General features: G+C 61.1%; 54 protein-coding genes and 1 other RNA gene (2 of these 55 only partly in view). 29 read left to right on the top strand and 26 right to left on the bottom strand.

Features of this window, described 5'->3' with window-relative positions:
* Both BLQ09_RS05930 and BLQ09_RS05925 read left to right on the top strand, forming a co-directional pair.
* On the top strand, positions 1–1,358 hold the 3' portion of the coding sequence (locus BLQ09_RS05930; RefSeq protein WP_027608345.1) for a cytochrome c/FTR1 family iron permease. It extends 538 nt beyond the left edge of the window; the window shows 1,358 of its 1,896 coding nt (coding positions 539–1,896); its start codon lies off the left edge, out of view; its stop codon occupies positions 1,356–1,358.
* A gap of 1 nt (position 1,359) precedes the next feature.
* Positions 1,360–1,815, top strand: coding sequence for a YaiI/YqxD family protein (locus BLQ09_RS05925; RefSeq protein ID WP_027608346.1), 456 nt, complete (start codon positions 1,360–1,362; stop codon positions 1,813–1,815).
* Between the two features lie 29 nt (positions 1,816–1,844).
* Here BLQ09_RS05925 and elbB read toward each other — a convergent pair whose 3' ends face one another.
* Positions 1,845–2,510 carry an isoprenoid biosynthesis glyoxalase ElbB gene (gene elbB, locus BLQ09_RS05920; protein WP_092355827.1) on the bottom strand — a complete coding sequence of 222 codons (666 nt, stop codon included), beginning with the start codon at positions 2,508–2,510 and terminating at the stop codon, positions 1,845–1,847.
* 116 nt (positions 2,511–2,626) lie between these two features.
* On the opposite strand from elbB, the gene BLQ09_RS05915 reads away from it, so the two are divergent.
* Positions 2,627–3,862 (top strand): sterol desaturase family protein, encoded by a 1,236-nt coding sequence (locus BLQ09_RS05915; RefSeq protein WP_092355824.1) that lies wholly within the window; start codon positions 2,627–2,629, stop codon positions 3,860–3,862.
* On the opposite strand, the gene BLQ09_RS05910 is transcribed toward BLQ09_RS05915, so the two are convergent.
* On the bottom strand, positions 3,843–4,481 hold the full coding sequence (locus tag BLQ09_RS05910; RefSeq protein ID WP_092355821.1) for a DedA family protein: 639 nt from the start codon (positions 4,479–4,481) through the stop codon (positions 3,843–3,845). The genes BLQ09_RS05915 and BLQ09_RS05910 overlap by 20 nt on opposite strands.
* A 208-nt stretch (positions 4,482–4,689) precedes the next feature.
* Between BLQ09_RS05910 and hemB the strand changes: the two genes are divergently transcribed.
* Together hemB and ppk1 are read left to right on the top strand one after the other, a co-directional pair.
* Complete coding sequence (hemB, locus tag BLQ09_RS05905; protein WP_092355818.1) at positions 4,690–5,703, top strand: porphobilinogen synthase; 1,014 nt, start codon at positions 4,690–4,692, stop codon at positions 5,701–5,703.
* Between the two features lie 18 nt (positions 5,704–5,721).
* Positions 5,722–7,947, top strand: a complete 2,226-nt coding sequence (ppk1, locus tag BLQ09_RS05900; protein ID WP_027608351.1) for a polyphosphate kinase 1 — start codon at positions 5,722–5,724, stop codon at positions 7,945–7,947.
* Positions 7,948–8,085: 138 nt separating this feature from the next.
* Here the strand turns inward: ppk1 and ppx are convergent, their stop codons facing one another.
* Positions 8,086–9,588 carry an exopolyphosphatase gene (gene ppx / locus BLQ09_RS05895; protein ID WP_027608352.1) on the bottom strand — a complete coding sequence of 501 codons (1,503 nt, stop codon included), beginning with the start codon at positions 9,586–9,588 and terminating at the stop codon, positions 8,086–8,088.
* Between the two features lie 495 nt (positions 9,589–10,083).
* Between ppx and BLQ09_RS05890 the strand changes: the two genes are divergently transcribed.
* The 5 genes from BLQ09_RS05890 to BLQ09_RS05870 all read left to right on the top strand — a co-directional run bounded on the left by BLQ09_RS05890 (position 10,084) and on the right by BLQ09_RS05870 (position 15,359).
* Positions 10,084–10,743: a DUF1120 domain-containing protein gene (locus tag BLQ09_RS05890; RefSeq protein ID WP_092355815.1), complete on the top strand. Its 660-nt coding sequence runs from the start codon at positions 10,084–10,086 to the stop codon at positions 10,741–10,743.
* 83 nt (positions 10,744–10,826) lie between these two features.
* The gene (locus BLQ09_RS05885; RefSeq protein ID WP_175472296.1) at positions 10,827–11,474 is read left to right on the top strand and encodes a DUF1120 domain-containing protein; all 648 of its coding nucleotides are present in this window, start codon (positions 10,827–10,829) and stop codon (positions 11,472–11,474) included.
* Between the two features lie 92 nt (positions 11,475–11,566).
* Entirely contained in the window at positions 11,567–12,280 is a 714-nt protein-coding gene (locus BLQ09_RS05880) for a fimbria/pilus chaperone family protein (protein ID WP_074847951.1), read from the top strand.
* Between the two features lie 135 nt (positions 12,281–12,415).
* Positions 12,416–14,794 carry a fimbria/pilus outer membrane usher protein gene (locus BLQ09_RS05875; protein ID WP_092355809.1) on the top strand — a complete coding sequence of 793 codons (2,379 nt, stop codon included), beginning with the start codon at positions 12,416–12,418 and terminating at the stop codon, positions 14,792–14,794.
* A gap of 58 nt (positions 14,795–14,852) precedes the next feature.
* Complete coding sequence (locus BLQ09_RS05870) at positions 14,853–15,359, top strand: DUF1120 domain-containing protein (RefSeq protein WP_092355806.1); 507 nt, start codon at positions 14,853–14,855, stop codon at positions 15,357–15,359.
* Here the strand turns inward: BLQ09_RS05870 and BLQ09_RS05865 are convergent.
* From BLQ09_RS05865 to BLQ09_RS05850, 4 genes are read right to left on the bottom strand one after another with little or no spacing between them, the layout of a single operon-like run.
* Positions 15,340–16,077 carry an amino acid ABC transporter ATP-binding protein gene (locus BLQ09_RS05865; protein ID WP_027608358.1) on the bottom strand — a complete coding sequence of 246 codons (738 nt, stop codon included), beginning with the start codon at positions 16,075–16,077 and terminating at the stop codon, positions 15,340–15,342. The two genes, BLQ09_RS05870 and BLQ09_RS05865, sit on opposite strands and share 20 nt — an antisense overlap.
* On the bottom strand, positions 16,064–16,714 hold the full coding sequence (locus BLQ09_RS05860; RefSeq protein ID WP_027608359.1) for an amino acid ABC transporter permease: 651 nt from the start codon (positions 16,712–16,714) through the stop codon (positions 16,064–16,066). The genes BLQ09_RS05865 and BLQ09_RS05860 overlap by 14 nt, the downstream gene beginning before the upstream one ends.
* The gene (locus tag BLQ09_RS05855) at positions 16,711–17,379 is read right to left on the bottom strand and encodes an amino acid ABC transporter permease (protein ID WP_017736949.1); all 669 of its coding nucleotides are present in this window, start codon (positions 17,377–17,379) and stop codon (positions 16,711–16,713) included. The genes BLQ09_RS05860 and BLQ09_RS05855 overlap by 4 nt, the downstream gene beginning before the upstream one ends.
* Positions 17,380–17,393: 14 nt before the next feature.
* The gene (locus BLQ09_RS05850; RefSeq protein ID WP_092355803.1) at positions 17,394–18,179 is read right to left on the bottom strand and encodes a transporter substrate-binding domain-containing protein; all 786 of its coding nucleotides are present in this window, start codon (positions 18,177–18,179) and stop codon (positions 17,394–17,396) included.
* A 255-nt stretch (positions 18,180–18,434) separates the two neighbouring features.
* Between BLQ09_RS05850 and BLQ09_RS05845 the strand changes: the two genes are divergently transcribed.
* From BLQ09_RS05845 to BLQ09_RS05825, 5 genes are all read left to right on the top strand, one after another.
* Entirely contained in the window at positions 18,435–19,130 is a 696-nt protein-coding gene (locus BLQ09_RS05845) for a FadR/GntR family transcriptional regulator (protein ID WP_027608361.1), read from the top strand.
* A gap of 121 nt (positions 19,131–19,251) precedes the next feature.
* Positions 19,252–19,581: a thioredoxin TrxA gene (gene trxA / locus BLQ09_RS05840; protein WP_015886460.1), complete on the top strand. Its 330-nt coding sequence runs from the start codon at positions 19,252–19,254 to the stop codon at positions 19,579–19,581.
* Positions 19,582–19,815: 234 nt separating this feature from the next.
* Positions 19,816–21,075: a transcription termination factor Rho gene (rho, locus tag BLQ09_RS05835; RefSeq protein WP_003176825.1), complete on the top strand. Its 1,260-nt coding sequence runs from the start codon at positions 19,816–19,818 to the stop codon at positions 21,073–21,075.
* A gap of 157 nt (positions 21,076–21,232) precedes the next feature.
* A complete protein-coding gene (ubiD, locus tag BLQ09_RS05830; RefSeq protein WP_027608362.1) occupies positions 21,233–22,699 on the top strand; it encodes a 4-hydroxy-3-polyprenylbenzoate decarboxylase in 1,467 nt (488 codons plus the stop codon).
* On the top strand, positions 22,699–23,667 hold the full coding sequence (locus tag BLQ09_RS05825) for a CDP-6-deoxy-delta-3,4-glucoseen reductase (RefSeq protein WP_092355801.1): 969 nt from the start codon (positions 22,699–22,701) through the stop codon (positions 23,665–23,667). The genes ubiD and BLQ09_RS05825 overlap by 1 nt, the downstream gene beginning before the upstream one ends.
* 34 nt (positions 23,668–23,701) lie before the next feature.
* Here BLQ09_RS05825 and BLQ09_RS05820 read toward each other — a convergent pair whose 3' ends face one another.
* Positions 23,702–24,184: a hypothetical protein gene (locus BLQ09_RS05820; protein ID WP_027608364.1), complete on the bottom strand. Its 483-nt coding sequence runs from the start codon at positions 24,182–24,184 to the stop codon at positions 23,702–23,704.
* A 330-nt stretch (positions 24,185–24,514) separates the two neighbouring features.
* On the opposite strand from BLQ09_RS05820, the gene BLQ09_RS05815 reads away from it, so the two are divergent.
* Entirely contained in the window at positions 24,515–26,902 is a 2,388-nt protein-coding gene (locus tag BLQ09_RS05815; protein WP_092355798.1) for a TonB-dependent receptor plug domain-containing protein, read from the top strand.
* A gap of 27 nt (positions 26,903–26,929) precedes the next feature.
* On the top strand, positions 26,930–27,583 hold the full coding sequence (locus BLQ09_RS05810) for a gamma-glutamylcyclotransferase (protein WP_065926652.1): 654 nt from the start codon (positions 26,930–26,932) through the stop codon (positions 27,581–27,583).
* Here the strand turns inward: BLQ09_RS05810 and glpT are convergent.
* Together glpT and BLQ09_RS05800 are read right to left on the bottom strand one after the other, a co-directional pair.
* Positions 27,580–28,917: a glycerol-3-phosphate transporter gene (glpT, locus tag BLQ09_RS05805; RefSeq protein WP_027608367.1), complete on the bottom strand. Its 1,338-nt coding sequence runs from the start codon at positions 28,915–28,917 to the stop codon at positions 27,580–27,582. The genes BLQ09_RS05810 and glpT overlap by 4 nt on opposite strands.
* Positions 28,918–29,164: 247 nt before the next feature.
* Complete coding sequence (locus BLQ09_RS05800) at positions 29,165–30,142, bottom strand: NADPH:quinone oxidoreductase family protein (protein ID WP_092355795.1); 978 nt, start codon at positions 30,140–30,142, stop codon at positions 29,165–29,167.
* Between the two features lie 150 nt (positions 30,143–30,292).
* Between BLQ09_RS05800 and BLQ09_RS05795 the strand changes: the two genes are divergently transcribed.
* Entirely contained in the window at positions 30,293–30,700 is a 408-nt protein-coding gene (locus BLQ09_RS05795; protein ID WP_027608369.1) for a flagellar basal body-associated protein FliL, read from the top strand.
* A 17-nt stretch (positions 30,701–30,717) separates the two neighbouring features.
* On the opposite strand, the gene BLQ09_RS05790 is transcribed toward BLQ09_RS05795, so the two are convergent.
* From BLQ09_RS05790 to BLQ09_RS05775, 4 genes are all read right to left on the bottom strand, one after another.
* Positions 30,718–31,836: an ABC transporter permease gene (locus BLQ09_RS05790; protein ID WP_027608370.1), complete on the bottom strand. Its 1,119-nt coding sequence runs from the start codon at positions 31,834–31,836 to the stop codon at positions 30,718–30,720.
* On the bottom strand, positions 31,836–34,553 hold the full coding sequence (rbbA, locus tag BLQ09_RS05785; protein WP_092355793.1) for a ribosome-associated ATPase/putative transporter RbbA: 2,718 nt from the start codon (positions 34,551–34,553) through the stop codon (positions 31,836–31,838). The genes BLQ09_RS05790 and rbbA overlap by 1 nt, the downstream gene beginning before the upstream one ends.
* Positions 34,550–35,515 (bottom strand): HlyD family secretion protein, encoded by a 966-nt coding sequence (locus tag BLQ09_RS05780; protein WP_027608372.1) that lies wholly within the window; start codon positions 35,513–35,515, stop codon positions 34,550–34,552. The genes rbbA and BLQ09_RS05780 overlap by 4 nt, the downstream gene beginning before the upstream one ends.
* A gap of 136 nt (positions 35,516–35,651) precedes the next feature.
* Positions 35,652–36,101, bottom strand: a complete 450-nt coding sequence (locus BLQ09_RS05775; RefSeq protein ID WP_027608373.1) for an EVE domain-containing protein — start codon at positions 36,099–36,101, stop codon at positions 35,652–35,654.
* A gap of 194 nt (positions 36,102–36,295) precedes the next feature.
* On the opposite strand from BLQ09_RS05775, the gene BLQ09_RS05770 reads away from it, so the two are divergent.
* Positions 36,296–36,445, top strand: coding sequence for a hypothetical protein (locus BLQ09_RS05770; RefSeq protein ID WP_092355790.1), 150 nt, complete (start codon positions 36,296–36,298; stop codon positions 36,443–36,445).
* Between the two features lie 7 nt (positions 36,446–36,452).
* Here BLQ09_RS05770 and BLQ09_RS05765 read toward each other — a convergent pair whose 3' ends face one another.
* The 4 genes from BLQ09_RS05765 to BLQ09_RS05750 all read right to left on the bottom strand — a co-directional run bounded on the left by BLQ09_RS05765 (position 36,453) and on the right by BLQ09_RS05750 (position 37,873).
* Positions 36,453–37,082 (bottom strand): 5-formyltetrahydrofolate cyclo-ligase, encoded by a 630-nt coding sequence (locus tag BLQ09_RS05765; RefSeq protein WP_027608374.1) that lies wholly within the window; start codon positions 37,080–37,082, stop codon positions 36,453–36,455.
* Positions 37,083–37,140: 58 nt separating this feature from the next.
* Positions 37,141–37,319, bottom strand: a non-coding RNA gene (gene ssrS / locus BLQ09_RS05760) — 6S RNA.
* 30 nt (positions 37,320–37,349) lie between these two features.
* On the bottom strand, positions 37,350–37,667 hold the full coding sequence (locus tag BLQ09_RS05755) for a cell division protein ZapA (RefSeq protein WP_027608375.1): 318 nt from the start codon (positions 37,665–37,667) through the stop codon (positions 37,350–37,352).
* Positions 37,664–37,873: a TIGR02449 family protein gene (locus BLQ09_RS05750; protein ID WP_007982902.1), complete on the bottom strand. Its 210-nt coding sequence runs from the start codon at positions 37,871–37,873 to the stop codon at positions 37,664–37,666. Before BLQ09_RS05750 ends, BLQ09_RS05755 begins: the two co-directional genes overlap by 4 nt.
* A 138-nt stretch (positions 37,874–38,011) precedes the next feature.
* Between BLQ09_RS05750 and BLQ09_RS05745 the strand changes: the two genes are divergently transcribed.
* The 8 genes from BLQ09_RS05745 to gcvH all read left to right on the top strand — a co-directional run bounded on the left by BLQ09_RS05745 (position 38,012) and on the right by gcvH (position 46,927).
* Entirely contained in the window at positions 38,012–38,569 is a 558-nt protein-coding gene (locus BLQ09_RS05745) for a YecA/YgfB family protein (RefSeq protein ID WP_065938043.1), read from the top strand.
* 21 nt (positions 38,570–38,590) lie between these two features.
* Positions 38,591–39,913: a Xaa-Pro aminopeptidase gene (gene pepP / locus BLQ09_RS05740; protein WP_092355785.1), complete on the top strand. Its 1,323-nt coding sequence runs from the start codon at positions 38,591–38,593 to the stop codon at positions 39,911–39,913.
* Complete coding sequence (ubiH, locus tag BLQ09_RS05735; protein ID WP_092355782.1) at positions 39,910–41,097, top strand: 2-octaprenyl-6-methoxyphenyl hydroxylase; 1,188 nt, start codon at positions 39,910–39,912, stop codon at positions 41,095–41,097. The genes pepP and ubiH overlap by 4 nt, the downstream gene beginning before the upstream one ends.
* 61 nt (positions 41,098–41,158) lie before the next feature.
* The gene (locus tag BLQ09_RS05730) at positions 41,159–42,376 is read left to right on the top strand and encodes a 2-octaprenyl-3-methyl-6-methoxy-1,4-benzoquinol hydroxylase (RefSeq protein ID WP_175472301.1); all 1,218 of its coding nucleotides are present in this window, start codon (positions 41,159–41,161) and stop codon (positions 42,374–42,376) included.
* 95 nt (positions 42,377–42,471) lie between these two features.
* On the top strand, positions 42,472–43,476 hold the full coding sequence (locus tag BLQ09_RS05725) for an extracellular solute-binding protein (protein WP_053127831.1): 1,005 nt from the start codon (positions 42,472–42,474) through the stop codon (positions 43,474–43,476).
* Between the two features lie 160 nt (positions 43,477–43,636).
* Entirely contained in the window at positions 43,637–45,253 is a 1,617-nt protein-coding gene (locus BLQ09_RS05720) for an ABC transporter permease (RefSeq protein WP_092355776.1), read from the top strand.
* A 155-nt stretch (positions 45,254–45,408) separates the two neighbouring features.
* Positions 45,409–46,491 carry a glycine cleavage system aminomethyltransferase GcvT gene (gcvT, locus tag BLQ09_RS05715; protein WP_092355773.1) on the top strand — a complete coding sequence of 361 codons (1,083 nt, stop codon included), beginning with the start codon at positions 45,409–45,411 and terminating at the stop codon, positions 46,489–46,491.
* Between the two features lie 52 nt (positions 46,492–46,543).
* Entirely contained in the window at positions 46,544–46,927 is a 384-nt protein-coding gene (gene gcvH, locus BLQ09_RS05710) for a glycine cleavage system protein GcvH (protein ID WP_027608383.1), read from the top strand.
* 65 nt (positions 46,928–46,992) lie between these two features.
* On the opposite strand, the gene BLQ09_RS05705 is transcribed toward gcvH, so the two are convergent.
* The 7 genes from BLQ09_RS05705 to BLQ09_RS05675 all read right to left on the bottom strand — a co-directional run bounded on the left by BLQ09_RS05705 (position 46,993) and on the right by BLQ09_RS05675 (position 53,073).
* Positions 46,993–48,135 (bottom strand): DegT/DnrJ/EryC1/StrS family aminotransferase, encoded by a 1,143-nt coding sequence (locus BLQ09_RS05705; RefSeq protein WP_027608384.1) that lies wholly within the window; start codon positions 48,133–48,135, stop codon positions 46,993–46,995.
* Positions 48,136–48,294: 159 nt separating this feature from the next.
* Positions 48,295–48,966 (bottom strand): outer membrane protein, encoded by a 672-nt coding sequence (locus tag BLQ09_RS05700; RefSeq protein WP_027608385.1) that lies wholly within the window; start codon positions 48,964–48,966, stop codon positions 48,295–48,297.
* 163 nt (positions 48,967–49,129) lie between these two features.
* Positions 49,130–49,447, bottom strand: coding sequence for a DUF2388 domain-containing protein (locus BLQ09_RS05695; RefSeq protein ID WP_092356087.1), 318 nt, complete (start codon positions 49,445–49,447; stop codon positions 49,130–49,132).
* Positions 49,448–49,516: 69 nt separating this feature from the next.
* Entirely contained in the window at positions 49,517–49,963 is a 447-nt protein-coding gene (locus BLQ09_RS05690) for an NfeD family protein (protein ID WP_027608387.1), read from the bottom strand.
* Positions 49,964–49,973: 10 nt separating this feature from the next.
* Complete coding sequence (locus BLQ09_RS05685) at positions 49,974–50,894, bottom strand: SPFH domain-containing protein (RefSeq protein ID WP_027608388.1); 921 nt, start codon at positions 50,892–50,894, stop codon at positions 49,974–49,976.
* A gap of 77 nt (positions 50,895–50,971) precedes the next feature.
* Positions 50,972–52,651 (bottom strand): GspE/PulE family protein, encoded by a 1,680-nt coding sequence (locus tag BLQ09_RS05680; protein ID WP_092355769.1) that lies wholly within the window; start codon positions 52,649–52,651, stop codon positions 50,972–50,974.
* An 83-nt stretch (positions 52,652–52,734) separates the two neighbouring features.
* A complete protein-coding gene (locus tag BLQ09_RS05675) occupies positions 52,735–53,073 on the bottom strand; it encodes a hypothetical protein (protein ID WP_092355766.1) in 339 nt (112 codons plus the stop codon).
* A 127-nt stretch (positions 53,074–53,200) separates the two neighbouring features.
* On the opposite strand from BLQ09_RS05675, the gene BLQ09_RS05670 reads away from it, so the two are divergent.
* Entirely contained in the window at positions 53,201–53,671 is a 471-nt protein-coding gene (locus BLQ09_RS05670) for an Lrp/AsnC family transcriptional regulator (protein WP_010207358.1), read from the top strand.
* A 41-nt stretch (positions 53,672–53,712) separates the two neighbouring features.
* On the opposite strand, the gene BLQ09_RS05665 is transcribed toward BLQ09_RS05670, so the two are convergent.
* Positions 53,713–55,080 (bottom strand): CYTH domain-containing protein, encoded by a 1,368-nt coding sequence (locus tag BLQ09_RS05665; RefSeq protein WP_027608391.1) that lies wholly within the window; start codon positions 55,078–55,080, stop codon positions 53,713–53,715.
* Between the two features lie 158 nt (positions 55,081–55,238).
* On the opposite strand from BLQ09_RS05665, the gene argE reads away from it, so the two are divergent.
* On the top strand, positions 55,239–55,989 hold the 5' portion of the coding sequence (argE, locus tag BLQ09_RS05660) for an acetylornithine deacetylase (RefSeq protein ID WP_092355762.1). 398 nt of this gene lie beyond the right edge of the window; the window shows 751 of its 1,149 coding nt (coding positions 1–751); it begins with the start codon at positions 55,239–55,241; its stop codon lies off the right edge, out of view.

Below are 55,989 nucleotides of genomic sequence, written 5' to 3'. Positions count from 1 at the left end.
TCTACGCGATCTACAACACCCTGGGCCTGGGTGTCGAAGGCACTGACATGCCGTCCTTCGCCGACCAACTGGACGACCGCCAGCGTTGGGACCTGGCCACCTACATCGCCGGCTTCACCGCCGACCCGGCTGCGGCGAAAAGCGAGCAGCCCTTCAACCTCGCCGACCTGGCCCGCCAGACGCCTAATGAAGTGCTGGCCGCAAACGGCCCAACCGCTGCCGCGACCTTCCGCGCCCAGCGTGCGCAACCGCCGCAGGTCAAGCGTGGCCCGGCGCAGTTGCTCGATTACACCGCGAGCACCCTGGACAAGAGCCTCGCGGCGTTCCGTAGCGGTGACCACGAGCAAGCCTATGACTTGTCGGTGGCGGCGTACCTGGAAGGCTTTGAGCTGGTGGAAAGCTCACTGGATAACGTCGATGCCAACGTGCGTAAGGACACCGAGAAGGCCCTGATGGCTTACCGGCAGTCGTTACAGGACGGTCTGCCGATCGAGCAGGTGCAGCAGCGCCTGGACGTGGCCAAGGGCAAGCTCACGGAGTCCGCAGGCTTGCTGGGCAGCGATGGCTTGAGCTGGTCGTTGAGCTACATTTCCGGTCTGCTGATCCTGCTGCGTGAAGGCCTGGAAGCGATCCTGGTGCTGGCGGCGATCCTGGCATTCCTGCGCAACACCGGCCAGCAATCGGCGGTGCGCAGCGTCAACGTCGGCTGGGGCCTGGCGCTCTTGGCCGGCTTGGCCACCTGGGCGTTGGCGGCGTATGTGATTGACGTCAGCGGCGCCCAGCGCGAATTGCTCGAAGGCTGCACGGCGCTGTTCGCCAGTGTGATGGTGCTGTGGCTTGGCGTATGGATGCACGACCGCCGCCATGCCGCAGCGTGGCAGGACTACATCAAGAGCAGCCTGGTGGGCGGCGGTGGGCGTTTCGGTTTTGCGATATTGGCGTTCTTCTCGGTCTACCGCGAGCTGTTCGAAGTGATCCTGTTCTACGAAACCCTGTGGCTGCAAGCGGGCCCGGCCGGGCACAACGCGGTGCTGGCGGGTGGTGCCACGGCGTTGGTGCTGCTGGTGGGCCTGGCCTGGGTGATCCTGCGCGGTTCGGCGAAACTGCCGCTGGCGCTGTTTTTCGGCATCAATGCGGGGCTGCTGTGCGCGTTGTCGGTGGTGTTCGCCGGGCATGGCGTCAAGGCGTTGCAGGAAGCCGGCATCTTCGGCACGCGGCCGGTGGCGTTCTTTGACTTCGACTGGCTGGGCATCCACGCCGATGCGTACTCGTTGAGCGCACAGGCCGTGGCGATCCTGGCCATTGTGGTGCTCTACGGCCGCAGCCGGCTGGCAGAAAAGCAGCGAGTGGCGGCATAACATGCGCGTATGGATCGATGCAGACGCCTGCCCCCGGGCCGCCAAGGACCAGGTGGTGAAGTTCGCCCTCAAGCGCCAGTTCGAGGTCGTCCTGGTGGCCGGCCAAAGCCAGATCAAGCCGAGCTTCTCGTGCGTGAAGTTGATCGTGGTGCCCAGCGGTCCGGACGCAGCAGATGACTATCTGGTGGAGCACGCAGTGCCCGGCGAACTGGTGATCTGCAGCGATGTGCCCCTGGCCGACCGCCTGGTGAAGAAGGGCGTCACGGCCCTCGACCCTCGGGGCAAGGAGTTCAGCCCGGCGAACATGAGTGAGCGATTGGCGGTGCGCAACCTGTTTGCCGACCTGCGCGAGCAGGGCCAGATGGGCGGTGGACCGCCGCCCCATGGGGAGAAGGACAAGCAGGCGTTTGCCAACTCACTCGACAGGATACTGACGCGGTTAATGCGCCAGTCCTGATCCGTTGGAGAGGGAGCCCGGCATCCCCACTAATCGTTCTCGTGGGTCAGCTCCAGCACCCGGTCCACCAGCTTGTTGATGCCTGAGGCCACTTCACTGATGCTCTTGCCGAGCATATAGGCGGGCGTACTGACCAACTTGCGTGCGGTGTCCTCGACAATGTCTTCCACGCTGCATTCCTGGTGGGTGGCGCCCATCTTGTCCAGGGCTGCGGCAGTGTCGGTGTCATTGCCGATGGTGCAGGTCACGCCCGGGCCGTAGATCTTCGCGGCCAGGGCCGGCGAGATGCAGATCAGCCCCACCGGCTTGCCCGCTTCGGCAAAGGCTTCGGCCAGTTCCAGCACTTGCGGGTTGACGCTGCAACCCGCGCCCTCGACGGCAAAGTTCGACAGGTTCTTCGCCGCACCGAACCCACCGGGTACGATCAGCGCATCGAACTCGTCGGCGTTGGCGTCTCGAATATCCTTGACCTCGCCCCGGGCAATGCGGGCCGACTCCACCAGCACATTGCGCGACTCGGGCATCTCCTCGCCGGTCAGGTGGTTGATCACATGCAAATGGGCGATATCGGGTGCAAAACACTGGACCTGAGCACCGCGCTGATCCAGGCGCAGCAGGGTGATCACGCTTTCGTGGATCTCTGCGCCGTCGTACACGCCGCAGCCGGAAAGGATCACTGCAATCTTTTTGCTCATGGGCATTTCTCCTGGAGTCTTGGCGTTAAATGTCTACTAATTTGTCACCTGTTGCCAATGGGATCTCGCGCCGCTGCACCTAATCTTGATGTAACAAAAATAGACCGGACCAGACCATGGACTTCGTGCCTTACGCGGTACCGTTTTTCATTGCCTTGATTGTGGTGGAGCTGCTCGCCGACCGCTGGCGTGGTCAGCGCAACTACCGGGTGGCGGACGCCATCAACAGCCTCAGCACCGGCGTGCTGTCCACCACCACCGGGCTGTTGACCAAGGGGGTGGGGCTGCTGACCTACGCGTTCGCCCTCAAGCACCTGGCGTTGATCGAACTGCCTGCCCACAGCGCCTGGACCTGGGTGTTCGCCTTTGTGTTCTACGACTTCTGCTACTACTGGCTGCACCGGATGGGGCACGAGCGCAACATCCTGTGGGCCGCGCACTCGGTGCATCACCAGAGCGAGGACTACAACCTCAGCACCGCCCTGCGCCAGACCAGCACCGGCTTCCTGCTGAGCTGGATCTTCTACCTGCCCCTGGCCGTGCTTGGCGTGCCGCTGGTGGTGTTTATCAGCGTGGCGTCCCTCAACCTCCTGTATCAATTCTGGGTGCATACCCGGCACGTGCCCAAGCTTGGCTGGTTCGAGTGGTTTTTCGTCACGCCCTCCAATCATCGGGCCCATCATGCACAGAACGCTCTCTACATGGATCGCAACTATGGCGGTGTGTTCATTCTTTGGGACCGGCTGTTCGGCACCTTCCAGGAAGAAGACGACAACGAGCCGGTGATCTTCGGCGTGACCACACCCTTGGCCAGCTGGAATCCGTTATGGGCCAACCTGCAGTTTTATGCACAGCTTTGGCGTGATGCGCGGCGTACCGAAAGTAAGTGGGACAAGCTGCGCATCTGGTTCATGCGCACCGGTTGGCGCCCGGCGGACGTGAAGGCCAAGTATCCATTGGCCAAGCCCGACTTGAGCCAGTTCCGCAAATTCGACGTGCCGCTGGACACGCGCCAACAGGTCTATATCGCCCTGCAGTTCGCGGCGTATGTGGGGTTTGGCAGCTACTTGATGAATTTCGGCGAGGGGCTGCCCAGCGCAGCGCTGGTTGTCGGCTGGGGGGCGATGGCGCTTGGATTGTTTACCCTGGGGGTGGCCCTGGAGAATCGCCCGTGGGCGTTAAAGGCAGAGCTGACACGCCTGGCGCTGAATGTGCCGTTGGTGTGGCTGGCGCCGGTGGTCGGGCTGTGGCCGGCCAGCAACCTGGGCTGGCTGGGCCTGGTGAGCTACAGCCTGCTCAGCGTGATTGGCCTCTACTGTTGCAGGGGCCGGCTTACTCGACTGGTGTCTTAGGCGCTTCTACCGGGACGGGCTCGGCGGCGGCGAGCCGCGCCTTGGCATCGGCACAGGCCTGGCGGGCGATACGGGCATTCTTGAAGCGGCGGCGCAGCCACAGGCCAAAGCCCAGCAGCAGCAAGGCGCCCAGCACCCACAGCTCGTATTTCTTGACGCTGCCCAGCATGCCTTCCAGCACCGCGCCGAAGTGATAGGCCGCCGCGCCCAGGGCCGCCGCCCAGATTGCAGCACCAATACCGTTGAGGATCAGGTAGCGCAGTGGCGGGTAGCCTGACAGGCCGATCGCAACGGGCATTACCGTGCGTAAGCCGTAGACAAAGCGGAAGCTCAGCACCCAGATATCCGGGTGCCTGCGGATATGTTCCAGGGCCTTGTCGCCCATCAATTGCCAGCGCGGCTTGCGCGCCAACAGTTTGCGGCCGTGCTTGCGCCCCATGTAATACCAAAGCTGGTCGCCGGCGTAGCTGCCGAAGAAGGCAACGACCACCACCAGGTTGATATCCATGTACCCACGGAACGCCAGGAAGCCTGCGAGAACCAGGATGGTTTCGCCTTCGAAGAACGTGCCTAGGAAGAGGGCAAAGTAGCCGAAGTCATGCAGAAATTGTTGAAGCATGGTCTGGGTGCTGGCGAAATGAACGCGCAGCCTACGCCTTCGTGAACATTCATGAAAGTATCGAGATGTGTCACGAAGTGAACAATTCCTACATTAACCGACGAATGCGACTACAGGTCGCATCGTTAAGCACAACTGTCATACCTTCGTCATAATGCCCGCTTATAACTGCAACGCTCGCCCGTGAACCCGGGCTCAGGAGTCTGTCGTGAGCTTTACCCCTGCCAATCGCCTGTTCCCTGCTACCCGCCTGCGCCGTAATCGCCGTGATGATTTTTCTCGCCGCCTGGTTCGTGAAAACGTACTGACGACGGATGATCTGATCCTGCCGGTGTTTTTACTCGACGGTGAAAATCGCCGGGAAGCGGTATCGTCGATGCCGGGTGTAGAGCGTCTGACCATTGATCTGCTGCTTGAAGAGGCGGCGGGCTGGGTCGACCTGGGGATTCCGGCGTTGGCGTTGTTTCCGGTCACGCCGTCTGAACTCAAGTCCCTTGATGCTGCCGAAGCCTGGAACCCGGACGGTATCGCCCAGCGCGCCACCCGCGCCCTGCGCGAGCGTTTCCCGGAGCTGGGGGTGATCACCGACGTGGCGTTGGACCCGTTCACTACCCACGGGCAGGATGGCATTCTTGACGAAGACGGCTATGTTCAGAACGACATTACCGTCGATGCGCTGGTCAAGCAGGCCTTGTCCCATGCGGCAGCAGGCGCCCAGGTGGTTGCGCCGTCGGACATGATGGACGGCCGCATCCAGGCGATTCGCGAAGCCCTGGAACTGGCCGGCCACGTCAATGTACGGATCATGGCCTACTCGGCCAAGTACGCCAGCGCCTACTACGGCCCGTTTCGCGATGCGGTGGGCTCGGCGCTGAACCTGGGCAAGGCCAACAAGGCTTCGTACCAGATGGACCCGGCCAACAGCCATGAAGCCTTGCACGAAGTGGCGGCGGATTTGGCCGAAGGCGCCGACATGGTGATGGTCAAGCCGGGGATGCCGTACCTGGACATCCTTTACCGGGTCAAAGAGGAATTCAAAGTGCCGACCTTTGTGTATCAGGTCAGTGGCGAATACGCCATGCACATGGCTGCAATCCAAAATGGCTGGTTGAGTGAAGGGGTAATCCTAGAATCCTTGACGGCCTTTAAACGTGCCGGGGCTGATGGCATCCTGACCTATTTCGCCGCCCGCGCCGCCCAATTGCTTAGAGAGCAACAATAGCCCTCACAGGAACATTCGATGAATACCGAAGGACTTTCCGAAGTTGCCGTAAAAGACGCTCACCCGGTGGTGGAACAAGTCACCGAGACCCCGCCGGAGCACGAGCCGGCCGCGCCTGTGGTGGTAGCCGAAGCGCCAGCCCCGGCCCCGGTGGCCGCCGTGGTGACCAACCTGGATGACAGCAGCCTGTACATCCACCGCGAGCTGTCACAACTGCAATTCAACATCCGCGTGCTTGAACAGGCACTGGATGAGTCCTACCCGTTGCTGGAACGCCTGAAATTCCTGCTGATTTTCTCCAGCAACCTGGATGAGTTCTTCGAGATCCGCGTCGCCGGCCTCAAGAAACAGATCACCTTCGCCCGTGAACAAGCTGGCGCGGACGGCCTGCAGCCGCACCAGGCGCTGGCGCGCATCAGCGAGCTGGTGCACGGTCATGTGGATCGCCAGTACGCGATCCTCAATGACATCCTGCTGCCGGAGCTGGAAAAACATCAGGTTCGCTTCATCCGTCGCCGCCACTGGACCACCAAGATCAAGACCTGGGTGCGCCGCTACTTCCGCGACGAAATCGCGCCGATCATCACGCCGATCGGCCTGGACCCGACGCACCCGTTCCCGCTGCTGGTGAACAAGAGCCTGAACTTCATCGTCGAGCTGGAAGGGATCGACGCCTTCGGTCGCGATTCGGGCCTGGCGATCATCCCGGCGCCACGCTTGCTGCCACGGATTATCAAGGTACCCGAAGAGGTGGGGGGCGCTGGCGACAACTATGTATTCCTGTCGTCGATGATCCATGCCCACGCCGATGACCTGTTCCAAGGCATGAAGGTCAAGGGCTGCTACCAGTTCCGCCTGACCCGTAACGCCGACCTGGCGCTGGATTCCGAAGACGTCGAAGACTTGGCCCGTGCCCTGCGCGGTGAGCTGTTCTCGCGGCGCTACGGGGATGCGGTACGCCTGGAAGTGGCCGACACCTGCCCGAAACACCTGTCGGACTACCTGCTCAAGCAGTTCAACCTGGGCGAGACCGAGCTGTACCAGGTCAATGGCCCGGTGAACCTCACGCGCCTGTTCAGCATCACCGGCCTGGACAGCCATCCGGAGCTGCAATACACCCCGTTCACCCCGCAGATCCCGAAACTGCTGCAAAACAGCGAGAACATCTTCAGCGTGGTGAGCAAGCAGGACATCCTGCTGCTGCACCCGTTCGAGTCCTTCACCCCGGTGGTCGATCTGCTGCGCCAGGCCGCCAAGGACCCGCACGTATTGGCCGTGCGCCAGACCCTGTACCGTTCCGGTGCCAACTCGGAAATCGTCGACGCGCTGGTAGACGCTGCGCGCAACGGCAAGGAAGTCACTGCGGTGATCGAGTTGCGCGCACGCTTTGACGAAGAGTCCAACCTGCAACTGGCCAGCCGCCTGCAAGCGGCCGGCGCGGTAGTGATCTACGGCGTGGTTGGCTTCAAGACCCACGCCAAGATGATGCTGATCCTGCGCCGCGAAGCTGGTGAGATCGTGCGTTACGCCCACCTGGGTACCGGCAACTACCACGCCGGCAACGCCAAGCTCTATACCGACTACAGCTTGCTGACTTCCGACGACGCCTTGTGTGAAGACGTCGGCAAGTTGTTCAGCCAATTGATCGGCATGGGCAAGACCTTGCGCATGAAGAAGCTGCTGCACGCGCCGTTCACCCTCAAGAAGGGCATGCTCGACATGATTGCCCGCGAGACCCAGTTCGCCCTCGAGGGCAAACCGGCGCACATCATCGCCAAGTTCAACTCTCTGACCGATCCGAAGATCATTCGCGCGCTGTACAAGGCCAGCCAGTCCGGCGTGCGTATCGACCTGGTGGTGCGCGGCATGTGCTGCCTGCGTCCGGGCATTGTCGGCGTGTCGCATAACATCCATGTGCGCTCGATCATCGGCCGCTTCCTGGAACACACGCGGGTGTTCTACTTCCTTAACGGCGGCGAGGAGCAGATGTTCCTCTCCAGTGCCGACTGGATGGAGCGCAACCTCGACAAGCGTGTGGAGACCTGCTTCCCGGTCGAGGGCAAGAAGCTGATCATGCGGGTCAAGAAGGAGCTGGAAAGCTACCTCACCGATAACACCCACAGCTGGAGCCTGCAGTCGGATGGCCGTTACGTGCGTAACACGCCGACCGGCAACCAGAACCCGCGCAGTGCCCAGGCGACGTTGCTGGAGAAGTTGGGTAGCCCGATTCTGTCGGTGAACTAATAGACAACACGCTCTGAAAATGTGGGAGGGGGCTTGCTCCCGATTGCGGTGGTTCAGTCAAAGTATTCGCGACTGACACACCGTAATCGGGAGCAAGCCCCGTCCCACATTTGTTTTTGCAGTGTTCATGAGATCGGGTTAGCGCAGGTTCAGGCTGAACCCCACCCGCGTCAGCCACTCCGCTTCCTGGGCGAAGTCCGCCTGGGTCAGCTGGTTCTCATCCAGCCAGCCTTTGGGGAACACGACATCCAGGCTGTCGCCATTGGCGCGCAGGGTCACCTGGGGCATCTGCTGGGTGCCACGAATGTGGTGGAACAGGATCGCGAAGCGCAGCAGCACGCACAGGCGGATCAGCTTGATGCCTTCATCGCCGAACTCGGCAAACTTGTCCTTGGGAATATTGCGACGATGGCCGCGCACCAGCAGTGCGAGCATCTGCTGGTCTTCCCGGGAGAAACCCGCCAGGTCGGAGTGCTCGATCAGGTAGGCGCCGTGCTTGTGGTAGTGGTAGTGGGCGATATCCAGGCCCACTTCATGCACCTTGGCCGCCCAGCCGAGCAGTTCGCGCCATACGCCGTCTTCCAGGTCCCAGTCCTCGGCGACCTGATCGAACGCATGCAGTGCTTTACGCTCTACGCGGGCTGCCTGCTCCTGGTCGACGTGATAACGCTCCATCAGCGAGGTGAGCGTGCGTTCACGCACGTCCTCGTGGTGATGGCGGCCCAGCAGGTCATACAGCACACCTTCGCGCAGGGCGCCGTCACAGTGGTCCATGCGTTGCAGTTCGAGGGCGTCGAAGATCGCCTCGAGAATCGCCAGGCCGGCCGGGAAGATGGTGCGACGGTCCGGCTTGATGCCGTCGAAGTCGATCTTCTCGGCATCCCCCAGCTTGAACAGCTTGCGCTTGAGCCACGCCAGGCCTTCGGCGTTGACCTCGCCGGTGCCATGGCCGCCGGCCTTGAGCGCCAGGCCGATGGCACGGATGGTGCCGGACGAGCCGATGGCTTCATCCCAGGTCAGGCGGTGCAAGGCGTGCTCGATGCTCATGATCTCCAAACGCGCTGCCGTATAGGCCTGGGCGTAGCGCGCCGGTGTGATCTTGCCGTCCTTGAAATAGCGTTGGGTATAGCTGACACAGCCCATCTGCAGGCTTTCACGCAGCAGCGGTTCGAAGCGCTGGCCGATGATGAACTCGGTACTGCCACCGCCGATGTCCGCCACCAGGCGCTTGCCGGGGGTATCTGCGAGTGTATGGGACACGCCGAGGTAGATCAGGCGTGCTTCTTCGCGGCCGGAGATGACTTCTACGGGGTGGCCGAGGATTTCCTCGGCGCGACGGATGAATTCGCCCCGGTTACGGGCTTCGCGCAGGGCGTTGGTGCCGACGATTCGCACGGCGCCCAGGGGCATGCCGTTGATCAGCTGTGCAAAACGCTTGAGGCAGTCGAGCCCGCGTTGCATGGATTCTTCATTGAGCTGGCGCTCATCGTCGATCCCGGCAGCCAGTTGCACTTTCTCTCCGAGCCGCTCAAGGATGCGGATTTCGCCGTTCTGGGCCTTGGCCACGACCATGTGAAAGCTGTTGGAGCCCAGGTCGATGGCGGCGATCAGGGACAGATTCTTGGCTTGGGATTGCGGCATGGTTTGGGGGTCTCGGTCGATAACCTTGCCATCGTGCCACGATCGATCGCTGGAGCCAACGCGTAGTAACAGAGGATTTTTCCTCGTATACCTATAAGTGCTTTCTGCGTGGCGCGTAGGACCGGCCCACAAATGATGTATTACAAAGCCAGAAAGCACGGGGTTTTGTACTGGCTATTCTTGGTTTTATTGAGTTTGTCGATAAGTCTTACGCCGTTTTATGTTTGTCCTAACTTGCTGTTTCCCTGTTCGTATACATGGGGTTGTTTTTTAGAGTGGAGATAGGGATCACTCTTACATGAGGTGTCATTTTTTCCGGTTTTATTATTCTCTTGGAATATGAATACTCACGTTCGGCACCTGTCCCGGGTGGTGTTTATAGGTCGGAGCTTCAAGGACGAGATATTCATATGCGCACCAGGCGTGACGCAGGGGAGGTGTTCTGATCATTCAATAACTGGCCAGCCTATGGTCATTACTATGGATGAACGTTAGATGAAGAAGAATTACCCAGTAGTGGCGGGTCTATGCCTCGTCGTTGCGAGCCTGACTGTCCAGGCTGCCGATGTACGTGTAAAAGGCGCGATCGCTCCAGCCAGTTGCAGTTTTACACTCACCCGCTCGGTCATTGACGATGGAACTATTCACCCGAGCAGCCTGAGTCCGACAAGTTATACCAAGCTGGATAAGAAGAGTGTTCCCTATACGGTGAGGTGCAGTGGTCAGTCTAAAATAAAAGTGGGTATCAGGAGCGTTGATAATCGAGCTGGCTCGAGAATACCAGGCATGATGCTGGGGCAGTTTGGCGGGAACTACAAGGATCTCTACAATTTTGGTCTGGGGGCCACTTCCAGGGGGCAAAAAATCGGAGGTTATGTAGTGCACCTTCGAAATTCTGTAGCTGACGGCAAGTCGGTAGGGATTGTTAGCTCGGAAAATAACGGCGTACGATGGGAACCAAACAGTACCCAGGCAGTAGGCCACACTGCCAATATAGCCAGTTGGCGTGCGGGGAATGTGTATGCGCCTATATTGGTTAATGCTGTTTCCGGCAATGTTGAAGTTCAAGCCGTCATCAACAAGACGTCCGAACTTGATATGAGCAACCAGATCAACCTGGACGGCCATTTCACCCTGGAGTTGCGCTACCTCTAGATTTCTCCACACAGGTATCCATGGCGTGCTGACTATGAAGTGTCAATCAGCACGTGTCTCTTTGGCTATTGTCGATGATTGCTATGAAGAAGATTATTTCGTTATCAGGTATGTTTCTCGCTATGCTGGGTTTGAGTGTGCAAGCCGCGGACTTACGAGTGAGAGGCTCCATTGCGCCTGCCAGTTGCAGTTTTACTATTGTTAATTCAACGATAGATTACGGTCGGATTGATCCTAGGTCACTGAGTGCTACTAACTACACCAAACTGGCTAAAAAGGGGACGCCTTACACCGTCAGGTGTGCATCGCCCACGTTTGTTGGTATTAAGACACAGGATAACCGCGCGTCCAGCAAGGTGCGCGGCATGATGGTGAGTCAGTACAATATTACTTATAACGATGATTTCAATTATGGTCTTGGGTTTACCTCGAAGAATGAAAAAATCGGCGGCTACGTGGTTTTCATGGAAAACAACATTGCCGATGGTAAAGCTGTACTGGTTGCGCGGTCTAATAATAATGGCGCGAGTTGGGGGATCACCGATCCTGTCTTGGGGCAGTCAGCCAAGGTTGGAAGTTGGCGTACGAACGCCAGCTATTCGCCGATTAAAATAACCGTCGTCTCGGGGAATTTGAATGTCCAGCCAGTGATCAATAAAACATCTGCGCTGAGCATGAATAACGAAATAAAACTTGATGGCCATACAACCCTGGAATTGGTCTATCTCTAAAAGCTTCCAGGCGATTCAGGTCGGCTTGCAGTCTCTTTGGCGGCAGCCAACCTGATTCGGCGTGTTTCGTTATTGCTGTGAAGGAAGTGTTGATGCTTGTTTCTACAAGAAAAAAATCTATTCTGGCCGGTTGTTTGTGTCTGGGTTTTGTTTTCTGCCGTGCCGCGTATGCAGACGGCATGGAGCCGGAAACAACAGTTGTCATTCTCAATGAGGCGGATGGTGAAGTCAGCATCAATGTCACCAATACGGACCCAAGTCCTGCCTTGCTTCATTCAGTTATCGAAGATATACCGGAAGACCCGGAGCCTTTAGCCGTCATTACTCAGCCCGTTGCGCGTGTCGATAGCGGTGAGCGGCAAATGGTCAGGGTTATGGCAATCAATAAGGAACCTCTCAAAACCCAACGTTTGAAGCGCATTACGTTTGAAGGTATTCCCCAGGCCCAACCCGGCTCGGGCGCGACAATTGGTATCAGCCTACGGCAAAACCTGCCGCTCATTCTCCACCCCAAAGGTTTACCTCAACATCATGCACCGTGGGAGCTGCTGACCTGGAGCCTTCACGGCAATACCTTGAGCGCACGCAACAACAGCCCCTATGTGGTGCGCCTGGCGGCTGAGGTGGTCTTGAACCCGCAGAAGGTGAATGCGCTTTTGCCGCGTACCTATATCTTGCCGGGCGAAACCCTCAGCGTTGCCGTGGAAAAACGTTCTGCCGCCACGTCGGTCACCCTTATGCCGGCCACGCTCTATGGGTTTTCCGTCGATAGCTACGAGGCTTTGCTCGTAGCGAATCAGCCGTGACCTGCCATGGGAAAAAAAGCCAGCAGGTTTTGTAGCGCCGTACGTGGGCAGCCATCCCGGGCGCCAATAAAACCTGAGGAGGCTTTCAGGCGAAGCGGAATCAGCCTTTCGGTTTGGGCGGCGGTGGTGTCGGGAATGGCCGCTGACGTTTACGCCGCGCCGGCGGCGGTGCTCGGATTTGACCTTGCCACCTTGCAGGCGCGTGGTATCGACCCTTCAGTTGCGCGCTACTTTCAGCAAGCCCCTCGGTTCAGCGAGGGCACGCGCGTCGTCGATTTGACGGTCAACGGTAATCCCATCGGGTTGACTGACGCGCGGTTTAACCATGAAGGCGCGCTGTGTTTCAACCGTGGGCTATTGGATCGGGCGGGACTGCAGATTCCCGCCAGGGTGATCGATAAGCAAGTCTCTGCCGCCCAGGCCTGTCATGACTTTATTGCCGAGTATCCGAAAACGGTAGTGACCTTGCGCCCAGGGCGTGAGGAGGTTGTGCTGGTCGTCCCGACCCAGGCGCTGCGCGACATGCAACAAAGCACTGGTCATTACGCCCGGGGAGGTGCAGCGGCGCTGGTCAACTACGATGTCCAAGGCGTCAATGCCCACTCGCGGGGGGATCGAGGGCGCTTTTTATCCGCTTCAACGGAAATGGGTTTCAACGTGGGCGATTGGATCGTCCGCAGTCGTCAGCTCTATCTCTCCAACGATGAGCGTTCGGCGACTGAGCATCTGTATGCATACGCGCAGCGCGATATCGCTCCCTTGGCTTCGACATTTCAGGCAGGCCAGATATCGGCTGATAGCCCCGTGTTCGGTGGTGTTCAACTGATCGGTGCACAGCTGTTTCCTGACGGAATGGAAAACCGCACCAGCAGCAATGGCGTTTTGGTTGAAGGGCGGGCGCGGAGTCAGTCGCGGGTGGAAGTCCGGCAGTCCGGCGCATTGATTTATACCACTCTCGTCCCGGAAGGACCGTTCACCTTGCGCAATTTGCCACTGCTCAATGGCACCAGCGACCTCGACGTCAGGGTTATCGAAATCAAGGGGGGGCAACACAGTTTTATCGTGCCGGCCGCCTCGTTCCGTGGATCGGTTCCGATTAAATCGGGATATACCGCTGCAATAGGGAAGGTGCGTGATGTGGATCGAAGGGGCGCCGCCGAGCCTCTGTTGGCGATGGCCAGCGGAACGTGGGCGTTAGGGGAGGACGCGGCCCTCAGTTCGGGAGTTCAGGGCACGGACAACTACCACTCGGTGGGCCTGGCGTTGGACAGCAGCTTTGACCAGCGGTTTTCACTGGGATTGCGCAATAACCTTTCCCATGACCGTAAGCAAAAGGTACGCGGTTCGCGTAGCGGCGTTTCGTTTGGCAGTACGCTGCCGGGCAACGTCCAGATGAACTTGAGCGCCACTCGCCAGACCTCGGGTTACCGGGATGTGCTCGAAGCTGTTGGCGGCGAGCCTGGCGAGGTACAGGGGGCGCGCGCCAGGCACCAGTACACGGCAGGCTTCAGTTGGTCAGACCCTCAATTGGGTGGCTTCGCTGTCGGTTATTCCCGTTCGGCTCATTTCGACAATCGTACTTCCCAGCATATCTACGGCGCGTGGAACAAAAACTTCAGGCACGCCAATGTTGCCGTGAGCATTGACTCCCAGGTAGGTGCGTCAGGCGACTCCAGAGACAAAAATGATGGCTTGGGCATGCGCTTGCAGATCACTGTTCCACTGGGCAGTGACCGCTCCGTGACCTCGACGGTTCGACGCCAAGGGCGTCATGCCGGTATCGGTACAGCCTACAGCGAGCGCGTGAATGACACCCTGAACTACGAGTTAAGGGGCGAGCGCGACCTGAGAGGTACCAGCGATCAGTCGGTGGGTGGAACGCTCAACGCGACGTCTCGTTATACCCAGCTCGGCCTGGGGCTCAATCGAGACTCGTCCAGCACGATCTATAGCGGGCAGCTACAAGGCGCCGTGGTTGCTCACGAGCGAGGCCTGACACTGTCTCCCTACCGTGTCGAGGACACTTTCGGTGTGGCGTCGGTGGGGAATATTCCGGGGGCTCGCATCAGTACCCCTCAGGGGCCCGTCTGGACCGACCGCTGGGGAATGGCCGTGATTCCCGGCTTACCCGCTTATCAGGGCAGCCTTGTCGAGGTGGACGGTAAAAGCTTGCCACGCCAGGTTGATCTCAATAATGGCACGAAGATGCTGGAGGTCGGGCGAGGCTCGTTCAGTACGGTCGAGTTTGAGGTCTCGAAGGTTCGCCGGATGCTGGTGCGTGTCAGCGACCCAAGCGGGCAGCCGTTGCCCAAGGGGACGTCGGTGCTTGCCGCCGATAACACGTTCCTGACCACGGTGGTGGGGGACGGAATGATCTTCCTCAACAATATTGAGCATTCCCAGGTACTGACCTTGTCGTCGCCGAATGCGACTCCCTGCAAACTGCAACTCGATCTGGCGGAGCACAGCTATGACGGCCAACTGTATGAAACCTCCTCAGCGGTCTGTCGTTAAGGCTGCCCTTGCCTCGGGACGCTTTCCAGGCGGGGTGGGATTACTGGTGGGTCTCTTGATGATTGCTGACGTTTCGGCGTCGGAATGCCACCTGTCATTGAGCCGGCCGCAGATCGACTACGGGCCGTTGCGCGTCGACACACAGCCCGGACCCCACGGTATTTCCATCGGTAGACGCACGGTGCACCTCAGCGTGGTTTGCCCTGAGGCGGCGGTGATTGCGCTGCGTTTCCGCGGTGCGCCAGCCGATGCGCAGGGTTTCAGTTTTGGCCCTCACGGGCGCTTTGATCTGAGCCTTCGACAGGCATTGCTGGATGGCCAGGCCGTCGAACTGGTGTCGATGCACAACCGCACTGAACGAGACGGGCAGCTGCGCCCCGGCGGTGTGCTGGTGCCACTGAGGGCCGGGCAGCCAATCGCCGGTCGAGTCTTTTCGGCTCAGGTGCAGGTCGATACCTATCTAGCGGGCACCCACCCCGCCGTGCGCGATAAAACCCTGCTGGAGGGGGGAGGCCGTTTCGAAATGGTGCCCGATGGCTGGGCGGTCAGGCGTGCGCTTCGGTAGTGCCGATGAAGTTCGCCAACTCAGCAGTCTGCGGGTTGGCAAACAGCACCTTCGGATCGCCGACTTCATGCACTTTGCCTTGGTGCATGAACACCAGCTTGTCGCCCACTTCCCGGGCGAAGCGCATTTCGTGCGTCACCATGATCAAGGTCATGCCGTCCTTGGCCAGTTGGCGCACCACGCTGAGTACTTCATTGACCAGTTCCGGGTCCAGGGCCGAGGTGATTTCATCGCACAGCAGCACCTTGGGCGACATGGCCAGGGCGCGGGCGATGGCAACGCGTTGCTGCTGGCCGCCGGACAGGCGATCGGGGAACGCGTCGAATTTCTCACCCAACCCCACGCGTTCCAGCATTTGCCTGGCCAATTGGGCGGCCTTGGCCTTGGGCACTTTCTGCACCACTTGCGGTGCAAGCATGACGTTCTCACCCACGGTCAGGTGCGGGAACAGGTTGAACTGCTGGAACACCATGCCGACTTTCTGCCGCAGGCTGCGCAGGTCGGCGCGGGCGGCGTCGAGGTATTCGCCATCCACCTCGATCACGCCGTCGTTGATCGATTCCAGGCCATTGAGGGTGCGCAGCAAGGTGGACTTGCCCGAGCCGCTACGGCCGATGATTGCCACGACCTGGCCTTCTTCAACGGTCAGGTCGATGCCCTTGAGGACGTGGTGATCGCCGTAATACTTATGCAGGGCGGAAATTCTAAGCAGAGGCATGCAGTCTCCTTTCCAGGTAGCGCGCACTGAGGGACAAGGGGTAGCAGAGCAGGAAGTAACCGAGGGCCACCAGGCCGTAGACCATGAAGGGCTCGAAGGTGGCGTTGGCGAGCATGCCGCCGGTCTTGGTCAGTTCGGTAAAGCCGATAATTGAAGTGACGGCGGTGCCTTTGACCACTTGCACCGAGAACCCAACGGTGGGCGCCACGGCAATGCGCAGGGCTTGTGGCAGGATCACGTAGCGCAGTTGTTCAAGCGGGTTCAGCGCCAGGCTGGCCGATGCTTCCCACTGGCCATGGGCGATGGAGTCGACGCAGCCGCGCCAGATTTCGGCGAGGTAGGCGCTGGTAAACAACGTCAAGGCAATCGCCGCTGCCAGCCAGGGTGAAATATCCACCCCCAGCAGGGCGATGCCGAAGAACACCAGGAACAGCTGCATCAGCAGCGGCGTGCCCTGGAACAGCTCGATATAGGTACGCGCAAGATTGCGCGCGAATGCCTTGCGGCTGATGCGCAGGGTCATCACCAGCAAGCCGATCAGGCCGCCGCCGATAAACGCCACGAGCGACAGCAACAGCGTCCACTGCAGGCCCGTAAGCAGGTTGCGCACGATGTCCCAGAAGGAAAAATCACTCATCGGCTGTTCCTCATCACAAAGCGGCGGCCGATCCAGTTGAGCAACTGGCGAATCATCAACGCCATGCACAGGTACACCAGGGTGGTCAGGGCATAGGTTTCGAACGCGCGGAAATTGCGTGACTGGATAAAGTTGGCGGCAAAGCTCAGCTCCTCGGTGGCGATCTGCGAACACACCGCCGAACCGAGCATCACGATGATGATCTGGCTGCTCAAGGCAGGCCACACCTTGCCCAGCGCCGGCAGCAGCACCACATGGCGAAACGCTTCGAAACGCGTCATCGCCAGCGCGGCGGCGGCTTCCAGTTGCCCGCGCGGGATGGCCTGGATGCCGGCGCGGATGATCTCCGTGGAGTAGGCCCCCAGGTTGATCACCATCGCCAATACGGCTGCTTGCCACTCGGTGATTTTCAATCCCAGGGAGGGCAGGCCGAAGAAGATGAAGAACAACTGCACCAGGAACGGCGTGTTGCGGATCAACTCGACATACACCCCGAAGAACCAGGCAAAGGGCTGGATCTTCCACGCCCGCACCACGGCGCCGACAGTGCCCAGGGCGACGCCCAGGATTGCGCCGATAGCCGTCAGCTCAAGGGTGAACAGCGCGCCGCGCAACAGCAGATCGGTATTGGCCAGCACCGGCACAAAGTCGAATTGATAGGCCATCAATCAGCTCCGCTTCAGAGATCAGCAGGCAATGGCTCTTTGAGCCACTGCATCGCGTTCTTTTCCAGGCTGCCATCGGCCTTGGCCGCGACCAGGATCTGGTTGACCTTCTCCAGAAGCGCCGGCTCGTTCTTGTTCACGCCCACGTACACCGGCGAGTCCTTGAGCTTCACTTTCAGCGCCGGCACGCGTTTCGGGCTGCGCTCGCTGATCGCCACCATGACCACGTTGCCGCTGGCGATCAGGTCGACCTGGCCGGCCAGGTAGGCCGCGATGGTGGAGTTGTTGTCTTCGAAGCGCTTGATGATGGCTTCCTTCGGTGCTACGGCGGTCAGCTCGATGTCTTCGATGGCGCCACGGGTCACGCTGATGGTCTTGCCCTTGAGGTCGTCGGTGCTGCTGATGGCGGCATCAGGCGGGCCGAACACGGCCAGGTAGAACGGTGCGTAGGCCTTGGAGAAGTCGATGACCTTTTCGCGCTCGGGGTTCTTGCCCAGGCTGGAGATCACCAGGTCGACCTTGCCGGTGGTGAGGAACGGGATGCGGTTGGTGCTGTTGACCGGGGTCAGCTCCAGCTTGACCTTGAGTTGGTCGGCCAGCAGTTTGGCGGTGTCGATGTCCAGGCCGCGGGGTTTCATGTCGGGGCCCACCGAGCCGAACGGTGGGAAGTCCTGGGGCACGGCGACCTTGAGGGTGCCACGGGCGACGATATCGTCCAGACCGTTGGCCTGGGCGGGTGCCTGGCTCAGCATCAGGCTGGCAAACAGGGCAGTGAGCAGGGCGCTGTAGCGCTTGGTCATGGCAACTCTCCGAGAAGGGCGAAGGAATTTTCTGGATTTGCTCAGTGCACAGCCCATGCCAGTACTGCGCGGACCGTCTGCGAGGCGCGAGTTTGTTGAGCTTTGGTGGTCTTACTGGTCTGAACAGCTGTGCGGGTTTTCGCACCCTTTTCGAGCGTCGGTAAAACTGCGCGAGCCCCTTTGGGGCGTGGCTTGCCGTGGCTCCTGAATAGCTTTACAACTAGCCGCTCTGTTGACGCAAATCTTGAGTTTTTTATGAATTCCATCGCCCAAGCCGTACCGGAAGCGGCCCTGCAGGCCATCCGCAAACTGATCAAGGAGCAAGGCTTCGGGCCGGGCGATGCACTGCCGTCCCAGCGCGACCTGGCGGTGCAGTTGGGCGTCAGTCGGGCGTCGCTGCGCGAGGCGCTGTCGTCCTTGAGCGCCTTGGGTGTGGTCAGTGTGCAGCCGGGCAAAGGTGTGTTCGTACAGGCGGTTGAGGATGCGCCGGGCTTTGCCTGGCCTTTTGCAGCCCAGGCCACGCCGCTCGATATCTTCCAGTTGCGCTATGCGCTGGAAGGGTTTGCGGCGGGTTTGGCGGCGGTCACGCTGACGATCGATGAGCTGGACAGCCTGGAAGACAACGTCGAAGCGATGCGCAAGGTGCTCAAGGCCGGTGACTTCGAAGCAGCCGCGCGGCTGGACTTCGAGTTCCACCAGCGCATCCTGTTGGCCAGTGGCAACCAGGCAATGGTGAGCATCCTGAGTGCCCGTGCCGAGGTGTTTCTGGAAAGCCAGAAACTACCGTTCATCCGGCCGGAGCGGGCCATGGAAACCTGGCAGGAACATCGCAAGATCCTGCGCGCCCTGGCCCGGCGGGCCAGTGCGTCGGCGCAGAAAACCATGCAGGAACACGTACGCAACGCGGCGTTGCGCACGGGGATTGCCTTCGTGACTCCTGTTGCGCCCTGAGTTGGGCTATGCGCAAACTCATGCGCCATCATAGGAAGACTCAATCAGAGGCGGCTTCCTGAACGGGGGAAGGGCGGCTATGATGGGCAACGTTTTTTTTGCTTACAATCCGGAGACATCCATGAGCAACGATCTTATCAAGCACGTCACCGACGCGACCTTTGAGGCCGAAGTACTCAAGGCTGCTGGCCCGGTGCTGGTTGACTACTGGGCTGAATGGTGTGGCCCTTGCAAAATGATCGCTCCGGTCCTGGACGACATTGCAACCACCTACGAAGGCAAGCTGACCATTGCCAAGCTGAACATCGACGACAACCAGGAAACCCCGGCCAAGCATGGCGTGCGCGGTATTCCTACGCTGATGCTGTTCAAGAACGGCAACGTCGAAGCCACCAAGGTGGGCGCGCTGTCGAAGTCCCAGCTGCAAGCTTTCCTCGACGCCAACATCTAAGCGTCGTCAAAAAGCCCCGCAAATAGCGGGGCTTTTTCGTGAAACAGGGCTAGACGCTCCGAAACTCAGGTGGTACATTCGGCCCCGCACTGGTTTCTCCACTGCCCCCTGCAAGCCGTCGCCGACGCATTCCTTTTCGATTAGTACGCGATCCTGTCGCCTTCTCCGCGGCGCGGCCTCATTAAGCCAAAAGCTTAATTTCCCCCCCTCCATAAATGATTACGTCATTCCTATATGAATCTGACTGAACTCAAGCAAAAGCCGATTACCGACCTGCTCCAACTGGCCGAAGAAATGGGCATAGAAAATATGGCCCGTTCGCGCAAGCAGGACGTGATTTTCTCCCTGCTGAAAAAGCACGCGAAAAGCGGCGAGGAAATCTCCGGTGATGGCGTGCTGGAGATTCTCCAGGACGGCTTCGGCTTCCTCCGCTCTGCAGACGCCTCCTATCTCGCCGGCCCAGACGACATCTATGTCTCGCCGAGCCAGATCCGTCGCTTCAACTTGCGCACCGGTGACACCATCGTTGGCAAGATCCGCCCACCGAAGGAAGGCGAGCGTTACTTCGCCCTGCTCAAGGTCGATACGATCAACTTCGATCGTCCCGAGAACGCGAAAAACAAGATTCTCTTCGAGAACCTGACGCCGCTGTTCCCGACCGTGCGCATGAAGATGGAAGCCGGTAACGGTTCCACCGAAGACCTGACCGGTCGCGTGATCGACCTGTGTGCCCCGATCGGCAAAGGCCAGCGTGGCCTGATCGTCGCCCCGCCGAAAGCCGGTAAGACCATCATGCTGCAGAACATTGCAGCGAACATCGCACGTAACAATCCTGAAGTTCACCTGATCGTATTGTTGATCGATGAGCGTCCGGAAGAGGTCACCGAAATGCAGCGCACCGTGCGCGGCGAAGTGGTTGCCTCGACGTTCGATGAGCCGCCGACCCGCCACGTGCAGGTTGCCGAAATGGTGATCGAGAAGGCCAAGCGCCTGGTCGAACACAAGAAGGACGTGGTGATCCTGCTCGACTCCATCACCCGTCTGGCCCGTGCCTACAACACCGTGATCCCGAGCTCCGGCAAGGTCCTCACCGGTGGTGTCGATGCCCACGCCCTGGAGAAACCGAAGCGTTTCTTCGGCGCCGCGCGGAACATCGAAGAAGGCGGCTCGCTGACCATTATCGCCACCGCACTGGTTGAAACCGGTTCGAAGATGGACGAAGTGATCTACGAAGAGTTCAAGGGTACCGGCAACATGGAACTGCCCCTGGACCGTCGCATCGCGGAAAAACGCGTGTTCCCGGCGATCAACATCAACCGCTCCGGCACCCGCCGCGAAGAGTTGCTGACCGCCGACGACGAACTGCAGCGCATGTGGATCCTGCGCAAGCTGCTGCACCCGATGGACGAAGTGGCAGCCATCGAGTTCCTGATCGACAAGTTGAAAACCACCAAGACCAACGACGAGTTCTTCCTGTCGATGAAACGTAAGTAATCACGACGTTTCAGGTCCGAAGAAATGGCGCCCCCAGGGGCGCCATTTTTTTTGTGTCGGTTTTTCGGTCCCTGCAACGGCCAAATGCACCTCGATAAGCTGCCAGCAGCCCTCAGAGCAGGTAGGATGTACGCCTATTTTACGGGTGGCATGGTTAATGAAATTCAAGGATCTTCGGGATTTCGTGCAGCAACTTGAGCAGCGCGGAGAGTTGAAACGTATCCAGATGCCGATTTCACCGGTGCTGGAAATGACTGAGATTTGCGACCGCACCTTGCGTAACAAGGGCCCGGCGCTGCTGTTCGAGAACCCGACCGGTTTTGACATACCGGTGCTCGGCAACCTGTTCGGTACCCCCGAGCGTGTGGCCTTTGGCATGGGCGCCGAGGCGGTCAGCGAATTGCGCGAGATCGGCAAGCTGCTGGCGTTCCTCAAGGAACCCGAGCCGCCCAAGGGCTTGAAGGATGCCTGGTCGAAGCTGCCGATCTTCCGCAAGATCATTGCCATGGCACCCAAGGTGGTCAAGGACGCGGTGTGCCAGGAAGTGGTCATCGAAGGCGATGATGTCGATCTGGCCATGCTGCCGGTGCAAACCTGCTGGCCCGGCGATGTCGGCCCGCTGATCACCTGGGGCCTGACCGTCACCAAGGGCCCGAACAAGGACCGCCAGAACCTGGGTATTTACCGTCAGCAAGTGATTGGCCGCAACAAGGTGATCATGCGTTGGCTGAGCCACCGTGGCGGTGCCTTGGACTTCCGTGAATGGTGCGAGAAGCACCCCGGCAAGCCGTTCCCGGTCTCCGTGGCCCTGGGCGCCGACCCTGCGACCATCCTCGGCGCCGTGACCCCGGTGCCCGACAGCCTGTCCGAATACGCCTTCGCCGGGTTATTGCGTGGCAACCGTACCGAACTGGTGAAGTGCCGTGGCAACGACCTGCAGGTACCGGCCACCGCCGAAATCATCCTGGAAGGCGTGATTCACCCCGGCGAGATGGCCGATGAAGGCCCTTACGGCGACCACACCGGCTATTACAACGAAGTCGACAGCTTCCCAGTGTTCACCGTGGAGCGCATCACCCATCGAATCAAGCCGATCTACCACAGCACCTACACCGGCCGTCCGCCGGATGAGCCGGCGATTCTGGGTGTGGCGCTGAACGAAGTGTTCGTGCCGATCCTGCAGAAGCAATTCCCGGAAATCACCGACTTCTACCTGCCGCCGGAAGGCTGCTCGTATCGCATGGCCATCGTGACCATGAAGAAGTCGTATCCCGGCCATGCCAAGCGGGTCATGCTGGGTGTGTGGTCGTTTTTGCGACAGTTCATGTACACCAAGTTCGTTATCGTCACCGACGACGACATCAATGCCCGGGACTGGAACGATGTGATCTGGGCCATCACCACGCGCATGGACCCCAAGCGCGACACGGTGATGATCGACAACACGCCGATCGACTACCTCGACTTCGCGTCGCCGGTGTCGGGCCTGGGCTCGAAGATGGGCCTGGACGCTACCCACAAATGGCCGGGTGAAACGACCCGCGAGTGGGGCCGGGTGATCGTCAAGGATGAGGCCGTCACGGCACGTGTCGATGCGATTTGGAAAGAATTGGGAATAGATTGATGCGTGTAACCCTGCAACCTTCCGGCGCCGTGCTGGAGCTGGTCCCCGGCGAGCGAATCCTCGAAGGCGCGCGCCGCCTGGGCTACGAATGCCCCCAGGCGTGTCGCAATGGCGTGTGCCACGTGTGCGCCGCACTGCTGGTGGAGGGCCGGGTGCAGCAAGCCGGTGAGGTTCGCGACCATGGCGAGTTCTACACCTGCATCGCCGAGCCGCTGGAAGATTGCATTGTGTTGTGGGATGGCGTGCTGGCGCCGGGAGAGTTGCCGTTGCGCAAGTTGTCGTGCCAATTGAGTGAGTGCGTGGAAGTGGGCGGAGATGTGTGGCGCGTGCGCCTGCGGGCCCCGGCCGGCAAGGCGGTGCGTTACCACGCCGGGCAATACCTGATGATCGAGCGGGAGAATGGCGAGAAGTCGGCATTTTCCCTGGCGTCGGCGCCCCACGCCGGTCGCGAGCTGGAACTGCATGTACTGGCCCGCGAGGACAGCGCGCGCAACTTGCTGGAACAATTGCAGCGCAACCAGATGGCGCGCATCGAGCTGCCCTTTGGCGACACCCACCTGGCCGAGCTGCCGGACGGGCCATTGGTGCTGATCGCCGCCGGGACCGGCATGGCGCAGATGCACAGCCTGATCGAGCATTGCCGCGCGTCCGGCTTCAAGCACCCGGTGCACCTGTACTGGGGCGTGCGGCGCCCGGAAGATTTCTACGAGATCGAGCACTGGGACCAATGGCGGCAACTGCCCAATCTGTTCCTGCACAAGGTGGTCAGCGACCTGTGTGGCTGGGAAGGGCGCTGCGGCCTGCTGCATGAAGCGGTGTGCGAAGACATTGCCGACCTCAAGGCGGTGCATGTCTACGCCAGCGGTTCACCGGCGATGATCTACGGCACGCTGGATGCACTGGTCGATGCCGGCATGGATGCGCACCAGATGCGCGCCGACGTATTCGCCTACGCCCCGCGGCCCTGACGCAACGGAACGGTGGAACGGGGCATGCGCACGCTCAGAAACGTACTCCGGTCGTCACCATCGCCGCATTGAACCCCAGCAGCACCAGTTCCGCCGCCACCGGCCCGTAATGGGTGCCTACCGACGGGATGATCACCGGCGCCACACCGAAACGGTTGAGGGGGATCTTGTCGCGGTATTTGCCGCGATAGCCCTGGATCGCCCCGCCTGTGACCTTCAGGTACACCGCAGAGTCGGCCATGTCATAGCGCTTGCCTGCATAGGCGTAGTAAGAGCGCTGGCTGAACGAGTTGCGAAACGTCGCCCCGCCATACACAAAGCCTGATGCCTCATTGCGCTCCAGGCCGATCAGGTCCTGGTTGTTGTTGTGGTCTTTGTCCGGCGCGAAGTGCCGGGTATAGACGCTGGTCTGCGCGTACCAGAAGCCTTTGTCGTCCTCGGCAGGCGGTGTTTCGCCAGCCAGTGCGGTGGTGGCCTGGGCCAGGAACAGCAGGCCAGGCAGTCGAAATTTCTTCATGGGTGCGACCTCGATAGGCGGTTTGATGGGCGGCTAGGTGGGTCGTGGACGTGCGCGCCAGTTTGACGGCTTGGCGTGCTCCCAGGCTGAACCGGGGCTGAAAGTAGCTGGAATGCCCTGTGCAATCCTGACGAAAGGGGCATCGGGCTTATGCATTCGCTTATGCTTTAAAGGTATTTAATTTGTTACATAAATATCCTTAAGCTATATCGCAACGGACTACCGATTTTCTTCCAATAACCATTAACTGACCGCCACCGCCCGCCAGCCGGATCGATCTTGCGAACTCAGAACACTGACGTTCTGATTCTTGATTCAAAGGGGAGCGGTATGGGGAGCTACACGCAACACGCGCTGTACACAGCGATTTTGTCGGCTAATTTGCTGGCCGCTGTGGGCTTCAATCCTGTCCTGGCGGCCGAAGCGCCCGCCACCGATGCACCCAAACTCGACACCGTGATCGTCACCGGCACCCGCGCCCAGGAGCGTACCGCCAGTGCTTCGCTGTCTCCGATCGATGTGATTTCCGGCGATAGCCTGCGCAGCACGGGCTCTGATGAGTTGGGGGCGGTGCTGGCGCGCCTGATTCCGTCGATCAACTTCCCGCGCCCAAGCCTGGTGGATGGCGCCGAGCTGGTGCGCCCCGCGCAGTTGCGCGGCCTGTCGCCCGATCAGGTGCTGGTGCTGGTCAACGGCAAGCGCCGCCACACCAGTGCCTTCGTCAACCTGGGCGGCGCGGTGGGCCGTGGGTCGGCACCGGCGGACCTGAATGCGATCCCGCTGTCGGCGGTGGACCATATCGAAGTGCTGCGTGACGGTGCTTCCGCGCGCTACGGCTCGGATGCGATTGCCGGGGTGATCAACGTGATCCTCAAGCACGCCGACCATGGCGGTTCGATCTCCACCAAATTCGGCGAATACAAGAAGGGCGATGGTATCCAGCGCAATGTCAGCGGCAATACCGGCCTGGCACTGGGCGACAACGGTTTTATCAACCTGTCGGCCGAGGGTGCCGATAACGATTACACCAACCGTGCCGGTAAAGACTTCCGGCCTGGCAGCGTTGGCTCTACCACTTACGGCCAGCAGGTGTTCCGCCAGGGTGAGCCGGCCACCAATGAAGGCAAGTTCCAGTTCAACTCCGAATACGCCTTCAACGATGCGGCTGAGCTCTACACCTTCGGCGGCTACAGCAAGCGGCGCGGCGAGACGGCGGCGTTCTACCGGGCGAGCAATGCGTCCAACAACATCCCGGCGCTCAACCCCAACGGTTACCTGCCGCTGATCAAGGGCAACCTTGAAGACACCTCATTGGTGGTGGGCCTGCGCGGTTTGCTGGCCTACGACTGGCATTACGACCTGTCGGCCAACTATGGCAAGAACCAGTACGCACTCAGCACCGAAACCATCAATACCTCCCTGGGCCTGGCCACGCCGCGCAAATTCGACAACGGCACCCTGAGCAACGACCAGAAGCAAGTCAGCCTGGACCTGTCCCGCGAGTTCGACGTGGGCTGGCTGCCTTACCCGGTGTCCGTGGCGTTTGGCGGTGAATACCTGCACCAGGGTTATGAAATCGAGGCGGGCGAGCCGGCCTCCTACTACCAGACCGGCAGCTCTGGCCTGGGTGGTTTCCGTGATGCCGACGCGGGCACCAGCACGCGCCACAACTGGGCCCAGTACCTGGACCTGGAAACCAACTTCACCGAAAAACTCAGTGCTTCGGCGGCGGTGCGCCACGAGGACTACAGCGATTTTGGCTCCAATGTCAGTGGCTCGCTCTCAGCCCGTTATGACTTCACCCCGCAGGTGGCCGTGCGCGGCAGTGTTTCCAACGGTTTCCGCGCGCCGTCCCTGGCCCAGCAGAACTTCGCCTACACCTCATCGCAGCTGATCGGCAGCACCATCCAGGAAGCCGGCACGTTCCCGGCCAACAGCCAGGTGGCGCGTTTGCTCGGCGCCGAAGACCTCAAGGCCGAGAAGTCGCGCAACTACAGCCTTGGGCTGGTGCTGGAGCCGGCCGATGACCTGACGGTGACGGTGGATGTGTACCGCATCGACATCCGTGACCGTATCAGCCTGTCGTCCAACCTCGGTATAAACGCGGCGACGCGCGCCTATTTGCAGGCCAACGGTGTTGGCAATATCGACTACACCACCGCCCGCTACTTCACTAACGCCACCGACACCAGCACCGACGGCGTCGACCTGGTCGCCAACTATCGTTACCAGTTCGACAGCGGCATCCGCTGGAACAGCACCGTGGGCTACAACTACAACCACACCAAGGTGACGGACGTGAAGGCCAACCCGGCCATCCTCGACAGCCTGGGCGCGAACCTGGTGCGTGTGGACCGCCGCGAGCGCATCGGTTTGCTGGGGGATACCACGCCGCAGCACAAGCTGAGCCTGGGTAACGACTTCACTTACGGCCGTTGGGCCCTGCACAGCAACCTGGTGCGCTATGGTGAATTCACCAGCTACCAGGCGGACAAGGTCAACGACCAGACCTTCAAGGCCGCCTGGGTGCTGGACCTGTCGGCGGACTACAGGCTGAAGAACTGGACCTTCACTCTGGGCGGCGACAACGTCACCGATAAATACCCGGAGAAGGTCAACGCCTTTGCCAGCAGTGGGGGCAACCTGGCCTATAGCACTTTTTCGCCGTACGGTTACAGCGGCGCGTTTTATTACGGTAAAGTTGCTTACAACTGGTAACACACAGGAGGCGCACCGCTTTTCGCCATGACCGCCATTGAATCCGATCTTCTGCAATTGGCTTACCCTCCGCGGCTCGATCTGGGGCCGCAACTCACTCACGAACAGTTAATGAGCTCGATGCAGGCCACCATGGGCCGGCACAAGGGTGGCCCGGTCTGGCTATTTGCGTATGGTTCGCTGATCTGGCGCCCGGAATGTTCGTCGACTGAGCGGGTGCGGGCACGGGTCCACGGTTATCACCGGGGTTTGTACCTGTGGTCCCACGAGCATCGGGGCACGCCGGAGTTGCCGGGCCTGGTCTTTGGCCTGGATCGCGGAGGCTCGTGCAGCGGCTTTGCCTACCGCTTGCCGGAAGATCAACTGGAGGCTTCGCTTTACGCCTTGTGGCAGCGCGAGATGCCTTACCCGTCCTACCGGCCGCACTGGCTCAGTTGCCGCCTTGAAGATGGCAGTCAGGTGCAGGCGTTGGGGTTTGTGTTGGAGCGGCACTTGCCCAGCTACGCCGGTAACCTGCCCGATATCGTGCTGAACCACGTGCTGCAAAGCGCTTGTGGGCGTTACGGCACCACTCGCGATTATGTCGAGCAGACCGTCAACGCCCTGCGTAGCCACGCCATGCCAGATAAAAACCTGGAGGCGCGGCTCAAGCGTTGTGCCAAGGATTGCTCAGGCGATTAACGCGCCGAGCTGACGCTGTTGGTGTGCCACAGCGTTGGGATCAGGAATGCGATGGCCAGCACGCACGCGCCGATCAGCAGCACGAAACCACCGTCCCAGCCAAAATGGTCCACGGTGTAGCCCATGGCCGCACTGGCTGCCACCGAACCGCCCAGGTAGCCGAACAGACCGGTGAAGCCCGCAGCCGTACCGGCGGCTTTCTTCGGTGCCAGTTCCAGCGCCTGCAGGCCGATCAGCATCACCGGGCCGTAGATCAAAAAGCCGATCGAGATCAGCGCGATCATATCGACCATCGGGTTGCCCGGCGGGTTGAGCCAGTACACCAGGGTCGCCACGGTCACCAGCGCCATGAACACGATGCCGGTCAGGCCACGGTTGCCACGGAAGATCTTGTCCGACATCCAGCCGCACAGCAGCGTGCCCGGAATACCTGCCCACTCGTAGAAGAAGTACGCCCAGGACGATTTATCCACCGTGAAGTGCTTGGCCTCCTTGAGGTAGGTCGGCGCCCAGTCCAGTACGCCGTAGCGCAGCAGGTAGACGAACACGTTGGCGAATGCGATATACCAGAGCATTTTGTTGCGCAGCACGTACTTGACGAAGATTTCCTTGGCGCTGAATTCGTCTTCGTGGCTGGCGTCGTAGCCTTCCGGGTAATCATTCTTGTACTGCTCGATCGGCGGCAGGCCCACCGATTGCGGGGTGTCGCGCATGGTAATGAAGGCAAATGCCGCCACTGCCAAGGCCACCGTGGCCGGTACATAGAACGCCGCATGCCAGTCGTTGAACCAGGCCATGCCCAGCAGGAACAGCGGGCCGATCAGACCGCCGCCGACGTTGTGCGCCACGTTCCACACCGACACCACGCCGCCGCGTTCTTTCTGCGACCACCAGTGCACCATGGTCCGGCCACTGGGCGGCCAGCCCATGCCCTGGGCCCAGCCGTTGATGAACAGCAAAATGAACATCATGGTCACGCTGGACGTCGCCCAAGGCGCGAAACCGAAAATGAACATCACCCCCGCCGATACCAGCAGGCCGAAGGGCAGGAAGTAACGCGGGTTGGAGCGGTCGGATACCAGGCCCATGAGGAACTTGGACAGGCCATAGGCGATCGCGATGGCCGACATCGCCAGGCCCAGCTCCCCCCGGGTGTAACCCTCGTCGATCAGGTAGGGCATGGCCAGGGAGAAGTTCTTGCGCAGCAGGTAATACCCGGCATAACCGAAGAAAATACCGGCGAAGATCTGCCAGCGCAGCCGTCGGTAGGTACTGTCGATATTTTCTTCAGGCAGAGGCGCCTGGTGTGCGGCAGGACGAAAGAAAGCAAACATTCAAGAGCTCCAAATTTCTTGTTTTGACTGCGGATTCGAATGTTACAGTTTCGTTACCGAAAATAGCATTGCCTCTTATCTGCAAATACAGGAAATGAGAGTAGGAGCATGTTCTCTTACGAACAGCGAAGATCAAATGTGGGAGGGGGCTTGCCCCCGATAGCGGTAGGTCAGTCAGCTTATCTGTAGCTGACCCACTGCCATCGGGGGCAAGCCCCCTCCCACATTTGATTGCATTTCAGGTCGGTCAGCGGGTTCGAACGACCACCTTGCCCACCGCCTTGCGTTGGCCCAGGTCATTAATCGCCTGGGCAGTCTGCTCCAGCGGATACACCTGCGACACCAACGGCTTGAGCTTGCCCTCACCGTACCAAGTGAACAGTTGCTGGAAGTTCGCCGCATTGTCCTGGGGCTGGCGCTGGGCAAACGAACCCCAGAACACCCCGACCACCGCCGCACCCTTGAGCAGCGCCAGGTTCACCGGCAGCTCCGGGATGCGCCCGCTGGCAAAACCCACCACCAGCAGGCGGCCGTTCCAGGCAATCGCGCGAATGGCCTGGTCAAACAGGTCGCCGCCCACCGGGTCGTAGATCACATCGGCGCCGTTACCGTCGGTCAGGCGCTTGATTTCGTCCTTTAGGCTGGCTTCGCTGTAGTTGATCAGTTCATCGGCGCCGGCGGCCTTGGCCACGGCGAGTTTGTCGGCACTGCTCGCGGCGGCGATCACCCGCGCGCCCATGGCCTTGCCGATTTCCACGGCGGCCAGGCCCACGCCACCGGAAGCACCGAGCACCAGCAGGGTTTCGCCGGGTTGCAGGTTGGCGCGTTGTTTCAGCGCGTGCATGGAGGTGCCGTAGGTCATGCTGAAGGCGGCGGCGGTGTTGAAGTCCATGGTCGGCGGGATCGGCAGCACGTTGTAGCCTGGCACCGCGACCTGTTCGGCAAAGCTGCCCCAGCCGGTCAGTGCCATGACCCGGTCGCCGACTTTCAGGTGGCTGACCTTTTCCCCGACTTCGCTGACCACCCCCGATGCCTCGCCACCCGGCGAGAACGGGAAGGGCGGCTTGAACTGGTATTTACCCTCGATGATCAGGGTGTCGGGGAAGTTGACCCCGGCGGCATGCACGTCCAGCAGGATTTCGTTCTTCTTGATCGTGGGGCTTGCGACGTCTTCCAGCACCAGGGTTTCGGCGGGGCCGAAGGCTTTGCACAGCACAGCTTTCATCGGGCTATTCCTTTTGGTGTCGTGGCCGATAAGTGTAGGAGGGTAGGCCTGTGGGTCAACGAGCATGCTCGGCCCTGATAAGTCGCCATAAGCTTGTGCTCTGCCTTGCTAGCGTTATGCTACCCGGCAACCGAATGTGAGGAATGAACTGTGAAAGCGTGGATCCTATTGATGCTGGCCCTGACCTTGCCGATGGCAGCCCAGGCCGAAGAAGCCAAAGAAGGCGAGGCGCCGAAGGTCAGCTATATCAGCCTGAGCCCGCCGTTCGTGGGTAACTACGGCCTGGATGGCACAGCCAAGCTCAAAGTGTTCAAGGCCGACATCGCCCTGCGCGTGACCGGCGAAGAAGCCGCCAAAGCGGTCAAGGCCAACGACGCATTGATCCGTAACCAGTTGGTCGCGCTGTTCACCCAGCAGACCAACGAGGCCATGAGCACGGTCGACGGCAAGGAGAAGCTGCGCCAGGAAGCCCTCAAGCAAACCCAGCAAGTGATGAACGACGAGACGGGCAAGCCCATGGTGGAAGACCTGCTGTTCAATAACCTGATCATTCAGTAAACAGCCTGGCTTGCGGTTCAGGAAGCCAGGCTCTTCCTGAACCGCGCCAACGCCACCGCAAAAAACAACAGCCCGATCCCCGCCAGCGCCAGCAAGTCCGGCCACACCACACTCACCCCCGCATCGCGAAACAAAATCGCTGCGCTCAGGCTTACAAAGTGCGTCGACGGCGAGCCCTGCATCACCCACTGCAACCACTCGGGCATGCTGTCCAGCGGCGTGCTGCCGCCTGACAACAGCAGCATCGGGATAATCACCGGGATCGCCAGCAAGCCGAACTGCGGCGTGGAGCGGGCGAGAGTGGCGAGGAAGATCCCCAGTGCCGTACTGGCAAACAGATACAGGGCAGTCACAAACAGGAACAACCCCAGCGACCCGGCCAGCGGCACGCCGAGCAGCCCTTTGACCACCACCTCCAGCGATAGCCAGGTGCACAGCACCACCACCAGCATATTGCTCCAGATTTTCGCCAGCATGATTTCCAGTGCGGTCAGCGGCAGTACCAGCAGGTGGTCGAGGGTGCCGTGCTCGCGCTCACGCAGCAATGCGGTGCCGGTGAGCACGATGGCCAGGATGGTGATGTTGTTGACGATCTGGATCACGGCCAGGAACCAGCCGCCCTCCAGGTTGGTGTTGAACAGTGCTCGGGTCGTGAGCAGCGCGGGCGCCTGGCGGGTGGCGTCGGTTTGCCCGCTGTAGCTGAGCAATTCGCGCTGGAAGATCCGCCCGATATAGCCCGCGCCCATGAACGCCTGGCTCATCGCCGTGGCGTCGACGTTCACCTGCACGCCAGGCTGGCGACCGGCCAACAGGTCGGCCTGGAAGTTGGCCGGTACGTTGATCACGAAGGTGTACTGGCCGCTGTCCATCACCTTGTCCAGCTGGTCATAGGCCAACGGTGCCGGTGGTTGGAATTCGGGCGGTTGCAGCGCCTCGGCCATCTGCCGGGAGAGCGCGCTGTGGTCTTCATCGACAAACGCCACGCTGGCGTTGTGCACGCCGATCACCGAGCCGGCGGCGGGCATGTAGATGGCGACGGTGAAGGCGTAGAACAGAAACAGCAGCAAGACGCTGTCGTGACGCAGGCTGGTGAGTTCCTTGATGCCCAGCCGGAAGATGTGTGCGAGCTTGTGCATCAGGCCTCCTGCTTCTTGAGCATGACCAGGCTCAACCCGGTGAACCCGATAAAGAAGCCGAACAGCGCCAGGCATTGCGGCCACAACTGGCGCAGATCCAGGGCCTTGGTGAAGGTGCCCACGGCAATATCCAAAAAGTGCCCGGCCGGAAATAGTGCGCCCATCAAGGCGGCGGCGCCCTCCAGGGACGAGCGCGGCACGATCAGCCCGGAAAACTGGATGGTTGGCAGGCTGGTGATGATCATGGTGCCGAGGATCGCCGCGATCTGGGTGCGGGTGAACGCGGAAATCAGCAGGCCCATGCTGGTGGTGGCCAGCACATACAGCAGCCCGCCAAACGCCAGCGTCAGGCCGCTGCCCTTGAACGGCACGCCGAACAGCCAGCGATTCATCGCCACCAGCAGCGCCAGGTTGACCAGGCTCACGGCCAGGTAAGGCGCCTGTTTACCGAGCAGGAATTCCAGGCGCGTCAGGGGGGTGGCGTAGAAGTTGGTGATCGAACCCAGTTCTTTCTCGCGCACGATGCCCAGGGCGGTGAGCATCGCCGGGATAAACGCCAGGATCAGTGCCATCACGCCGGGGCCGATGGCATTCACGCTGACCACGTCCTGGTTATAGCGAAAACGGGTTTCCAGTTTGGCGGCTGCCTGGGTGCTGCGCTGCAGGCTGCTCAGTTCGGCCAGTTGCTGCAGGTTGCCTTGGTGCACCGCCTCCACATAGTTGCGGCTGGTTTCCGCACGAAACGGCATGCCGCCATCGAGCCACGCGGCCACGGTGGGTTGGCGCCCGGCATAGAGATCGCGACCAAAGCCGGGCGGGATCTCCAGGGCCAGTTTGATTTCCGAGCGTTGCAGGCGTCGGTGCAATTCGGGGGCGTCCTGGATCGGCGCCTGCTCGGCGAAGTAGCGCGAGCTGCGGAAGGCTTCCAGATAGGCGCGGCTTTGTGGCGTCTGGTCCTGGTCGTAGACGGCGAAGGCGAGGTTTTCCACATCCAGGGAAATGCCGTAGCCGAAGATCACCATCATGAACATCGCACCGAGCAGGGCAAAGGCCATGCGTACTTTGTCGCGAAGCAGTTCCTTGCCTTCGCGGCTGGCCACGGCCAGCAGGCGAGACAGGCTGAAACCACGCTTGCTGAGGGGCGGCGCATGGGTTTCGCTGACGGTTTTGGCCGACGTGGCAGGTTCGGCATCGCCCTGGGCTTGCTCAAGGCAGGTGACGAACGCGGCTTCCAGGGTGTCGCCGTTGAATTGCCGTTGCAGTGCGTCCGGTGTATCGCAGGCGAGTACCTTGCCGGCATGCATCAAGGAGATGCGGTCGCAGCGCTGGGCTTCATTCATGAAGTGGGTAGACAGGAAGATCGTCACCCCTTGTTCGCGGGACAACTCGATCAACAGTCGCCAGAAATCATCCCGGGCCGCCGGGTCGACGCCCGAGGTGGGCTCATCGAGGATCAATACTTCCGGGCGATGCAGCACCGCCACGGCCAATGACAAGCGTTGGCGCAGGCCGAGGGGCAGTTCCCCGGAGGGCTGCTCGGCCACTTCACCGAGGTCGAAACGCTGGATCAGCTCATCGATGCGCGGGCCGCTGTCGGCCTTGGGCAAATCGAACAGTTGCGCGTGCAACACCAGGTTCTGGCGCACGCTCAGCTCGCCATACAGCGAGAAGCTTTGCGACATGAACCCTACGCGCTTGCGGGTGGCCAGGTCCTTGGCGTTCACCGGGTTGCCCAGCAGCGTGGCGCTGCCTTCGGTGGCCGGCATCAGCCCGGTGAGGACTTTCATCGTGGTGGTCTTGCCACAGCCGTTGGAGCCGAGGAAGCCGAAGATCTCGCCACGGCCGATGGCAAAGCTGACCTTGTTCACCGCCGTGAAGTCGCCGAAGCGCAGGGTCAGGTCGTGGGCTTCGATGGCGATATCGGTGTTGGCGTTTTCCCTTGGCGGGATCACCAGGGGTTGGTTGTCGTGGGCGCTGTCGCCCTGGAAGTGGGTGAAGGCCTCATCCAGTTTGCCGCTGGGGGTCGCTGCCGCCAGTTCGCTGCTGAGCCCGTCGGCGATCAGTTGGCCACGGTCGAGCATCAGGCAATGTTCGAATTGCTCGGCTTCTTCCATGTAGGCGGTGGCTACCAGCAGCGTCAGTTGCGGGCGCTCGCTGCGGACGGTCTCCACCAGTTCCCAGAAGCGCCGCCGCGACAGCGGGTCGACACCGGTGGTGGGTTCGTCGAGGATCAACAGGTCCGGATCGTGGATCAGCGCGCAGCACAGGCCGAGCTTCTGCTTCATGCCACCGGAGAGCTTGCCGGCCGGGCGCTCGGCGAAGCGCGCGAGGTCGGTGGCCAACAGCAGGTTGTGCATGCGCTGGTCGCAGTCGGCGTTGGACAGGCCGAACAGCGTGGCGAAGAAGCGGATGTTTTCGCTGATGGACAGTTCGGGGTACAGGTTGCCGCCCAGGCCCTGGGGCATGAAGGCGATGCGCGGGTACAGGCTGTTACGGTGGCGGCGGTCGGCGATGGAGCCGCCGAGCACCTCCAGTTGGCCGTCCTGGAGCTTTTTAACCCCGGCGATCAACCCCAACAGGCTCGACTTGCCTGCACCATCCGGGCCGATCAGTCCGCAGCGGGTGCCGGTGGGCAGGCTGAAGGCGATGTCGATCAAGGCCTGCTGCTTGCCGTAACGGTGGTTGATGGCGGTGGCGTGCAGCGCCAGGCCGGTCATTGCAGGTTGGCCGGCCAGTCGATGTCAGCCATGCGCACGTAGCCGGCGCCGGGCATGCCCGGTTTGGCCTGGGGCACGGCGCTGGGCTGGGTCAGGCGCAGCTTGACGCGAAACACCAGCTTCTGGCGTTCGTCGCGGGTTTCCACTTCCTTGGGGGTGAACTGCGACTTGGCGGCAACAAAACTGATTTTCGCCGGCAGCGGTTGCTGGGGCAGGGCATCGAGCAGGATGCGTGCGTCACTGCCCACCGTCAGGCGCCCGGTGACGGAGGCGGGCAGATAGAGGTTCATGTACTGATCCTCGGGGTCGATCAACAACAGCACGCGCCCGCCTGCACCGAGGACCTCGCCGGGCTCGGCCAGGCGCAGTTGGATAATGCCGTCGATGGGCGCGCGCAGGCTGCTGTCATCGATTTCGCTGGTCAACTGGGCGACCTGGGCCTGGGCGGCACCGATGGCGGCCTTGACCGAATTGACCTGGGCTTGCGCGGCGATCACGGCGGCGTTGCCGGTGTTCTGGCGGGCCTGCTGCTGGTCGATCAACTGGCTGCTGGCAAAGCCGCGCTTGTACAGTTCCTGGGTACGCTTGAGTTCCTGGTTGGCCAGCAGTTGCTCGCTTTGGCGCAGTTGCACATTGGCCTCGGCGGCGGCGAAGTTTTCCCTGGCGCGCAGCACTTCGGCTTCGGCCTGGGCGCGCTGGGCTTCCAGGGTGCGGGTGTCCATGCGCGCCAGCAACTGGCCCTTGAGCACCTTGTCACCTTCATCCACCCGCACCTCGGCCAGGCGACCGGGGATCTTGGCGGCGATCTGCACTTCGGTGGATTCCAGGCGGCCGTTGCCCATGCCCAAGCCTTCGGGCAGGCGATCCTGGGTGGACTTCCAGTAACCGAAGCCGCCGGCGGCGAGCAACAAGGCAATCAACAAAGCGGCAAACAGGTGGGAGGAGCGGGGCGTGATCGACATGGGTGCATCCTGCGGCGTTAGCGTCCTAGTTTGACCGAGGCAGCCCGAGGGGCGTTGATGCCGGTCAAATGAAGCGCAAGCCTAACCCGGTTCAGGTGCAGATGCATGCGCCGGGAGCGTGACCGCAGGGTTCTGGTCAGCGCAGTGCCAGCACCGCCGCCCATTGCTCTGCCGTGACCGGCATCACGGACAAGCGACTGCCTTTTTGTACCAGGGGCAATTCGGCGAGGGCGGTTTGCTGTTTCAGGTAGCCCAGGCCCAGCACCTTGGGAAAGGTCTGGACGTGCGCGACATTGATCGCGCTCCACGGGTTTTTCTCCGGGGTGGCCTTGGCGTCGAAGTAATGGCTGTCCGGTTCCAGCGCGGTAGGGTCCGGATAGGCGGCCGCGATGATCTTGCCGATGCCGGCAATGCCGGGCTCGGGGCAACTGGAGTGGTAGAAGAAAAATTGGTCACCCACCGCCATGGCGCGCAGGAAGTTGCGTGCCTGGTAGTTGCGTACCCCGTCCCAGCGCGCTTCGCCCAGCGTTTCCAGGCCGTTGATGGAGAGTTCGTCGGGCTCGGATTTCATCAGCCAGTAGGCCATTTTTGCGCTCCTGAAAAAGCAGTGGGCAAGTTGTCAGGCAATTTGATGACAAACCGACAGTCGGTTGGCGTCAAGGTTTGCGTGTTGGTTCACGTTATCGCAGAATGCCGGGATTTTAAGCTTGACGCAGCTGCAACGGACTACTTTGGAACGTTGTTGTCATCGTGTACGAGATGCCTGAAGGGGGGCAATCGATGCAACGTAAACCGGATTTACTATGGATATTGGTGATTTTGTTTGGTCTGGGCGTCGTGACCACCGGGTATGCGCAAAGCTTGTGGTCGAACAAGACCGATGCGCCAGTTGAACTGACTCAGCAGCAGCCGCAACCCTTCAAGCGCTGACCCTTCTTCAAGGCGCCGTAGCTTCCTGCGGCGTTTCTGCGACATACCACTGCCTGTCGGTAACGGTGCCAGCCAACGGCACATCCCAGCTGGCCTGTGCCAATCGATCGACCTTCTGACATTCATGGGCCAGGCCCAGCAGCGCCGGCTTGCGCCAGCTTTTGCGGCGTGCCAGATAGGCGAGGCTGCGGTCGTAGAAACCGCCGCCCATGCCCAGGCGGCCACCGGTATCATCGAACCCCACCAACGGCAGCAACACCAGATCCAGCGCCCATACCTTGCGCTGGCGCCTGGCATTGACCCGTGGCTCCAGAATGCGAAAGCGATTGGGCAGCAGCGTTTCCCCAGGCTTCACGCGCTGGAACACCATCTTGGTCCGTGGCCAGGCGCTGAGCACCGGCAGGTAAGTGGCCTTGCCCCGGCGCTGTGCCGCACGCAGCAGCAGGCGCGGATCGATTTCACCGTCCGTCGGTAGATACAGGGAAATATGTTTGGCCCGGCGAAACAGCGGGTGCTGTGCCAGTTGCCGATACAGGCCATGGGCGGCCTGGCGCTGCTCGCTGGGCGTGAGGGCGCGGCGGGCTTTGCGCAACATGCGTCGAAGGTGCGGACGGGAAAGCGGCGCAGGTTCGTTCATGGTTTTTCGGCTCATAAAACAATGCCAGTCCGGGGACTGGCATTGAGTTCTGGAATTCAGGCTCCCCGACAGAGCCGCTGTCGACTCAGCCCTTGAACCCGAAAGTTCAAGGTGGAAGAAGCAGTAGGCTTTAAGGCTTTCCGTCTAGCGGACATGCACACCAGCCCAACGTGCAACTTCCAGGGTAGTGCGAATCGGCTCCGGGACATCGCCGACTGGCAAGCACGCCAGGGAGTGGGGCGAGTATACCTTAAACAGTCGCGGCAATCAGCCCTTGGGTTGCTCTGTGTCGCTGGAAAGCACCAGGTCGACGCGTTCGAGCAGGTCGCGCACCTGCTCGCGCGTCGAGCCGCTGGCCTGTACGTCAGGGCGCTCCTGCTTATGCAGCAGGTCGTGGGTAATGTTCAGGGCGGCCATTACGGCGATGCGGTCGGCACCGATGACTTTGCCGCTGCTGCGGATTTCACGCATCTTGCCGTCCAGGTAGCGGGCGGCGCTCACCAGGTTGTTGCGCTCTTCCTGGGGGCAGATGATCGAATATTCTTTGTCGAGGATCTGCACGGTGACGCTATTGCTTGAACTCATGAGTCTTGCTCCAGGGCCTTCAGGCGCGAAATCATCGATTCGACCTTACGCCGGGCGATTTCGTTTTTTTCAATGAGGTGAGCGCGTTCCTCGCGCCAGGTCTTTTCCTGAGCTAATAGGAGTCCGTTTTGACTCTTAAGTTGCTCGACCCGAGTAATTAGCAATTCGAGTCTGGCCATCAGCGCTTGCAGGTCGGTGTCTTCCATTGGGTTCCACTGGATTTGTCTGATGAATGGCAACTGCAGGATAAACGATCTGACGCCCTCGATAGTCTTGGTACGTCTGCCGGTGCTAGGATACAGCGCTCCATTCTAGACATTGCGCCGTCTGGCGCCTAGCTCACCATGCCCATTCAGAACTCCCCGTACGATGCTTTTTCCAAACTGCTGAGCACCAGCGGCCATCCTTGCTCGCCCGCCGAGCTGCATGGCGTGCTGCTCGGCCGCAGTTGCACCGGTGTTGGCTTTGATGCCGACAACTGGCTGGCCGATGTGGCCGAGCTGCTGGAAACCGAACCGACCGACAACGTGCGCAACGCGCTGATCGGCCTGCAAGAGATGGTCAAGGGCGAACTGACCGGTGATGACGTCACCGTGGTCCTGCTGCTGCCGACCGACGATGCACCGCTCCCCGAACGCGCCGCCGCACTGGGCCAATGGTGCCAGGGCTTCCTCCACGGTTTTGGCGTGAACGCCGGCGGCCTGGAACTGAGCACCGACGCCAAGGAAGTGCTGCAGGACCTGGCGGCCATCTCCCAGGTGCAAGATGCCCTGGAAGAGTCCGAAGATGGCGAAGGCGACTACATGGAAGTCATGGAATACCTGCGCGTCGCGCCATTGCTGCTGTTCACCGAGACCAGGAAGTCCGCTGAGCCTGCTGCACCCAAGCCTTCGCTGCACTAAGAAAAGGAAGCCCATCTGCCCATGATCCATATCCCCAAAGCGGAATACACCCGGCGTCGCAAGGCGCTCATGGCGCAGATGGAACCTAACAGCATCGCGATCCTGCCGGCTGCCGCCGTGGCGATCCGCAATCGCGATGTGGAGCACGTCTATCGCCAGGACAGCGACTTCCAGTACCTGAGCGGCTTCCCCGAGCCGGAAGCGGTGATCGTGCTGATGCCCGGTCGCCAGCACGGCGAGTACGTGCTGTTCTGCCGCGAACGCAATGCCGAGCGCGAATTGTGGGACGGCCTGCGTGCCGGTACCGAAGGCGCCATCCGTGACTTTGGCGCCGACGATGCCTTCCCCATCACCGATATCGACGACATCCTGCCCGGCCTGATCGAAGGCCGCGACCGGGTGTATTCGGCCATGGGCAGCAACGCCGAATTCGATCGGCACCTGATGGAGTGGATCAACGTCATCCGCTCCAAAGCGCACCTTGGCGCCCAGCCACCGAACGAGTTTGTTGCCCTGGATCATCTACTCCACGACATGCGCCTGTATAAATCGGCGGCGGAAGTGAAGGTGATGCGCGAGGCTGCGCGAATTTCCTGCGCGGCCCATGTGAAGGCCATGCAGGCCAGCCGCGCCGGCTTGCATGAGTTCAGCCTGGAAGCCGAGCTGGATTACGAATTCCGCAAGGGCGGCGCGAAGATGCCGGCCTATGGCTCCATCGTCGCCACCGGGCGCAACAGCTGCATCCTGCATTACCAGCAGAATGACGCCGTGCTCAAGGACGGCGACCTGGTGCTGATCGATGCCGGTTGCGAAATCGACTGTTACGCCAGCGACATCACGCGCACCTGGCCGGTCAATGGCAAATTTTCGCCGGAACAGAAGGCGATCTATGAAATCGTGCTGGCTTCCCAGGAAGCCGCCTTTGACGAGATCGCGCCGAACAAGCATTGGAACCAGGCCCACGAGGCGACGGTGCAGGTCATCACTGCCGGGCTGGTGAAGCTGGGGTTGCTGAAGGGCGACGTCGACGAACTGATCGCCAGTGAAGCCTACAAACCCTTCTATATGCACCGCGCCGGCCATTGGCTGGGAATGGATGTGCATGACGTCGGCGAGTACAAGGTGGGTGGCGAGTGGCGTGTGCTGGAAGTTGGCATGGCGCTGACGGTGGAACCGGGCATTTATATCTCACCGGATAACCAGACTGTCGCGAAAAAATGGCGTGGCATTGGTGTACGTATCGAGGACGACGTGGTGGTGACCAAGCAAGGCTGTGAAATCCTGACCGGCGGCGCCCCCAAGAGCGTCGTTGAAATCGAAGCCCTGATGGCGGCCGCCCGATGAGCCGGGTCAACCTGGCGATTATCGGTGGCGGCCTGGTGGGCGCGAGCCTGGCGCTGGCGTTGCAGGCCGGTGCCAAGGCGCGTGGCTGGAAGATCGTGCTGATCGAACCCTTCGCGCCCGGCGACAGCTACCAGCCGAGCTACGATGCGCGCTCTTCGGCGCTGTCCTACGGCGCCCGGCAGATTTATCAGCGCCTGGGCCTGTGGCAGCAGATCTCGCGCCGCGCCGAGCCGATCAAGCAGATCCATGTGTCGGACCGTGGACGCTTCTCCACCGCGCGACTGTCCGCCATGGAGGAGGGCGTGCCGGCCCTTGGTTATGTGGTGGAAAACGCCTGGCTCGGCCAATGCCTGTGGCAAGGCCTGGACAAGGACGTGGTGAGTTGGCGCTGCCCGGCGGAAGTCACACGCCTGGAGCCGCTGCCCGATGGCTACCGCCTGACCCTCAACGATGAAACCGTGCTGGAATGCGACCTCGCGGTGCTCGCCGACGGCGGCCGCTCCGGCCTGCGCGAGCAACTGGGCATTGGCGTGAAAACCCGCCCGTACAACCAGAGCGCACTGATCGCCAACATCACCCCGAGCGAAGCCCACAACGGCGAAGCGTTCGAGCGTTTCACCGATGAAGGCCCGATGGCCCTGCTGCCGCTGCCGGACAACCGTTGCGCACTGGTATGGACCCGTATCGGCATGGACGCACAGCGCCTGGCCAATCTCGATGAACGCAGCTTCCTGAGCGAGTTGCAGGGCGTGTTCGGCTACCGCCTGGGCACCCTCAAGCAAGTCGGCGCCCGTCATCTGTATCCGTTGACCCTGGTGGAAGCCGAAGAGCAAGTGCGCTCGCACCTGGCGATCCTCGGCAATGCCGCCCACAGCCTGCACCCGATTGCCGGGCAGGGGTTCAACCTGTCCCTGCGTGATGCGCACGCCTTGGCCGAGGCCCTGTTGGCCGGGCCGGCGGTGCCGGGCGACCTGGCGACATTGCAGGCTTATCGCGAGCGTCAGCGCATGGATCAGAAGTTGACCGTGGGTTTCTCCGACCAGGTCACGCGGCTGTTTGGCAGCGCGCAACCGCTGGTCGCCCTGGGCCGCAATATGGGCCTGCTGGGCCTGGACCTGTTGCCGCCGGCCAAGCGTTGGTTCGCCCGTCAGGCCATGGGCCTGGGGACGCGTCCCGATGCGTGAGACTCATCAATCCTTTTACGTGCGGTGCAAGCCGCCAGCGAGACAGGCTTAAAGCATGGACATGCGCGCAGATGTGCTGATTGTCGGGGCCGGAATGGTCGGAAGCGCCCTGGCGCTGGCGTTGCAAGGCAGCGGCCTGCAAGTGCTGCTGCTCGACGGCAGCCCGCTGAGCGTCAAGCCGTTCGACCACGAGGCGGCCTTCGAGCCCCGTGTGAGTGCCTTGTCGGCGGCCAGCCAGCGCATCCTCGAGCGCCTCGGTGTGTGGGATGGCATCGTTGAACGACGCGCCAGCCCGTACGGCGAGATGCAGGTGTGGGATGGCAGCGGCACCGGGCAGATTCACTTTTCGGCGGCCAGTGTGCATGCCGAAGTGCTCGGGCATATCGTCGAGAACCGCGTGGTCCAGGATGCCTTGCTCGAGCGTCTGCACGACTGCGCCCTGGGCCTGCTGGCGAATGCGCGCCTGGAGCAGATGCGCCGCTCCGGCGATGACTGGCTGCTGACCCTGGCCGATGGCCGAAAATTGCGCGCGCCGCTGGTGGTGGCCGCCGATGGCGCCAACTCCGCCGTGCGCCGCCTGACCGGTACCGCGACCCGTGAATGGGACTACCTGCATAACGCCATCGTTACCAGTGTGCGCAGCAGCCAGCCGCACCAGCGCACGGCCTGGCAACGCTTTACCGACACCGGTCCGTTGGCGTTTTTGCCGCTGGAACGGGACGGGCAGGAAGATTGGTGCTCGATCGTCTGGTCGACTACGCCGGCCGAATCCGAACGCCTGATGGCGCTGGATGATGAAAGCTTCTGCCGTGAACTGGAGCGCGCCTTTGAAGGGCGCCTCGGTAGCGTGGTCAGCGCCGATCCGCGTGTGTGCGTGCCCTTGCGTCAGCGCCACGCCAAACGCTATGTGGCCGAGGGCCTGGCATTGATCGGCGACGCCGCCCATGTCATCCACCCATTGGCCGGGCAGGGCGTCAACCTGGGTTTCCTCGATGCGGCGGTGCTGGCTGAAGTGTTGTTGTCGGCCACCGAGCGCGGTGAACGTCTGGCCGATGTGAAGGTGCTCAGCCGTTACGAGCGCCGACGCATGCCCCATAACCTGGCCCTGATGGCGGCGATGGAAGGCTTCGAGCGCTTGTTCCAGGCCGATCAACTGCCGCTGCGCTGGTTGCGTAATGCCGGGTTGAAGATGGTCGACCAGATGCCCGAGGCCAAGGCCGTGTTTGTGCGCCAGGCCCTCGGGTTGAGCGGGGATCTGCCGGACCTGGCCAAGCCCTGACAGGTTTGTGCAACATTTGGTAACGGCTCCGCCGAGCGTTACCAAATGTGAGTCCCTATCATTTGCGCTTATTTTGCAAATGAGAGACCGCACCCATGTTGGCACCCAAGCGCCTCCTGACTGCCCTGGCACTCACCCTGATCGGCAGCACCACCGTGCAGGCAGCCGACGAAGTGGTGGTCTACTCCTCGCGTATCGACGAACTGATCAAACCGGTGTTCGACGCCTACACCCAAAAGACCGGTGTACAGGTGAAGTTCATCACCGACAAGGAAGCGCCTCTGATGCAGCGCATCAAGGCCGAGGGCGAAAACGCCACCGCCGACCTGCTGCTCACCGTGGATGCCGGCAACCTCTGGCAGGCCGAGCAAATGGGCATTCTGCAACCGTTCACTTCCCCGGTAATCGACAAGAACATTCCCCTGCAATACCGCTCTTCGGCGCATGCCTGGACCGGTTTGAGCCTGCGCGCGCGGACCATCGCGTACTCCACCGACCGGGTCAAACCGGGTGACCTGACCACCTACGAAGCCCTGGCCGACAAACAGTGGGAAGGCCGCCTGTGCCTGCGCACGGCGAAAAAGGTCTACAACCAATCGCTGACGGCCACCCTGATCGAAACCCACGGCGCGGCCAAGACCGAAGAAATCGTCAAGGGCTGGGTGAATAACCTGTCCACCGACGTGTTCTCGGATGACATCGCCGTGCTGGAGGCGATCAACGCCGGGCAATGCGACGTGGGTATCGTCAATACCTACTACTACGGTCGTCTGCACAAGCAGAAGCCGGACCTGGCGGTGAAGCTGTTCTGGCCGAACCAGGGCGACCGTGGCGTGCATGTGAACCTGTCGGGCATCGGCTTGACCAAACACGCGCCACACCCGGAAGCCGCCAAGGCATTGGTGGAGTGGATGACCACGCCTGAGGCGCAGAAGATCTTTGCCGACGTGAACCAGGAATTCCCGGCCAACCCGGCGGTACCGCCGTCGGCTGAAGTGGCGACCTGGGGCAAGTTCGTGGCGGATACATTGCCGGTGGAAGTGGCGGGCAAGCGCCAGGCTGAAGCCATTCGCCTGATGGATCGGGCGGGCTGGAACTAAGTACAATTTGTAGGACGCCGCAGATCCAAATGTGGAGGGGCTTGCCCCCGATGTCGGAGTGTCAGTCTACTCATCGTGGACTGACACTCCGACATCGGGGGCAAGCCCCTCCCACATTGGATTGTGGTGATTTGAAGATTTCATTATTGAGAACCCACCCTTGGCCCACCCCGCCCAACGCCGCTGGTACCTGCCGGTCTTCAGCGTCGCCGCCCTGGTGCTGCTGCCCCTGAGCGTGCTGTTGCTGTCCTGGCAAAGCATCGACGCGCAAATCTGGTCCCACCTGTGGGAAACCCAGATGCCGCGGTTGCTGGGCAACACCCTGACCCTGGTGCTGGGGGTCGGCGTCGGCGTAACCCTGTTGGGCGTCAGCCTCGCCTGGCTCACCAGCCTCTGCGAATTCCCCGGCCGGCGTTGGCTCGACTGGGCGTTGATGCTGCCCTTTGCCATTCCCGCCTATGTGCTGGCCTTCGTGTTTGTCGGCCTGCTGGATTTTTCAGGCCCCGTGCAGACCCTGCTGCGCGAGTGGTTCGGCACCGGCTTGCGCCTGCCGCGGGTGCGCTCCACCAGCGGCGTGATCATTGTGCTGGTGCTGGTGTTCTATCCCTACGTGTATCTGTTGGCGCGCAGCGCATTCCTGGCCCAGGGCAAGGGCCTGATGGAAGCGGCGCGGGTGCTGGGACAGTCGCCCTTGCGGGCGTTCTGGCATGTGGCCCTGCCCATGGCGCGACCGGCGATAGGGGCCGGGGTGGCGTTGGCACTGATGGAGACCCTGGCGGATTTCGGTGCGGTGTCGGTGTTCAACTTCGATACGTTCACGACCGCTATCTACAAGACCTGGTACGGCTTTTTCAGCCTGTCCAGCGCGGCCCAACTGGCCAGCCTGTTGCTGTTGGTGGTGATGCTGGTGCTGTATGGCGAACGGCGTGCCCGGGGCGCCAGTCGATCCAGCAATGAACGGCCACGGGGCAAGGCGCTGTACCACTTGCGCGGGTTCAAGGCGGCGGCGGCCAGTGCCTGGTGTGGATTGGTGTTTGCCTGTGCTTTTGTCATCCCGATGCTGCAATTGGTCGCCTGGTTCTGGCAGCGCGGCCGGTTCGACCTGGATGAGCGCTATTCGGGCCTGATCGTCCATACCCTGTACCTGGGTGGTATCGCGGCGCTGATCACGGTCAGCGTGGCGCTGGTACTGGCCTTCGCCAACCGCCTGGCGCCGACCCGGACGATTCGCTCCGGTATCAGCCTGGCCAATGTCGGCTATGCCTTGCCGGGCTCGGTGCTGGCGGTGTCGATCATGCTGGCGTTCAGTTACCTGGACCGTGAGCTGGTGGTGCCGCTGTCCGGCTGGCTTGGCGGGGCGGGCAAGCCATTGTTGCTGGGCAGTCTGTCGGCGCTGGTGCTGGCGTATCTCGTGCGCTTTCTAGCCGTGGCCTACGGGCCGCTGGAAAACAGCCTGGCGCGCATCCGGCCTTCGTTGCCGGAAGCAGCGCGCAGTTTGGGCGTGAGTGGGCCGCGACTGTTTTGCAAAGTGTATCTGCCGCTGTTGCTGCCCGGCACCCTGAGTGCAGCACTGCTGGTGTTCGTCGACGTGCTCAAGGAAATGCCCGCAACACTGCTGATGCGCCCGTTCGGCTGGGACACCCTGGCGGTGCGGATCTTTGAAATGACCAGCGAAGGCGAGTGGGCGCGGGCTTCTCTGCCGGCCTTGACGCTGGTGCTGGTGGGGCTGCTGCCGGTCATCGGGCTGATCCGACGCTCCGCCCGACCAATCGGTTAGGTGCCAGTCCTACGGCTTGCGGCTACAATGCGCGGCATTCGGTGCGGTCCGTCCTTCGGATCGAGTCGCTGTACGTGGCTGCAGGCCTTGTTATTCAAGGTGTCCGGCACGGGCAACGGCCTGCGCACCTTCGCCAAGCCCGGAAGGAGAAACCCATGGGACAGCGTACGCCTCTGTATGACCTGCATCTCGCCCTCGGCGCGAAAATGGTCGATTTTGGCGGTTGGGATATGCCTTTGCACTACGGCTCGCAAGTTGAGGAGCACCATCAGGTGCGGCGCGACTGCGGGGTGTTCGATGTATCTCATATGACCGTGATCGATATCACCGGCCCCCAGGCCAAGGAATGGCTCCAGCACCTGCTGGCCAATGATGTCGAGCGTTTGCATGGCTGTGGCCGTGCGTTGTACAGCGCCATGCTCAATGAGCAGGGTGGCGTGGTGGACGACATGATTGTCTATCGCACCGAGACCGGATACCGGCTGGTGGTCAACGCCGCCACCCGAGACCAAGACATGGCCTGGATCCAGGCGCAACTTGGCAGCTATCAGGTGCACCTGCATGAGCGGCCCGAGTTAGCCATGCTCGCCATTCAAGGTCCCCATGCCCGGCAGAAGATTGCCGAGCTGGTCACCCAGTCTCGCGGTACCCTGATCCACCAGCTCAAGCCCTTTGAAGGGCATGCCGACGGCGATTGGTTTATCGCCCGCACGGGTTACACCGGCGAAGACGGCCTGGAAATTGTCCTGCCTGCCGATCAGGCGCCGGGGTTTTTCAACGATCTGGTCGGTGCGGGGATTTCCCCCATAGGCCTCGGCGCGCGGGACACCCTGCGGCTGGAAGCCGGCATGAACCTGTACGGCCAGGATATTCACCAGGACGTTTCGCCCCTGGCGGCCAACATGGCCTGGAGCATCGCCTGGGAACCTGCCGAGCGCAATTTCATCGGGCGAGCGGCGCTGGAAGCAGAGTTGGCCGCCGGTGTGCAGTTCAAACTGGTCGGGCTGGTACTGGAAGAACGTGGGGTTTTACGCGCTCACCAGGTGGTTCGCATCGCCAATGTTGGCGAAGGGGAGATCACCAGTGGTAGTTTCTCTCCTACGCTGAGCAAATCCATTGCCCTGGCGCGTGTACCGACGGCGACTGCCGATCGGGCCGAAGTGGAAATCCGCGGCAAGTGGTACCCGGTTCGAGTGGTCAAACCGACCTTCGTGCGCCATGGCAAAACCTTGATCTAACTATTTCCGGCAGGCCAATGGCTGCTGACATTTCTTCTTGAGGACACAGACTATGAGCGATATCCCTGCCGACCTGCGTTTTGCCGAAAGTCACGAATGGGCCCGTCTGGAAGCTGACGGTACGGTGACCGTCGGGATCTCCGACCATGCTCAGGAAGCTTTGGGTGATGTGGTGTTTGTTGAGTTGGCCGAAGTCGGCGCTACGTTTGAAGCCGAAGGCCAGGCAGGTGTGGTTGAGTCGGTGAAGGCTGCTTCGGATATCTACGCCCCGGTTGCCGGTGAAGTGATTGCCGTCAACGAGGAGCTGGGTGCTAGCCCTGAGCTGCTGAACTCCGACCCTTACGGCGCGTGGATCTTCAAGCTCAAGCCAAGCAACCCGGCTGATCTGGAAAAGCTGCTGGATGCGGCTGGCTACAAAGCAGTCATCGGCGAGTAAGCGCGAGCCCCCTGTGGGAGGGGCCTTGCTCCCTCCCACATTCAATCGTGCTGGGCCGTGAGTGTTCAGTCCGCCTTCAGGACCGCCTTTACCGCCGCCACCGACCGCTCCACATCTGCCTCTGTCATCGCCGTGAACATCGGCAACGACACGATCAAACGTCCAACCTTTTCCGCAACCGGGAACATACCTTCCTTGAACCCCTGTGCCCGATAAAGGCTCAGCAGGTGAATCGGTGGGTAGTGATAGCCAATGCCAACACCCTGTGCCTGCATTTTCTCCATGAAGGTGGCGCGGGCGGGCAGCCCGTCTTGGCGCTCCGGCAGCACCAACTGGAACAGGTGCCAGTTGCTGTTTTCGAAGTCGGCCGGCGGCAGTTGCGCGCCGTACTTTTCTTCGAAATCACTGCCGAAACATTTGAAGTAGTGCCGGGCCAGATGCTGGCGATGGGCGGTGATCTTCTCGATGTGGGCAAACTGCCCCAGGCCGATGGCTGCAGCGATGTCGGTCATGTTGAACTTGCCGCCCAGTACATCCACGTCCAGGCCGTCGAAGCCGGTGCGGGTGACGCCCTGCAGGCGGTATTTTTCCGCCAGGCGGGCTTCTTCGGCATTGTTCAACACCAGGCAACCGCCCTCGGAAGAGGTGATGTTCTTGTTGGCCTGGAAGCTGAACGATACAAAGTCCCCGGTGGAACCGATGCGTTCGCCATCCCAACTGGAGCCCAGGGCCTGGGCGGCGTCTTCGACGATGCGCAGGTTGTACTTGTTGGCCAGTGCGTACAGCATCGGCATGTCCAGGGGCAGGCCGGCCAGGTACACCGGGATGATCGCCTTGGTGCGCGGGGTGATTGCGGCTTCCACCTGGGCCAGGTCGATATTGCGGGTGACCGGGTCGATGTCGGCGAACACCGGCGTGGCGCCTACTTCCAGGATCACGTTGGCTGTTGCGACCCAGGAGATCGGTGTGGTGATGACTTCATCGCCGGGCCCGATACCGGCGATACGCAAGGCGATCTCCATGGTGCAAGTGCCCGAGTTGAAGGTGCGCACCGGCCGGCCGCCAAAGTATTCCGATAGCTGCGCCTCGAAAGCCTGCACTTTCGGTCCGCTGGTGATCCAGCCCGAGCGCAGTACATCGCCGACCGCCGAGATGGTGGCTTCATCGATGGTAGGTTTGGAGAACGGCAGAAAGGGCTGTTGGCTCATGACGACGAAGGCATCCGTTTCAGATTGGCGATGAGTAAGCGAGGGTTCAGTCCCGGCATGGTGGCACGGTTAGACTGAATATAGCCTGTCGCCTGTGAATGAATCGTCATGCCACGGACACGGAAGTGCCGCTTGAACGGCGGCATGTCCTGTTGCCGGTCAGAAGTACACACGGGTTTCAAAGAACACACTCTGCTCCTTGAGCTTGCCCTTGAGCTGTTCATCACGAGCGTTTATCCGGTTGGTGAAGGTGTTGTAGCCGGTCTCGATACGGCCCATGTCCACGTAGCGCCAACCTGTGCCAAAGGCAATGCGGTCGTTGACCTTGGCATCCAGGCCCAAGCCTACGCTGTAGGCAAAATTATATTGGCGGTGGCTGGCAAAGCGACGGGTGTCATTGCTCTGAAAACCCTCGGCATCAATTTGCGCGACGCCCATCCCCGCCATGCCGTAGAACGAGAGCCAATGGGTGAGCGGTATGTTTTTATAGCCGTTGACCATCAAGCGCTGGCTGTCCGCTTCAAGACGGTTGACGTTGGCATTGAAGGGCGACCAGAAGGAGTCGAAGGTCGAGCTGCCGGAGAGGGTGTATTCCCCTTCCGCGCGCCAGCCATTGGCGAAGGCATAACCTACCGCGTAGGATCCGGTGAATGTTTTAGTGCTATCAGGCGCTTCCACTCGTTCGTTGACGCGCGGGCTGGTCAACAGTGCGCTGGATAGATTCTGGCGTGCACTGTTGAATTTTGCCGAGCCGTACCAGGCCTCTGCCTGTGCATAAGGCGTTGCAATAGCAGTGAGGAACAGAAAGGAAGATAGTTTTCGCATGGTTATCGATTCACTGAGGGGAAGGGTGGAATCGATAGCTTGTCGTCGGGCGAGTGCAGTGATCGAGAGGACTTCTCCTGTTCAATCGTCAACTCATCAGTCTTTGCTGTAGGAAGAAAAGCGGCACAAAAAAGCCGCTCCCAGGGAGCGGCTGTTTTAACCGGCGGTTTTACTCGGCGGCGATAGCGTTTTTCGCCAGGATGGCGTTGGCCAGTTCCATATCCGTGGCCTGCAGGCCAGGGTTATCGGCGCGGACTTTCTGCATGGCGGATTCCAGGTACGGGCCGCGGATACCGCCGTCGCTGGCAACGAAGCTGCCTGCGTCGTCTTGTGCGGCAACCACCAGTTTGTGGTCCTTGAAGGTCAGGTAGGTCGAGCCGGTCGTGGCGCCCGACGAGATGACATTGCGCCAGAAACTGTCGGCCATGGCTGAACCGACAGGAAGGGAAAGCACAGCGAGGGTAGCGACAGCATATTTAAGACGCATGATGGGTGACTCCGGGTGGGTGATCTGTACCGTTTGATTGCAGTTAGCCCAGCCGAGTTCCATCACTGACTAAACAGTTTCTACCTTCAAGATCACGCCATCCAGGCCCACCACACGCACTTGAGCGCCTACAGGGCTGTCAGGGCCGGTTACCATCCAGACGCCGTCACCGACTTTTACCTTGCCCCGACCCTCCACAATCGCCTGATGCACCACGAACACACGGCCGATCAGCTCCGAGCCACGCTCGTTGAGCCCCGGCTGGTCACTGGCTTTGGCACTGCTGCGCTGGCGTTTCCACCAGTACACCGCTGTCAATATCGACAGCACAGCGAACAGCAACAGTTGCCACTCCAGCCCGAGCGGCGGCACCAGAAACTTGATCACGCCCACGGCTGCCGCAGCTATGCCCATCCACAGCAGGTAGCCACCGGCGCCGAATACTTCAAGAATCAATAGCACCGTACCCAGTGCGAGCCAATCCCAGAACGAAAGATGCTGCAGGAAATCCCACATGGCGATCGCCTCAGGCTTTCTTGTTGTCGAAGGTTGCCTTGACGATTTCGCCGATGCCGCCGACAGCGCCGATCACCTGGCTGGCTTCCAGCGGCATCAGGATCACTTTGCTGTTATTGGCCGACGCCAATTTGCCAAGGGCATCGATGTATTTCTGCGCGACGAAGTAGTTGATGGCCTGTACGTTGCCGGTGGCAATCGCTTCGGAAACCACCTGGGTCGCGCGGGCCTCAGCCTCTGCCTGACGCTCACGGGCTTCAGACTCCAGGAACGCGGCCTGGCGCCCACCTTCGGCTTCAAGAATCTGTGCCTGTTTCTTGCCTTCGGCCGTCAGGATCGCCGATGCCCGCAGGCCTTCGGCTTCCAGGATCTGTGCACGCTTGATCCGCTCGGCTTTCATCTGGCCGGACATGGCGGCCATCAGGTCGGCGGGCGGGCTGATGTCCTTGATTTCGATCCGGGTGATCTTGATGCCCCACGGCGCCGTGGCTTCATCGACGGTGCGCAGCAGTTTTTCGTTGATGCCGTCACGCTGGCTGAGCATGGCATCCAGCTCCATGGAGCCGAGCACCGTGCGGATATTGGTTTGCAGCAGGTTGCGGATAGCGTGTTCGAGGTTGTTGACCTCGTAGGCGGCCTGGGCGGTATTGACCACCTGGAAGAAGCACACGGCGTCGATCTGCACGGTGGCGTTGTCGGCGGTGATGACTTCCTGGGGCGGGATATCCAGCACGCTTTCCATCACGTTGATCTTGCGGCCGATGCGGTCCATGACCGGGATGATGATGTTCAGGCCCGGCTTGAGGGTGTTGGTGTACCGGCCGAAGCGCTCGACGGTCCACTGATAGCCCTGGGGTACCACCTTGAAGCCCATGAACAGGATGGCGATGGCCAGGCCCACGAAAAGAAGCAGTACGGTTCCGATCTGCATAGCGATTCCCTATCTGATGGTGTCAGTTAAACGACGTTCGGCGGATTGTAACGGTCTTGTCACCGATAAGAACGGTTTCAGCACGGCGTAATCAACGCATTTGTTACCGAATCCCCAGGCGTCACTCGCAATACCTCGGCCATTGTGGTCAGCCCCGCCTTGACTTTACCCACGCCGGCCATGCGCAGGCCGCACATGCCTTGCGCCACCGCCTCCCTGCGCAGGGACTGCGCGTCGGCGCCTGGCGTGATCAGCGCCTTGAGCGAGTCATTCAGCACCATGATCTCGTAGACCCCGGCGCGCCCGCGAAAGCCGCTGTTTCGACATTCTGCACACCCTACCGCTTCGTGAGCATCGCCCGCCACCCGCTTGCAATGAGGGCACAGCAAGCGCACCAAGCGCTGCGCCATTACGCCCAATAACGTGGCCTTGATCAAATAATGAGCAATGCCCAGTTCCTGCAAGCGGCTGATGGCGCTGGGCGCATCGTTGGTGTGCAGCGTCGAGAGCACCAAATGCCCGGTCAATGCGGCCTGGATCGCCATCTCGGCGGTTTCCCGATCGCGGATCTCGCCGATCATGATGATGTCCGGGTCCTGGCGAAGCAGGGCTCGGATGCCGCTGGCGAAGGTCAGGTCGATATTGGGCTGTACCTGCATTTGGTTAAACGCCGGCTCGACCATCTCGATCGGGTCTTCCACGGTGCAAAGATTGACCTCCCGGGTCGCCAAGTGTTTGAGCGTGGTGTAGAGGGTGCTGGTCTTGCCTGAACCGGTAGGCCCCGTGACCAGGATGATGCCGTTGGTGTGGCGCGTCATGTCGTGCCATCGCTGCTGGTCCTCGGCCGACAAGCCCAGCTCGTCAAAGTCCTTGAGCAGCACCTGCGGGTCGAAAATCCGCATCACCAGTTTTTCGCCAAAGGCGGTGGGCAGGGTCGACAGCCGCAACTCGACTTCTGTGCCTGCAGGGCTTTTGGTCTTGACCCGGCCGTCCTGGGGTTTGCGTTTTTCCGCGACGTTCATCCGCCCGAGGCTTTTCAGGCGGCTGACCACCGCCATCGTCACCTGGGGTGGAAATTGATAGACGTCGTGCAGCAGCCCATCAATGCGAAAGCGCACGCGGCCTTGTTCACGGCACGGCTCGATATGAATATCACTGGCCCGCTGGGCGAACGCGTATTGCAACAGCCAGTCGACGATATTGACGATATGCGCGTCGTTGGCGTCCGGCTCCTGGTCGCTGGCGCCGAGGTTGAGCAACTCGACGTTGCCAGGCCCCGCGACCTTTTGATCCGCACCGCTGACGGACTTCGCCAGCCGGTAGAATTCGCTGATACAACGCTGAATGTCCTGGGGGTTGGCAACCACGCGCCTGATCGAGCGCTGGAGCACTTGTGCCAGTCCCGATTCCCAACTGGTGACATGGGGCTGGGCGCTGGCAACGGTGACGGTCTGCGCGTCCACGGCCACCGCAAGGATGGCGTGGCGTTGGGCAAATGCGTGGGACATCAGCGGCACGACCGTTGCAACATCGATCTTCAGCGGGTCGATGCGCCAATAAGGTTGCCCCACATGTTGGGCAAGCCACTGGGTCAGGGTTTCCAGGGAAGGCCCATGGGCGGCGATGCACTCCAACGGGTGCTGGGCATTGCCGGCGGGCAGCGCTGATAAGCGCTGCGCGATGTCGGGAGCAATCAGCCCTCCCTCGACCAGCGCCGGGAGCAACTGATGCAGTTCCAATCGGTGATCAGCAGACATGAAGGTGTTCCTGGGTAGCCTCGGACGACATTTCAGGCTAGCCAGCCGCCGAATATCTTCCTCCCAGCGTATGTTGCAGGCCTTTACCGAGCTGCTGCCGCCACGGCCACCGGCCCCACGGAATCAGCGCGCCATACATGCAGCGTGCACACGCTGATCAGGTTTCGAATCTTTTCGGCGATCACTTGGGCGCGATGCCAGCTCAGGCTATCCATCACGATATCGATGTTCAGCAGGTCTTCCTGGCGGCTCACGTTGACCTGGCTCGGTGTCAGGAACTGCAACGCAAAATAGTTGAGTACCCGACACAACACATCGGGCTCCGCCTCGGCGACGATCCGGTAATGCGCCTGGCAATGGGTGCTGCTGGCAGCCCACGCATCGACGCGGGTCAGAGGGTGGGTGGTTTCGACGGCATGCATGCTGACTCTCCAGATTCGAATGGAGAAATTTTTACATTCGCTTCGGGAGATTTCTTATCTAAGATGGGCATGATTTGCGATTAATCGAATCGTTCAATTCAGAAAAGACAGCCTTCAAGGTATTTTTATGCACAGCGAATTGGACGCCTACGACCGCCGCATCCTGGCCCTGCTGCAAGAGGACGCCTCGCTGTCCAGCGCGCAGATCGCCGAACAGGTCGGCCTGTCCCAGTCGCCGTGCTGGCGACGCATCCAGCGGCTCAAGGAAGAAGGAGTGATTCGCGGCCAGGTCACTCTGCTGGATCGCAAGAAGATCGGCCTGAATACGCAGATCTTTGCCGAGGTCAAACTCAACGCCCACGGCCGATCCAACTTCACCGAGTTCACCGACGCGATTCGTGGGTTTCCGGAAGTGCTGGAGTGCTATGTGCTGATGGGGGCGGTGGACTTTCTACTACGCATCGTGACGTCGGACATTGAGGCGTACGAGCGGTTTTTCTTCGAGAAGTTATCGATGGTGCCGGGGATTCAGGAGGTCAACTCGATCGTGGCGCTGTCCGAGATCAAGTCGACCACCAGCCTGCCAGTATTGCGCTGACAGGATCGGCCTCATCGGGGGCTAGGCCCCCGATGGCGATATTACAGGCGCAGCAGGGTCTTCCAGGCACGGTTCTGATACACCGCAATCGCCTGATGCATGCGCGCATCCAGCGACTCGTCGGTGATCGGCTGGTTGGCCAGTTGCGCCAGCTTGTTCAGCTCGCCGTACAAACGATCCAGTTCCGCAATGTCCACCACGTTACGCGCATGGTGCAGCCAGGCCTGGATGCGTTCGATGCGCGGCAGTTGCTCGGCCAGGTCTTCCGGTTGCTGCTGGTAGCGCGGCAGTTGCAGGGCGACGGCATCGTCGGCCAGCAGGCGCGGCAGCCAGTTGGTGATTTGCGCGGCGCCCTGGCGGTTGCCGCGCACGTTGCGGTCGGCAGTCCAGGTGCGGGCCATCAGCCAGCGTGACATGTTCAACGAGAACAAGCCCCAGCGCACGTCGTCCAATTCTTCGGCAAACTGCTCGGGTGCGGCTTTGCGGATGTCTTCGTCGTCGTCACCGGCCTGGACCAGCGGGCGCCAGTCTTCCAGCAGTGCATCGAGTGCGCTGCGCAGTTCGCTGGTGGATTGACGCGGCGCGGCCTGGCCGAGGCTGCCGATCAGGGCGCGCAGTTCGCCGAGGTTGTCGACCCAGTCCTGCAGCAGACGCCAGTGGCCATTGAAGCGGTATTGCTCGGCGAGGCGCTGGCTGCTGCCGAGCAGGTGCCACATGATTGCGGCGAAGGCGTCGTCCAGCGGCATTTCGGCGTGGATCTGCGGCGCCGGCAGGCTCAGGGAGTAGCTGCTGGCGTCGTACAGGCGGTAGCCGCGCTCGGCCTTGCTGATGTCACACGGCATCAGTGCGAGGGTGGCGGCCAGCTCGGCGGCCAACTCCAGCAGCGCAGCCGGCTCGCCTTCGCGCAGTTCCAGTTCCAGCTCGCAGATTTCTTCTTTCTGCTTACCCACGACCACATGGCCCAGGTCCAGGGCGGCTTCGATCACCACCTTGGCCTTGCCACGGCCCCAGGCGATTTCGGCGCGCTCGCGCACGAAGTCGGTGGTGAAGATCGGCTTGAGGGTCTTTTTGTCCAGCTCGGCCAGTTGCTCGGGCCAGCAATCGCCGTCGAGTTTCTTTACGTCGAGCTTGGCCTTGGGCAGGTCCCAGTTGTACTCATTGCGTTCCGACAGGCCGGCGACGCTTTGGCCACGGGTCTTGAGGGTCTGGATAATCTCGTCACCGTCCTTGCGCAGGCGCAGGGCGACTTTGGCCTGGGCCAGGTCACGCTCGGGGGTGTCGAAGTACTGGTTCATCAACTCACGGCGTTCCCAGCCACTTTTGTTGCGTTTTTTCAGTAGCGGGTGCTCACGCAGCGCGGCGAGTGTTTCGCGGCTGACGCGGAGCTTGATTTCGGTTTCTTTCTGCATGGCCGGAAAATCCAGGATCGGGAGCGCAGCCGGGGAAAAGAGTGGCTGCCAAGGTCGTGCAGTGTACAGGACTGAGCCCGGCAACGCGCCGCAACGGTTTATTGTCTCGTGCAGATGCCTCTATAGTGGGGCTCATCCGGGAAGTAGGGAGACCGCGTATGCCGTTACCGTCCATGAAAGAGCAGTTCGCCGCGCTGATTGCCGCGCCTTCGGTGAGTTGCACCCAGGCGTCTCTCGACCAGACCAACCGACCGGTGATCGATTTGCTCGCCGGTTGGTTGGGCGACCTGGGGTTCTCCATTGACATCCAACCGGTCAGCCCCGGTAAATTCAACCTGCTGGCCAGCTTTGGCACAGGCCCCGGCGGCCTGGTATTGGCCGGCCATAGCGACACCGTTCCTTATGACGCTGCGTTGTGGAAGACCGATCCGCTCAAGCTGACGGAAGTCGACGGCCGCTGGGTAGGATTGGGCAGTTGCGACATGAAGGGTTTTTTCGCGCTGGCGATTGAAGCGGTGTTGCCGCTGCTGGACCAACCGTTCAAGCAACCGTTGCTGATCCTCGCCACCTGCGATGAAGAAAGCTCCATGTCCGGTGCCCGGGCATTGGCCGAAGCCGGGCGCCCGCTGGGCCGCGCGGCGGTGATCGGTGAACCGACCGGCCTCAAGCCGATCCGCCTGCACAAAGGCGTGATGATGGAGCGCATCGACATTCTCGGCCAAAGCGGCCATTCGTCGGACCCAAGCCTGGGCCACAGCGCCCTGGAAGCCATGCATGACGCCATCGGCGAGCTGCGCGGCCTGCGCCTGGCCTGGCAGCGCGAGTACCGCAACCCGCAATTCAGCGTGCCGCAACCGACCATGAACTTCGGCTGTATCCATGGTGGCGACAACCCCAACCGCATCTGTG

It is taken from the genome of Pseudomonas sp. NFACC25 (genome assembly GCF_900100935.1).
Lineage (GTDB): Bacteria > Pseudomonadota > Gammaproteobacteria > Pseudomonadales > Pseudomonadaceae > Aquipseudomonas > Aquipseudomonas marginalis.
This window is presented reverse-complemented; position numbering and strand designations above follow the sequence as displayed.

Bases quoted from the DNA above. Each gene is read 5' to 3' on its own strand.
- BLQ09_RS05870 (WP_092355806.1), top strand. From the start codon at position 14,853: ATGATTGCTGACGTTTCGGCGTCGGAATGCCACCTGTCATTGAGCCGG.
- BLQ09_RS05825 (WP_092355801.1), top strand. From the start codon at position 22,699: ATGCGTGTAACCCTGCAACCTTCCGGCGCCGTGCTGGAGCTGGTCCCC.
- BLQ09_RS05765 (WP_027608374.1), bottom strand. From the start codon at position 37,082: ATGAACGAACCTGCGCCGCTTTCCCGTCCGCACCTTCGACGCATGTTG.
- BLQ09_RS05680 (WP_092355769.1), bottom strand. From the start codon at position 52,651: ATGTCTGCTGATCACCGATTGGAACTGCATCAGTTGCTCCCGGCGCTG.
- BLQ09_RS05745 (WP_065938043.1), top strand. From the start codon at position 38,012: ATGCCCATTCAGAACTCCCCGTACGATGCTTTTTCCAAACTGCTGAGC.
- gcvH (WP_027608383.1), top strand. From the start codon at position 46,544: ATGAGCGATATCCCTGCCGACCTGCGTTTTGCCGAAAGTCACGAATGG.
- BLQ09_RS05695 (WP_092356087.1), bottom strand. From the start codon at position 49,447: ATGCGTCTTAAATATGCTGTCGCTACCCTCGCTGTGCTTTCCCTTCCT.
- BLQ09_RS05820 (WP_027608364.1), bottom strand. From the start codon at position 24,184: ATGAAGAAATTTCGACTGCCTGGCCTGCTGTTCCTGGCCCAGGCCACC.
- BLQ09_RS05705 (WP_027608384.1), bottom strand. From the start codon at position 48,135: ATGAGCCAACAGCCCTTTCTGCCGTTCTCCAAACCTACCATCGATGAA.
- BLQ09_RS05810 (WP_065926652.1), top strand. From the start codon at position 26,930: ATGACCGCCATTGAATCCGATCTTCTGCAATTGGCTTACCCTCCGCGG.
- BLQ09_RS05690 (WP_027608387.1), bottom strand. From the start codon at position 49,963: ATGTGGGATTTCCTGCAGCATCTTTCGTTCTGGGATTGGCTCGCACTG.
- BLQ09_RS05880 (WP_074847951.1), top strand. From the start codon at position 11,567: ATGCTTGTTTCTACAAGAAAAAAATCTATTCTGGCCGGTTGTTTGTGT.
- BLQ09_RS05750 (WP_007982902.1), bottom strand. From the start codon at position 37,873: ATGGAAGACACCGACCTGCAAGCGCTGATGGCCAGACTCGAATTGCTA.
- rbbA (WP_092355793.1), bottom strand. From the start codon at position 34,553: ATGACCGGCCTGGCGCTGCACGCCACCGCCATCAACCACCGTTACGGC.
- BLQ09_RS05790 (WP_027608370.1), bottom strand. From the start codon at position 31,836: ATGCACAAGCTCGCACACATCTTCCGGCTGGGCATCAAGGAACTCACC.
- ppk1 (WP_027608351.1), top strand. From the start codon at position 5,722: ATGAATACCGAAGGACTTTCCGAAGTTGCCGTAAAAGACGCTCACCCG.
- BLQ09_RS05875 (WP_092355809.1), top strand. From the start codon at position 12,416: ATGGCCGCTGACGTTTACGCCGCGCCGGCGGCGGTGCTCGGATTTGAC.
- BLQ09_RS05675 (WP_092355766.1), bottom strand. From the start codon at position 53,073: ATGCATGCCGTCGAAACCACCCACCCTCTGACCCGCGTCGATGCGTGG.
- BLQ09_RS05865 (WP_027608358.1), bottom strand. From the start codon at position 16,077: ATGCCTCTGCTTAGAATTTCCGCCCTGCATAAGTATTACGGCGATCAC.
- BLQ09_RS05685 (WP_027608388.1), bottom strand. From the start codon at position 50,894: ATGCAGATCGGAACCGTACTGCTTCTTTTCGTGGGCCTGGCCATCGCC.
- ubiH (WP_092355782.1), top strand. From the start codon at position 39,910: ATGAGCCGGGTCAACCTGGCGATTATCGGTGGCGGCCTGGTGGGCGCG.
- BLQ09_RS05755 (WP_027608375.1), bottom strand. From the start codon at position 37,667: ATGAGTTCAAGCAATAGCGTCACCGTGCAGATCCTCGACAAAGAATAT.
- BLQ09_RS05730 (WP_175472301.1), top strand. From the start codon at position 41,159: ATGCGCGCAGATGTGCTGATTGTCGGGGCCGGAATGGTCGGAAGCGCC.
- BLQ09_RS05800 (WP_092355795.1), bottom strand. From the start codon at position 30,142: ATGAAAGCTGTGCTGTGCAAAGCCTTCGGCCCCGCCGAAACCCTGGTG.
- BLQ09_RS05915 (WP_092355824.1), top strand. From the start codon at position 2,627: ATGGACTTCGTGCCTTACGCGGTACCGTTTTTCATTGCCTTGATTGTG.
- gcvT (WP_092355773.1), top strand. From the start codon at position 45,409: ATGGGACAGCGTACGCCTCTGTATGACCTGCATCTCGCCCTCGGCGCG.
- BLQ09_RS05910 (WP_092355821.1), bottom strand. From the start codon at position 4,481: ATGCTTCAACAATTTCTGCATGACTTCGGCTACTTTGCCCTCTTCCTA.
- BLQ09_RS05885 (WP_175472296.1), top strand. From the start codon at position 10,827: ATGAAGAAGATTATTTCGTTATCAGGTATGTTTCTCGCTATGCTGGGT.
- BLQ09_RS05670 (WP_010207358.1), top strand. From the start codon at position 53,201: ATGCACAGCGAATTGGACGCCTACGACCGCCGCATCCTGGCCCTGCTG.
- BLQ09_RS05845 (WP_027608361.1), top strand. From the start codon at position 18,435: ATGAATTCCATCGCCCAAGCCGTACCGGAAGCGGCCCTGCAGGCCATC.
- pepP (WP_092355785.1), top strand. From the start codon at position 38,591: ATGATCCATATCCCCAAAGCGGAATACACCCGGCGTCGCAAGGCGCTC.
- BLQ09_RS05925 (WP_027608346.1), top strand. From the start codon at position 1,360: ATGCGCGTATGGATCGATGCAGACGCCTGCCCCCGGGCCGCCAAGGAC.
- BLQ09_RS05770 (WP_092355790.1), top strand. From the start codon at position 36,296: ATGCAACGTAAACCGGATTTACTATGGATATTGGTGATTTTGTTTGGT.
- trxA (WP_015886460.1), top strand. From the start codon at position 19,252: ATGAGCAACGATCTTATCAAGCACGTCACCGACGCGACCTTTGAGGCC.
- rho (WP_003176825.1), top strand. From the start codon at position 19,816: ATGAATCTGACTGAACTCAAGCAAAAGCCGATTACCGACCTGCTCCAA.
- BLQ09_RS05815 (WP_092355798.1), top strand. From the start codon at position 24,515: ATGGGGAGCTACACGCAACACGCGCTGTACACAGCGATTTTGTCGGCT.
- BLQ09_RS05780 (WP_027608372.1), bottom strand. From the start codon at position 35,515: ATGTCGATCACGCCCCGCTCCTCCCACCTGTTTGCCGCTTTGTTGATT.
- BLQ09_RS05665 (WP_027608391.1), bottom strand. From the start codon at position 55,080: ATGCAGAAAGAAACCGAAATCAAGCTCCGCGTCAGCCGCGAAACACTC.
- BLQ09_RS05855 (WP_017736949.1), bottom strand. From the start codon at position 17,379: ATGGCCTATCAATTCGACTTTGTGCCGGTGCTGGCCAATACCGATCTG.
- BLQ09_RS05775 (WP_027608373.1), bottom strand. From the start codon at position 36,101: ATGGCCTACTGGCTGATGAAATCCGAGCCCGACGAACTCTCCATCAAC.
- BLQ09_RS05725 (WP_053127831.1), top strand. From the start codon at position 42,472: ATGTTGGCACCCAAGCGCCTCCTGACTGCCCTGGCACTCACCCTGATC.
- ppx (WP_027608352.1), bottom strand. From the start codon at position 9,588: ATGCCGCAATCCCAAGCCAAGAATCTGTCCCTGATCGCCGCCATCGAC.
- glpT (WP_027608367.1), bottom strand. From the start codon at position 28,917: ATGTTTGCTTTCTTTCGTCCTGCCGCACACCAGGCGCCTCTGCCTGAA.
- BLQ09_RS05850 (WP_092355803.1), bottom strand. From the start codon at position 18,179: ATGACCAAGCGCTACAGCGCCCTGCTCACTGCCCTGTTTGCCAGCCTG.
- ubiD (WP_027608362.1), top strand. From the start codon at position 21,233: ATGAAATTCAAGGATCTTCGGGATTTCGTGCAGCAACTTGAGCAGCGC.
- BLQ09_RS05860 (WP_027608359.1), bottom strand. From the start codon at position 16,714: ATGAGTGATTTTTCCTTCTGGGACATCGTGCGCAACCTGCTTACGGGC.
- elbB (WP_092355827.1), bottom strand. From the start codon at position 2,510: ATGAGCAAAAAGATTGCAGTGATCCTTTCCGGCTGCGGCGTGTACGAC.
- BLQ09_RS05890 (WP_092355815.1), top strand. From the start codon at position 10,084: ATGAAGAAGAATTACCCAGTAGTGGCGGGTCTATGCCTCGTCGTTGCG.